Origin of the sequence: Pseudomonas sp. FYR_7 (genome assembly GCF_043106155.1) — a bacterium.
In the GTDB taxonomy this organism is placed as follows: domain Bacteria; phylum Pseudomonadota; class Gammaproteobacteria; order Pseudomonadales; family Pseudomonadaceae; genus Aquipseudomonas; species Aquipseudomonas parafulva_B.
The window spans coordinates 113,636-171,171 of the sequence record NZ_JBICMI010000078.1 but is presented as its reverse complement, the minus strand read 5'-3'; the positions used below and the strand labels follow the sequence as shown (position 1 = coordinate 171,171).

Sequence of the window (57,536 nt, the reverse complement as noted above, 5' to 3'; positions counted from 1 at the left end):
GGTTTATACACGGTCGATGGGCAACGCTACGCAAAGATGCTGATGGGCACCTTTGCTGTATCGGTCGATGCCGAAGGCGTGCGCATCATCGATGCGCAGGGCAAGCCTGGCCCATGGTTGAAGCGTGTGGGCGGGGCATGGCGTATCCACTCGGGCCAACGCTTGCGAGGCGGGATGCCCAAGAGTCGTCTTCAGCTCATACGCGAAGAGAACATGCGCCGCGAAGAGAGCATGCGTGAAGAGGTGAGCGTTTGACGCGTGCGCGCGAAGCATTGGCCGCAGCCTATGAACGACATGCTTCTAAAGTAGATAAGACCACCGAAAAACTTGAGGAACTTGAGCGAGTCGAAACGCCTGATACACAGCAACTGGAAATGATCAGTTTACTGCGCCAAGTCAGAAGGGGGGCAGCGCCAGTATGTGTGCAAAGACCTCGACGCGCTCATAAAACACGACAGCGAGCACGACGCTCTGCTCATGTCGGGCGGCTCGGTAAGACCTTCCAGTGAGCTCGTCTCGACCACGGTAACTTATCAGCGCAGTACCATCCGACGTGGCCTACTGGCGACCTGCGAGACGTATTACAACTTGCTGGCGGTCATGATCAATGAAGAGTCCATAGACGCACAGCTTGATGAAATCTTAGTCCTACCTACCACTGAGGAGGAGCAGCAACGCTACAAGCGATTGACTGCCTCGCTCGAGCGCGTGACGCAGTGGGCCAAAGATATGCTGGCCTTGGCCGCAAAACTTGATCCTCTACTTGAGAGCACCCGAGCTGACAATGACATTGTGTTCCAGGATGCTGATGGCAAGATCGAAAACGAGCATCTTGAACTGACCAGAATTATTCAACAGCGCCAATTGAACGCCGTTGATCTTGAGTTTCGACTGCTTGAAGACCTCGGCGAATTGTCAATTGATCGTCTTCGGGGTGCCTCCGAAGAGCAGATCAACGAGTACAACGAAATGCTGGTTGGAAAGGCACTCAAGAGTGCGGGCAGCGCCCACGGTGACTTGGCTGGCAGCAGCTTGTCTGTCGAGGAGCGAGTCGCTGTGCTCAATGACGTGATTGATGCGTACGAGGAGACCATTGGCAAGGCGCAAATCTAGCCAGCTCCCAGCCTGAAGCTATCCGACTCGACAAGCTCCAACAGTACCTCGACGAGCTACGCCGGTTGAAGCTGTTGGCCAGCGAGGAAATGCAGGCCAATATTCGTGAGGTCGAGCAGACCGAGGCCTTTGCACCACGCACGCCCGTCTATGCTCCACGCGGCGGTGTGCGTCGAATGGTCAGAACCAAGCAGGGACGTAACGTAGTCGGTGTCGAGACCGTCGACGACGCAGGTCTCCCTGTACTGCAGCAAGTGGACAGTCATGCGAAGGTGTTGAGAACCTTCCGCCGGCAGGATAGCCAGTGGCAAGAGGTCGAACCGCCAGGCACTGCTGAACAGCCGCCAAGCTCTGCCATCAAGGTAAGCGAGTTGCGTCGACAAGCGCAAAAGCTGATCAATAACGTTGATGCCACGGTTGCGATGGCAAGGAAATTCTTCGCCAAGAATGAGCCATTGGGATTGGCCACGATTGTCGACGAACACGTCAAAGACCTCAAAGCCAACCTGGCGTTGTTGCCTCGAACTGATGCTGAAAGTGCGTTGAGAGGGCGAATCGAGCATGCAATCACTGAGCTTGACGACCATCGTCAGAAGCTGCTCAAGACCTATTATTTGACCTGTAAAACCCCTGCCATGAACGCGCTCAAATTCCTTTACGAACTGGGTGAGATTACCGTTAGCCGAGCAGATCGCAGAGTGCCGTTGGGAACAAATGACTATTTGGATACCTACGAGATCAAACGGGTATCAGGCAGGCCTATCTGGGAGGCTCACTTTCATTATCCTGCCGTGGACACGGCAGATCAGGACTTTTCTCGTGGGCATCTGAAATTGTGGGAGCAGCGCAGGCTTGGGCATCAAGCTGTGTTGCGGGCCGCAAAGAAACAGCAAGTGCTCTCCATCTACCGTGGCCAGCTACGTAAGGGCGATGTGGAGGGCATCATTCCATTCGGGTAACGATGCTGCTGTAGCCTGTGCTCTGCTCGCTGCCAGGTGGCAGGGTCTAGACTCACCGACGTACCTGCACTGGCATGAGGGCACGTGGGCAACCTACTTCGCGGGCACCCTGCGCGATGCCCGCTCAACGGTTGCTGTAGCGGCCTTGCTTGCCATGGGCGGGCATGGCCAGGTTGCTTCGTTCGGCAATCATCTGCTGCAGGTTGATCAGCTTCACACCCTGTCGCGTGAGGTTTGGCAGCTCGCGCTCCAGCACTTCGAGGGTCTGTGGATACGGGTGGCCAATCAGCACTGCCGAGCCCTGTTTGCGCGCCAGGGCGATGCCTTGGTGCAGTTGGCGTGTAATTGCCTCAGGCGTGCGCTCGTCATCCAGAAATACATCCCTGGAGACATTCGCCGTGCCCTGTGCCTGGGCTTGTGCCGCGGCCACGGTCGCAGCGCTGGTGCGGCTGTCGACGAAGAACAGGTCGCGGCGCTGTAGCTCACCCATCAACCAGGTCATGGCGTCGCGTTGTGCCGTCATGCGGCTGCCCATGTGGTTGTTCACGCCAGCGGCATAAGGCACCTTGGCCAGGGCCGCATCAAGACGCCTGGCAAGCTCGTCTTGCGGCACGCCGGGGTGCCAGGCATAGGGCCCGGTGGCCGGGTCCATGGGCATGTGCAGGATGACGGTTTTACCCGCCTTATGCGCCTGGCGGGCGAAATCGGTGGCATGCGGGGTGTCAGGCATGATGGCCATGGTCACCGGCCCCGGCAGCGCCAGGGTTCGACTGTCGCGCTCGGGGCTTTGGCCGAGGTCATCGATGATGATGCTCATGTAGGCCTGGCTGGTGGGCGCCGCGTGCGCCACGCCCGCCATCAGCCCGATCAGCAGATACAGCAAATAACGCATGGTTGGCTCAGCTGCCTTTGGTGATGTTCAGGCCCTTGAGCAGGCTCAGGGCCTGGCTCAGCTGGAAGTCGTTGTCCTGCGGCCGCTCCTTGCGCTTGCTGCTGCCGGTGGGACGGTCGGCGCCCCCATTGCCGTTGCCCAGGTGCCCCTGCAGGTCGGCTTCCTTGAAGTTGTCGTTGTCCGCTTCGGCCGTAAGCTTGGCCTGGCGGACCTCGATGTCCGGCACGATACCCTGGGCCTGGATGGAGCGACCGTTGGGGGTGAAGTACAGGGCAGTGGTCAGCTTCAGGGCACGGTCGTTGGCCAGGGGCAGCACGGTCTGGACCGAGCCCTTGCCAAAACTGTCGGTGCCCATCAGCACGCCGCGCTTCTGGTCTTGCAAGGCGCCCGCGACGATTTCCGAGGCCGAGGCGCTGCCGCCGTTGATCAGCACCACCAGTGGCACACCTTCGCTGGCATCGGCAGGGTCAGCCGAGAAGCGCAGCTCGGAATTGGCGATCCGCCCTTTGGTGTACACGATCAGGCCCTTGGTCAAGAAGTGGTCAGCCACTTCCACCGCCGACTGCAACACGCCCCCCGGGTTGTTGCGCAGGTCCAGGATCACGCCACGCAGCTTCTTGCCGTTGTCCTTGCGCAGCTTGGCCAAGGCCTTGCCCACTTCGTCGCCGGTCTTGACCTGGAACTGGGTGATGCGGATATAGCCGTAATCGTTCTCGAGCAGTTGGCTCTTGACGCTTTTAACCTGAATGACTGCACGAGCAAGGGTCACATCGAACGGCGTACCCCCATCGCGCACCAACGTCAGGGTGATCTTGTCGCCCACTTTGCCGCGCATCTTGTCCACGGCCTCGGTCATGGTCTGGCCGCGGGTCGGTGCGCCGTTGATCTTCACGATCAAGTCGCCCGCCTGCACGCCGGCCTTGGACGCTGGGGTGTCATCAATGGGCGAGACCACCTTGATGAAACCGTCTTCCTGGCCGACTTCGATGCCCAGGCCGCCAAACTCACCGCTGGTACTTTCCTGAAGCTCTTGAAAGTCTTCAGGGCCCAGGTAGGCCGAGTGAGGATCGAGGTTGCTGAGCATGCCTTTGATGGCGTTTTCCAGCAGGGTCTTGTCATCGACAGGCTCGACGTAAGCTGCCTTGATACGGTCCATGACCTCGGCGAAGGTGCGCAGCTCTTCAAGCGGCAGCGGCGCTTTGGCAGTGACCTCGGTGACGGGCACGGCAGCCGCCTTGGCAGGCTCTGCAGCAATGGCCAGGGGTGCGCCGACCGCCAGGGCGATGGACAGGGCCAGCTGGGTAAGACGGGGCGAGTGCAGCATGTCGAACGAACTCCTGATCCTGTAGACGCTCCCTTCGGAGCATGGGCACAGCACACGCTGCGCCACATAAGTTTGACTAGCCGCGGCACCACTGGGAGGGGTCGGAAGGCCGGCCCTGCTGGCGGATGGCGAAATACAGACCGGCAGCCTCCTGGCCACCGCTATCGCCGACTGTCGAAATGGCTTCGCCCGCCTTGACGACGTCACCGGCGCTCTTGAGCAGGCTCTGGTTGTGGCCATACAGGCTCAGGTAACCATTGCCGTGGTCGAGAATGACCAGAAGACCGGCGCCACGCAACCAGTCGGCGAACACCACACGGCCTCCATGGACAGCCCGCACCTGAGTACCGGGGTTGGCACTGATCATCACCCCGTCCCACTTGGCGCGTGAATCACCGCCACGGGCATCCCCGAAGCGTGCCAGCAATCGACCATTGACGGGCCATGGAAGTTTTCCACGGGAAGCAGAAAATGCGCCGCCATAACTGGCACCGTCGCTCGAAACCATGGGCCCGAGGGTCGCACGGGCCTTGCGCGGTGGCTCGGCTGGCTCGGGCGCCTTGTCACGGGCTGCGGCGGCGAGTGCCTCTTGCTGGCGGCGTTTTTCCGCCTCCTGCTGAGCCAGCAGTGCGCGTTGGCGTGCCTGCTCGGCTTCACGCGCCTGGCGGGCCAGGGTTTCCTCGATGGTCTTGAGTACCTTGGAAAGATCGGCCTGGTCCTGCTCGCGGGCGCGCAGCTTCTGGTCGCGGTCCTTCACATCGCCGTTGAGCTTGGCCAGCACCTCGCGGCGCTTACCCCGTTCGACTTCCAATGCCTGGCGGCGGGTGTCGAGGTCGGCGCGCTGGGCCAGCAACTGCGCTTGCTGGCTGCCGATGTCACGTTCGACACCGGCCAATTGGCGCAGGGTGTCATTGAAGGCGCGCAGTTGCTCCAGGCGCGCCTTGCTGAGGTAATCGTAGTAGGTGAGCGTTCGCGCGAATTTTTCGGGGTTCTGCTGGTTGAGCAGCAGCTTGAGGTATTCCTCACGGCCGTTCTGATAGGCCGAACGGGCCTGGATGGCAATCAGCCGCTGTTGTTCAACGCGGGCGCTCTGGAGTTTTTTTTTCTCGGTATCAAGGCGCTCCAGCTCGCCCTCGGTCTTTTTTAGTTGCTGCTGCAGGGCCTCCACCTGCTTCTCCAGGTTGCCGATGTCGGTTTCGGTGGCCTTCAGGTCTTTCTGCACGCCGGCCTTTTCTTCCTGGAGCTTGCCCAAGGTTTTCTTGAGCTCGGCGATGTCCTGGCGGGTGGCGTCCAGTTGCTGCTGGGTCTGTGCGCGCTCGTCGGCGAACGCCGGGGTGAGCAGGCAAGACAAGGCGAGAAGGATCAGGGCGCGAAGCATGGGTTTGGCATACCGGGGATGGAGACTGGCCTAGTATGAATGAGCGGCAGGCTGCACGCTACACGCCACAGGAAAGGGCCGCGAACTGGCCCGTGCTTCTTGTGGCGTGTGGCATGACTGTCAGGCGTCGATCAGGATGGACGTGCCTGTCATCTCGGCAGGCTTCTCCAGCCCCAGCAGCTTGAGCATGGTCGGTGCCACGTCTGCCAGCACTCCGCCTTCGCGGACCTTGAGGTTGCGCTTGCCTACATAGATGAACGGCACCGGCTCGGTGGTGTGTGCGGTGTGCGCCTGGCCGGTGGATTCGTCTTCCATTTGCTCGACGTTGCCATGGTCAGCCGTGATCAGTGCTTCGCCACCGACCTTGTCCAGCGCCGCGACGATGCGGCCCATGCAGCCATCCAGGGCCTTGACGGCCTTGACTGCGGCATCGAACACACCGGTATGGCCAACCATGTCGCCGTTCGCGTAGTTCACCACGATCACGTCATGACGCTGCTGCTCGATGGCTTCGACGATGCGGTCGGTGACTTCGGGCGCGCTCATTTCCGGCTGCAGGTCATAAGTAGCGACCTTGGGCGATGGAATGAGGATGCGCTCTTCGCCTTCGAATGGTTCTTCGCGCCCGCCCGAGAAGAAGAAGGTGACATGTGCGTACTTTTCGGTCTCGGCGATGCGCAGCTGGGTCTTGCCATTGTTCGCCAGGTATTCGCCCAGCACGTTGTGCAGGCTGGCCGGCGCGAAGGCGGCCGGCGCCGGGATCTTGGCCGAATACTGGGTCAGGCCGATGAACGCCGCCACTTTCGGCAGACGCGCGCGCGGGAATTCGTTGAAGTCCGGCTCGACGAACACGCGCGACAGCTCGCGGGCGCGGTCGGCGCGGAAGTTCATGAAAATCACTGCATCGCCGTCTTCGACCTTGACGGGCTCGCCGATGCGCGTGGCCTTGACGAACTCATCACTCTCATCGCGGGCGTAGGCTGCTTCGAGACCGGCCAGGGCAGTGTCGGCGGTGTATTGCGCGTCACTGTCTACGATCAGGTTGTAAGCGGCGCTCACCCGGTCCCAGCGGTTGTCGCGGTCCATGGCAAAATAGCGGCCGATGAGACTGGCGATGCGGCCTTTGCCCAACCGGGCGAACGTGGCATCGAGCAGTTCGATGGAGGACTGGGCGCTGCGCGGCGGGGTGTCGCGGCCATCGAGGAAGGCGTGCAGGTAGATTTTTTCGGCCCCACGCTGCGCAGCCAGCTCAGCCATGGCAACGAGGTGGTCCTGGTGGCTGTGAACGCCACCGTCGGACAGCAGGCCGAGAATGTGCACGGCCTTGCCAGCGCCCGCCGCCGCATCGACCGCACCGGTGAGCACCGGGTTGGTGAAGAACTCGCCGTCACGGATGGCCTTGGTGACGCGGGTGAAGTCCTGGTAAACAACGCGCCCGGCGCCCAGGTTCATGTGGCCGACCTCGGAGTTGCCCATCTGGCCATCCGGCAGGCCGACATCCATGCCCGAACCGGAAATCAGGCCGTGCGGCTGGGTAGCCTGCAAGCGGTCGTACACCGGCGTGTTGGCGGCGTGGATGGCGTTGTACTCAGGGCTTTCGCTGTAACCGAAGCCGTCCAGGATGATCAGGACCAGGGGTTTGGGCGTGCTCGTCATCAATCAAACTCACGGTTGTTCAAAGATGATAAAGACACGCATTTTAGGGCAAATGCGCCGGTGTGGGCGAATAATCGTCCTCAAGCCCGACCGGCGCACCCTCACGGCATTGTGTAACGGCACTTGCTTCGCGGCCCGGTCAGGCTTTGGTGGCACCGGGCTGGTGTGTATACTGGCCGGCATTTTCAATCGCGTGGAACACCCCAGATGGTTGCTAACCTGATTCAATTCGCGACAAACCACTACCTCCTGGTGGCGATCTTCGTCGTTCTGCTGGCGGCATTGCTGGTCAACGAAATCCGCCGTGGCGGGCAAAGCCTGAGCAATGGGCAACTCACCGCCCTGGTCAACGCCGACAAAGGCCTGGTAATCGATATTCGCCCGGCCAAGGAATATGCTGCCGGTCACATCGTCGGTGCGCTCAGCATCCCCCAGGACAAGCTGGCCACCCGCATGACCGAGCTTGAAAAGCACAAGGACAAGACCCTGATCGTGGTGGACGCGATGGGTCAGCATGCCGGCACCGTGTGCCGCGACCTGCTCAAGGCTGGTTACAACGCTGCCAAGCTCAGCGGTGGCGTTTCCAGCTGGAAAGCCGACAACCTGCCTTTGGTGAAGTGATATGAAACCTGTCATCGTCTATTCCAGCGACTACTGCCCCTACTGCATGCGTGCCAAGTACCTGCTCGAAAGCAAGGGTGTGGCATTCGAGGAAATCAAGGTCGATGGCAAGCCGCAGGTTCGCGCTGAAATGACCCAGAAGGCCGGTCGCACCTCCGTGCCGCAAATCTGGATCGGCAGCACCCACGTCGGTGGCTGCGATGAACTGCATGCCCTGGAGCGCGCCGGTAAGCTCGACGCACTGCTTGCCGACTGATTTTTGCACTGCATTCCCAAACATTAGGATAAGGATCTGCCATGACTGACCAACAGACCACCGGCGCTGCTGCAGAAGACAACAGCCCTCAGTTCTCGATGCAGCGCATCTACGTGCGTGACTTGTCGTTCGAAGCCCCGAAAAGCCCGCAGATCTTCCGTCAGACCTGGGAGCCGAGCGTTGGGCTTGACCTGAACACCAAGCAAAAGGCCCTGGAAGGCGACTTCCACGAAGTGGTGCTGACCCTGTCGGTGACGGTCAAGAACGGTGACGAAGTCGCCTTCATCGCCGAAGTGCAGCAGGCGGGTATCTTCCTGATCAAGAACCTGGATGCCGAGTCGATGAGCCACACCTTGGGTGCGTTCTGCCCGAACATCCTGTTCCCGTATGCCCGCGAAACCCTGGACAGCCTGGTGACCCGTGGCTCGTTCCCGGCCCTGATGCTGTCGCCGGTCAACTTCGATGCGCTGTATGCGCAAGAAATGCAGCGCATGCAGGAAGCCGGCGAAGCACCCACCGTGCAGTGATCGCCCGCATCACGAAAAGCGCCCTTAGTGGCGCTTTTTGTTTGCCTGGTATAAAGCCTCTAGCAGGCCCCCGTGGGCTATTGCGCTGCTGCGTAGCGCTTTGTCAGCTGCCGGCAAACCCATTCTGGCGCCAGGCTTCATAGACCGTCACCGCCACTGTGTTGGACAGGTTCAGGCTCCGGCAGCCGGGGCGCATGGGCAGTCGCAGCCGTTGTTCGGCAGGCAGGCTGTCCAGCACTTCGGTCGGCAGGCCGCGGCTTTCGGGGCCGAACAGAAACGCATCGCCTGGCTGGTAGGCCACTTCATGGAAAGGGTGCGAACCTTTGGTCGTGAAGGCGAAGAGCCGTGGCTGGCCCAGGCTTTCGAGGCAGTGCGCCAGGCTCGGGTGGCGCTTGAGCGTGGCATACTCGTGGTAATCGAGGCCTGCGCGGCGCAAGCGCTTGTCGTCCAGTTCGAAGCTGATGGGTTCGATCAGGTGCAGCGCGCACCCGCTGTTGGCGCACAGGCGAATGATGTTGCCCGTATTGGGTGGAATTTCGGGTTGAAAAAGGATGACGTGAAACATGCACGGCTCCAAGCATGAAGATGGCGAGCATTCTACCCCTGAACTGGACGTGCGATCGAAAGCCTTCCCTCGGGTGATGCTTTCATTGGCGATTGTGGGTGTGATGATCGGCTTGATGATTGGCCGCCTGACCGCGCCCGTCGAGCGTGAGTTGCAGCAGGTGAGCGTGGCGCAAGACGGGTTGGTGTTGTGGTTCAACGCAGAACCCAAGCTGCATGGCGAGATTGTGGAAGGCACCGTGGCGTTGCTGTTTCAGGCCAAGGGCCGCCCTCAGCGAGGGCAGCTGACCGTGCGTGGCAAGCCGGTCAGCTGGCGAGTGCAGGACAGTCAGGAGGGCCTGCTGTTGACGGTGGTGGCTGCGCGTACGCTGCAGGGTCACTGGTCCAGTGAAGAAGTATCTGGACGCTGGCGTGTGCAGGTGGACCTGCACGAATAAAAGAGGGGATTCCCGGCCTGCCTGTACCAAGGTCCCCGAAACGTGTGCGTGAGCGAATAAAAGAGGGGTCACCTGGCCTGCCTGTACCAGGGCCCCGAAACTGGAGTTATTTGTCTTATTGCAGGTGCCGTGCCAACTTTTGAACCCTGTTAATGCGGGGTAAAAGGGGGAAAACGGCCAGTATGCGCGGCCATTTGTGCCTTCAGGCGGTGCGTGTGGCACAGCAACGGTGCACCTAACCCTCAAACTGAAAAGGGCCGCTAAGCGGCCCTTTTCTGGTGTTCTGCAGCAGTCGACGCCTAGTGGTCTTCACCCTCTTCCTCATCACCACCGGCGACGTTCATGCCCAGCTCCTTGATCTTGCGCGTCAAGGTGTTGCGACCCCATCCCAGCAACAATGCCGCATCTCGGCGCCGCCCTGCGGTGTGCTTGAGGGCCGTCTCGATCATGATGCGTTCGAAACTCGGTACGGCGCTGTCGAGCAAGCTGGTCTGCCCGCGCGCCAGTGCCTGGTCCGCCCACTGGCGCAGCGCTTGCTCCCAGTTGGTAACCGGCGTGGCATCCTGCGGCAGATTCAATAACTCAGGTGGCAAATCGCCGATCAGTACCTCACGGCTCGAAGCCATTACCGTGATCCAGCGGCAGGTGTTTTCCATCTGTCGCACGTTGCCCGGCCATGGCAGGTTGCGGATGAATTCCTCGGTCTCGGGCTTGAGTACCTTGGGTTCTACCGACAGCTCCTGGGCCGCCCTGGCCAGGAAATGGCGAGCAAGGGCGGGAATGTCTTCACGGCGATCTGCCAACCGAGGGATATGAATGCGAATGACGTTCAGGCGATGGAACAGGTCTTCGCGGAACTTGCCGGCCTGCACCAGCGCCTCCAGGTTCTGGTGGGTCGCTGCAATGATGCGCACATCGACCTTGACCGGAATGTGGCCGCCGACGCGATAGAACTCGCCGTCGGCCAGCACGCGCAGCAGGCGCGTCTGGGTATCGGCCGGCATGTCGCCGATTTCATCGAGAAACAGTGTGCCGCCGTCCGCTTGCTCGAAGCGTCCTCGACGCAGGTTGGCCGCGCCAGTGAAAGCGCCTTTTTCATGGCCAAACAGCTCCGACTCCATCAGGTCCTTGGGGATCGCCGCCATGTTCAAGGCGATGAAAGGTGCGGCTGCACGCGGGCTGTGCCGATGCAGTGCGTGGGCGACCAGCTCCTTGCCCGTACCGGACTCGCCATTGATCAGTACGGTGATGTTGGAATGGCTCAGGCGCCCGATGGCACGGAACACCTCCTGCATTGCCGGTGCTTCACCGATGATTTCAGGCGTGCGCGCCAGGTTTTGCGGCACCTCCAACCCTTGCTGCTCCTGGGCGTGCTGGTTGGCACGCTTGACCAGGGCAACCGCTTCATCCACATCGAAAGGTTTGGGCAAATACTCGAAAGCGCCGCCCTGGTATGACGCCACTGCGCTATCCAGGTCCGAGTGTGCGGTCATGATGATGACCGGCAGGCGAGGGTGTTGGTCGCGTATCTGCGCCAGAAGCTCCAGGCCACTGGAGCCAGGCATGCGGATGTCGGAAATGATCACGTCTGGCTGCTGACGGGCCAGGCGACCCATGACACCCTCGGCGCTGTCGAAGCTCTGGGTGGTCATCCCTTCCTGTTGCAGGGCTTTTTCAAGGACCCAGCGAATGGAGCGATCATCGTCGACGATCCATACGGTTTCACTTCGGCTCATGAGGCGGTGGCTCCTTGTTCCAGGGGCAGATAGATTGAGAAGGCGGTGTGGCCTGCGTGGCTTTCACACTCGATCAGCCCCTGGTGCTGGCTGATGATGTTTTGGGTAATGGCCAGGCCCAGGCCGGTACCGTCCGGGCGACCACTGACCATGGGGTAGAAGAGGGTGTCCTGCAGCTCGGCAGGGATGCCAGGGCCGTTGTCGATGATCTCGACGCGTGCCACCAGGCGATGGCGCACGTGGCCGATGGTGAACTGGCGCAGTGCCCGGCTGCGCAAGGTGATGCGGCCCAGGCGCAGCTCATTTTGCGAGCTGATGGCCTGCATGGCGTTGCGCACGATGTTGAGCACCGCCTGGATCATCTGTTCGCGGTCGATCAGCACGTCCGGAAGGCTGGGGTCATAGTCGCGCGCCAGGGTGATGCAGCCCTGGCTTTCGGCCTCCACCAAGCTGCATACCCGCTCCAGCACCTCGTGGATATTGGTCATGGCCAGCGACGGCAGCTTGTTCGAGCCCAGCATGCGATCGACCAGGTTTCGCAGGCGGTCAGCTTCCTCGATGATCACGTTGGTGTAATCGCGCAAGCTCTCTTCGGGCAACTGACGCGCCAGCAATTGTGCTGCACCGCGAATACCGCCCAGCGGGTTCTTGATCTCATGGGCCAAGCCACGCACCAGCATCTTGGTGGTCTCTTGCTTGCTCAGCTGGGCTTCTTCCTTGGTGATGCGCAGCAGGCGATCGCGCGGGTGGACCTCCAGCAAGAGCAAGGTCTGGCCCAGGTGCAGGATTGGTGTGACGGCATAGTCCACCGTGATGGTCTGCCCCGTCAGCGAGGTCAACTGGGCTTCACGCTTGGTGAAGGGGTGCGCCTGCTCCACGGCCTGACGCAGCGAACTCAACGCTTCGGTGGACTCGGTGAACAGTTCGCTGATGAACTGCCCGTGACTGCGCTGGCCACTGACGGCTAGCAGCATTTCGGCGGCCGGGTTCATGTACTCCAGCCGCAGCTCGGCATTGAGCAGCAGCGTGGCCGTGGTCAGGTTGTCCAAAAGCAGACGGTGTTGTGCATCGCTGATGGTCATGGTGCGGCGTCGACCTCTTTCGGTGCTTGCTGGCAAAGGAGGCGCGCGATGCGCGACACATCCAGTGGTGGCTGTTGGTCTGGAAATGCAAGAAACAAACCAAGGCGCCGAAAAGAGGCAGATTCGACAGAATCCTGTGAGTTTTCGCCCAGATTCGCACCAGAAGACACTGCATTAACGTTTCAGGTGCCTCATTATGGCTTGAATCGCAGTGCGGCCATGGAATTGCTGCACCATTTTGGAGCATAGGGTGTTTAAGACGGATCGCAAAGCTGGCCAGTTGCCCTGATCATGCCCTGCTTCATCAGCGGTGCACTTGGCCGGCTCGCAATAGCGGTGGCCACGCTTCGTGCGCAGGCCTGACCGTCCTGACGCCTGAATGCCGCGAGCTGTTTAAGCAACTGACCTTCTAGCCTGTCCAGCTTCGGGCGAATGACGGTCTGCAGGTCCGCCCGAAGGTTGTCCGGCGCCCGCCCTTCCAGGCGCCATTGGTGAAGCAGGGTGTACTGCACGAGCTTGTTGGCTTCTATCTGGTCGGCAAAAAAGGCTTCGGCATCGTGCGGGGCCAGGCCCAGCCCGGGCGCGGCCACCTGCACGCGCGCCAAGACTGCTTGCTCGCGGTCAGTGGCTTGCACGGGTTGCTCTTTGTCCCATTTGTGCAGGGCAACGGCCTGTGCAATGGCCAGGCGCTGCTCAATGGTATCTAGCAACGGCTCAAGAGCAGGGTGCCGCGGTGAAGCGGCGCTGCAGCCGCTCAAGCTGAACGCGGTGAGCAGGCAAAGCAGTCGATTGCGCATGGGGTGCCTCCTTAGGATGGAGGCTTGATTTTGAGAGGGAAGGGCAACGGATCGAGGTAGGCAACTTCCGAAATGCTTGAAGTCCAAAACGCAAACGGCCTCCCAAGGGAGGCCGTTTCGATCATGTCATCGGCGCCAGGCGCCGATCAGATCAGCAGCTGTAGTACAGCTCGTATTCAAGCGGGTGAACGAAGGTGCGGACCTTGATTTCTTCTTCGCTCTTGAGCTCGATGAACGCGTCGATGAAGTCGTCGGAGAAGACGCCGCCCTTGGTCAGGAACGCACGACCTTTGTCCAGCTCTTCCAGCGCTTCTTTCAAGCTGCCGCACACCTGCGGGATGTCCTTGGCTTCTTCAGGCGGCAGGTCATACAGGTTTTTGTCGGCTGCATCGCCTGGGTGGATCTTGTTCTGGATGCCGTCCAGGCCAGCCATCAGCAAGGCCGCGAAGGCCAGGTATGGGTTGGCCGATGGGTCCGGGAAGCGCGCTTCGATACGGCGGGCTTTCGGGCTGCCAACATAGGGAATACGGATCGAAGCCGAACGGTTGCGCGCCGAGTAGGCCAGCATTACCGGTGCTTCGAAACCTGGGACCAGACGCTTGTACGAGTTGGTCGACGGGTTGGTGAAGCCGTTCAGGGCCTTACCGTGCTTGATGATGCCGCCGATGAAGTACAGGGCGGTGTCAGACAGGCCGGCATAGCCTTCACCTGCGAAGGTGTTCTTGCCGTCTTTCCAGATCGACATGTGCACGTGCATGCCCGAGCCGTTGTCGCCGTACAGCGGCTTTGGCATGAAGGTCGCGGTGCGGCCGTAGGCGTCGGCAACATTGTGCACGACATACTTAAGAGCCTGGACTTCGTCGGCCTTCTTCACCAGGGTGTTGAACTTGACGCCGATTTCGTTCTGGCCGGCAGTGGCCACTTCGTGGTGGTGCACTTCGACCAGTTGGCCCATTTCTTCCAGTGCGTTGCACATGGCAGTACGGATTTCGTGGTCGTGGTCGAAGGGTGGCACGGGGAAGTAGCCACCTTTGACGCCTGGACGGTGGCCTTTGTTGCCGCCTTCGATATCGGCACCGGTCATCCACGAGCCTTGCTCGGAGAAGATCTTGAACATCGAGCCGGAGATGTCCGACTGGAACTTCACTTCGTCGAAGATGAAGAATTCAGGCTCTGGGCCGGCGAACACGGTGTCACCGATGCCAGTGCTCTTGAGGTATTCCTCTGCGCGCTTGGCGATCGCACGTGGGTCGCGGTCGTAGCCCTGCATGCTCGACGGGTCGACGATGTCACAGGTGATGATCAGCGTCGGCTCTTCGGTGAACGGATCCAAAACGGCAGTTTCGTCCACCGGCATCAGGATCATGTCGGAGGCTTCGATGCCTTTCCAGCCAGCGATGGAGGAGCCGTCGAACATCTTGCCGACTTCGAAGAAGTCTTCGTCCAACGCATCACGCGCCGGCATGGTCACGTGGTGCTGAGTACCTTTGGTGTCCGTGAAACGCAGATCAATCCACTTGACGTCATGATCTTTGATGAGCTGAACCGACTTCGACATGTTGTCCTCCGGATGGTCTAGGGCACGGTTGGCCGCCGCCCTGGAAAAAGGGTGTTGCCGGGCGCGGATAGTCGGCCAAGCTTACCTGCCTCACAAGGGAGCAAATTGCATGCCAGTGCTCGAAAATGGCGAGGTCTGGACAGAAGGAGGCGTTTACGGGCATCTGGCTTGGGCTGCAGATGAAAAAGTGCACCCTTACGATGCGATTTTTTTGAGTTTCGCACCAATAGGGTGCGTCGGGTTGGATGGCTGAGAGCTGGCCATGTTCCAGGTATGGGTTCAACCAGATGCTATGCGCCGTCTACCCCTACCATGCAGATACCTCCTCAAGCCCCAAAGCGCGGTGTCTGAAGGTGGTCTCCTGCATTTTTCTGCAAGCTTCTGCTCAAAAGTTGGTCAAATCCTGAGCAATTTCCGATATAATTCGCGCCCCTCATTTTCGGCAGGCCCTGCGCGCGCTGTAAACCAATGAAACTTATCGTCAAAGTCTTCCCAGAGATCACCATCAAGAGCCGGCCGGTGCGCAAGCGCTTCATCCGTCAGCTCGCCAAGAACATCCGCAACGTGCTCAAGGATCTGGATCCTGAGCTCGTGGTCGATGGTGTCTGGGACAACCTCGAGGTGATCACCCGCATCGAGGACGACAAGGTTCAGCGCGAGATCGTCGAGCGCCTGACCTGTACACCGGGTATCACCCACTTCCTGCAGGTCGAGGAGTACCCCCTGGGTGACTTCGACGACATCGTTGCCAAGTGCAAGCAGCACTTCGGTCACCTGCTGGCCGGCAAGCACTTTGCGGTGCGTTGCAAGCGCGGTGGGCACCATGACTTCACGTCGATGGACGTTGATCGCTACGTTGGCAGCCAGTTGCGTCAGCAGTGCGGTGCGGCCGGTATCACGTTGAAGAACCCGGATGTGCTGGTACGCATCGAAATTCGCAACCAGCGCCTGTTCGTGATCCACAACCAGCACCAGGGGATCGGCGGTTACCCGCTTGGCGCCCTGGAGCAGACCCTGGTCCTGATGTCCGGCGGCTTCGACTCTACCGTGGCCGCCTACCAGATGATGCGTCGCGGCCTGATGACGCACTTCTGCTTCTTCAACCTCGGCGGACGTGCCCACGAACTGGGCGTGATGGAAGTGGCACATTTCCTTTGGAAGAAGTACGGCAGCAGCCAGCGCGTACTGTTCATCAGCGTGCCCTTCGAGGAAGTGGTCGGCGAGATCCTCAACAAGGTCGACAACAGCTACATGGGCGTCACCCTCAAACGCATGATGCTGCGCGCCGCGACGCGCATGGCCGAGCGCCTTGAGATCGATGCGCTGGTGACCGGCGAAGCCATATCCCAGGTGTCCAGCCAGACCCTGCCGAACCTGTCGATCATCGACTCGGCCACCGACAAGCTGGTGCTGCGCCCTCTGCTGGCGACCCACAAGCAGGACATCATCGACCAGGCCAACGCCATCGGGACCGCCGATTTCGCCAAGCACATGCCTGAGTACTGCGGCGTGATTTCGGTGAACCCGACCACCCATGCCAAGCGTCACCGCATGGAGCACGAAGAAAAGCAGTTCGAGATGCAGGTGCTCGAGCGCGCCATTGAGCGCGCCAAGTTCATCTCCATCGACCATGTGATCGATGAGCTGGGCAAGGACATCGAGATCGAAGAAGTGGCCGAGGCATTGCCGGGCCAGATCGTCATCGATATCCGCCACCCCGACGCCCAGGAGGACGAGCCTCTGGCGATCGACGGTATCGAAGTCCAGGCGCTCCCGTTCTATGCCATCAACAGCAAGTTCAAGCACCTGGACCCCACGCGCCAGTACTTGCTGTATTGCGACAAAGGTGTGATGAGCCGTCTGCACGCACACCACCTGCTCAGTGAGGGACATGCCAATGTGCGTGTTTATCGTCCGGCATAAGACGCCAGGGCTGTATGGCGGCAGCATCCGCCATCGCCCTCCCGACCTACGGGCCCGCTGAGCCTCAAACGTACTTATTCGCCGCCTACACTGGCGGCAACCGAATCCTCTGATCGAGATACAGTTGTGATCGAAAATCTGCGTAACATTGCCATCATCGCCCACGTTGACCATGGTAAAACCACCCTGGTCGACAAACTCCTGCGCCAGTCGGGCACGCTCGAGCGTAACGAGCTCAACGACGAGCGCGTGATGGACTCCAACGACCAGGAAAAAGAGCGCGGCATTACCATTCTGGCGAAGAACACCGCCATCAACTGGAACGGCTACCACATCAACATCGTCGACACCCCCGGCCACGCCGACTTCGGTGGCGAGGTTGAGCGTGTGATGTCGATGGTCGACTCCGTGCTGCTGCTGGTCGATGCCCAGGACGGCCCGATGCCACAGACCCGCTTCGTGACCAAGAAGGCGTTCGAAGCTGGCCTCAAGCCAATCGTGGTCATCAACAAGGTCGACCGTCCGGGCGCGCGTCCTGACTGGGTTCTGGACCAGATCTTCGATCTGTTCGACAACCTGGGCGCCACCGATGAGCAGCTGGACTTCAAAGTCGTCTACGCCTCGGCCCTGAACGGCATCGCCGGCCTGGACCACACCGATATGGCCGAAGACATGACCCCGCTGTATCAGTCGATCATCGACAACGTACCTGCGCCTTCGGTTGACCGTGACGGCCCGTTCCAGATGCAAATCTCGGCACTGGACTACAACAGCTTCCTCGGCGTGATCGGCGTTGGCCGCATCGCCCGTGGTCGCGTCAAGCCCAACACCCCGGTTGTCGCCATCGACACCAACGGCAAGAAGCGTAACGGTCGTATCCTGAAGCTGATGGGCCACCACGGTCTGCACCGCGTCGACGTTGAAGAAGCCCAGGCTGGCGACATCGTCTGCATCAGCGGTTTCGACGAGCTGTTCATCTCCGACACCCTGTGTGACCCAACCGCGGTCGAGGCGATGAAGCCACTGACCGTTGACGAGCCAACCGTATCCATGACCTTCCAGGTCAACGATTCGCCGTTCTGCGGCAAGGAAGGCAAGTTCGTCACCAGCCGGAACATCAAGGACCGTCTGGACAAGGAACTGCTGTACAACGTGGCCCTGCGCGTTCAGGAAACCGATTCCCCTGACAAGTTCAAGGTATCGGGCCGTGGCGAGCTGCACCTGTCGGTACTGATCGAAACCATGCGTCGCGAAGGCTTCGAGATGGCTGTGGGCCGTCCGGAAGTGATCATTCGTGAAGTCGACGGCGTCAAGCAAGAGCCGTTCGAAAACGTCACCATCGACATCCCTGAAGAATCCCAGGGCAAGGTCATGGAAGAGATGGGCCTGCGTAAGGGCGACCTGACCAACATGGTTCCGGATGGCAAAGGCCGTGTGCGCCTTGAGTACAACATCCCGGCCCGTGGCCTGATCGGTTTCCGTAACCAGTTCCTGACCCTGACCAACGGTGCAGGCATCCTGACCTCGATCTTCGATCGCTACGACACCATGAAGTCGGGCCAGATGTCCGGCCGTCTGAACGGTGTCCTGGTATCGGTCGAGACCGGCAAGGCCCTGACCTACTCCCTGGAAACCCTGCAGGCGCGCGGCAAGCTGTTCGTCGAGCACGGTCAGGAAATCTACGGTGGTCAGATCATCGGCCTGAACAGCCGCGACAACGACCTAGGCGTGAATCCGACCAAAGGCAAGAAGCTCGACAACATGCGTGCTTCGGGCAAGGACGAAGTCATCGCCCTGGTTCCGCCAGTTCGCCACACGCTGGAACAGGCCCTGGAATTCATCCAGGACGACGAGCTGTGCGAAGTCACGCCTAAGTCGATCCGTCTGCGTAAGAAGATCCTGGACGAAGGCGAGCGTACCCGCGCTGCCAAGAAAGCCAAGAACTGAGTTAGCTCAGGCTCAATGAAAACGCCCCCGGTCGAAAGGCCGGGGGCGTTTTTGTTTGTCTGGCGACTCGTTGCCCTGTCGGTGGCCAGCGAGGCTCCAGCAGTCAGTAAAAATACGAAAGGTTATCGAGCCCTATTGCGACTCAGCGCCCAACCACCTTCGGCTTGTAAGCACAATACCCCGGCCGTGGTCCGACCTTCGGATGGTTGCGGCAGGTGTCGGGGCGCTTGTCATAAATGGTGCACAGCCGGCTCTTACGATCCAGATACATGCAATCGTCGTTGCTCATGCGCGTCAGGGTGAAGATGCCCGACTTCTGGTTGAAGCGCTCGATGATGCCTTCTTTCTGCAAGCGCTTGGCCACGTTTTTGGGCGGCTCGTCTTTTTCGAATTCATCCACCACGCCGATGCGGATCAGGTCCTTGATCTTGACCTCCACCGGCAAGGTGCAGCAAGTTGAGTGGCAGCCGCCGCACATGTGGCTGGCATAGCGCTGCCAAGTCTCCAGGCGGTCGACTTCGGCAGCGGCGATCAGGGTCGTTTTCATCGTTTTATGAGGTGGATCACGGTGTAGGGCGCGCGATGATACCGGAATTGTTCAATTTATGAACAATTTTATGACCGGTTGCACGCTGCCGCGCAAATACTCGAACACTGGTGATTGCGGCCGGTCGAAGCGTCTAGGCTCAACATTTGCTTTCTGCTCTTGTCCACTTGCCCCGAGGATGACGCATGTCCCAGGAACCCAAAGCGCGTGACGCTGAAGTCGCGGATTTTCGCGCCGCAGTGCTGGATAAACTTACCTATGCCGTCGGCAAGGACCCGGAGCATGCTTTCGATCATGACTGGTTCGAAGCCATCGCCCTGGCCGCGCGCGACCATATGGTCGATCACTGGATGGACCATACCCGGCAATCCTACCGACGCAGCCAGAAGCGGGTGTACTACCTCTCCTTGGAGTTCCTGATCGGTCGCCTGCTGTATGACAGCCTGAGCAACCTGGGCCTGTTGGACATCGCGCGCGAAGCGCTGGACGGCCTGGATGTGGACCTGGAGCGCATTCGCCTGCTCGAGCCCGACGCGGCGTTGGGCAACGGCGGCCTGGGCCGGCTGGCGGCATGCTTCATGGAAAGCATGTCGACGCTGGGCATTGCTGCGCATGGCTACGGCATCCGCTACGAGCACGGCCTGTTCCGGCAGGCGATGGTGGACGGCTGGCAGCAGGAACAGACGGAAAACTGGCTGGATTTCGGTAACCCATGGGAATTCGAGCGGGCCGAAGTCATCTACCCCATCAGTTTTGGTGGCAGCGTCGAAACGGTCAGCGACACGCATGGCAACCAGCGCCAGGTGTGGTCACCCAGCGAAACCGTCCGGGCGGTGGCGTATGACACGCCGGTGGTCGGCTGGCGAGGCTCCAGCGTCAATACCTTGCGCCTGTGGCGTGCACGGGCGCTGGAAGAGCTGCACCTGGAGCGCTTCAACGCAGGTGACCACCTGGGCGCCGTTGCCGAGGTAGCGCGCGCCGAAAGCATCTCCCGCGTGCTGTACCCGGCCGACAGTACCGAGGCTGGCCAAGAGCTGCGCCTGCGGCAGGAATACTTCTTCGTGTCGGCATCGCTGCAAGACCTGCTGCGCCGGCACCTGAACATGCACGACAACTTGCTCAACCTGCCCGATGCGGCGGCCATTCAGCTCAACGATACCCACCCCTCCATCGCCGTGGCCGAGCTGATGCGGTTGCTGGTCGATGAACATCAAATCCCCTGGGATACCGCCTGGGAACTGACCGTGGGCACCTTGGCCTACACCAACCACACCTTGCTGCCCGAGGCCCTGGAAACCTGGCCGGTGGCATTGATGGAACGCATGCTGCCAAGGCACATGCAGATCATCTACCTGATCAACGCCTACCACATCGACTCGTTGCGGGCCAAAGGCATGCACGACTTCGACGTGCTGCGTGCCGTGTCCTTGATCGAAGAAGACAACGGCCGGCGGGTGCGCATGGGCAACCTGGCCTTCCTGGGCTCGCACAGCGTCAATGGCGTGTCGGCCCTACACAGCCAATTGATGAAAAGCACGGTCTTTTCCGAGTTGCACAAGCTGTACCCGCAGCGAATCAACAACAAGACCAACGGCATCACCTTCCGCCGCTGGCTCTACCAGTCCAACCCCCAGCTGACCCGCATGCTGGTGGAGGCATTGGGCCCGGAACTTCTGGACGATCCTGAGCGGCTGTTGACCGGGCTGGCTCCGTTCGCCGACAAAGCCAGTTTCTGCAAGCAGTTCGCGGCGCAGCGGCTGCACAGCAAGCGTGCATTGGCGAGCATCATCCAGGACCGGGTGGGCGTTACGGTGAACCCGGAGGCGATGTTCGACGTGCAGGTCAAGCGCATCCACGAGTACAAGCGGCAATTGCTCAACCTGCTGCACACCGTCGCGTTGTACCAGGCCATTCGCCACGACCCGGGTACGCACTGGGTACCGCGGGTCAAGATCTTCGCGGGCAAAGCGGCGGCCAGCTACCATCAGGCCAAGCTCATCATCAAGCTGACCAACGACATCGCGCGCGTGGTCAACAACGATCCCACCGTGCGCGGCCTGCTCAAGGTGGTGTTCCTGCCCAATTACAACGTCAGCCTAGCCGAAAGCATTATCCCGGCCGCGGACCTTTCCGAGCAGATATCCACTGCCGGTTACGAGGCCTCGGGTACTAGCAACATGAAGTTCGGCCTCAATGGCGCCCTGACCATCGGCACCCTCGATGGCGCGAACGTGGAGATGAGTGAGCAGGTCGGCCCCGACAACATGTTCATCTTCGGGTTGACGGCGCAGCAGGTCGAGGCGCGCAAGCGCGCTGGCGATTTTGGTGCCTCTGCTGCCATCGCGGCCTCCGGGCGCTTGAACGATGTGTTGCAGGCCATCCGCAGTGGCGTGTTCTCCTCGGACGACCCTTCGCGTTACACCGGTCTGATCGATGGCCTGATTGGCTACGACCGCTTCATGGTCTGCGCCGACTTCGATGCCTATTGGGATGCTCAGCAACGGGTGGAAGACCTGTGGCACCAGCCGCAGCAGTGGTGGCGCATGGCTGTGCTGAACACGGCACGCATGGGCTGGTTCTCGTCGGACAGGACCATCCGCGAGTATGCGACCGAGATCTGGAAGGCACTGGACTGACACTGGGACGGCCAGGGGGTCACCGCTCTCTGGCTCGTCAGCGTTGCCATCTGTAGCGAGCACAGGCTGGCCGGCGCGGGGATGGGGCCGGCAGCCCGGCGCCCGACCATCGGCCTGGCGAGCGCTGAACTCCCGATCCATTGTGTCGTCTGACAGCCGTGGCGAGTCTCATCGCTCGCTAGCCCGCCGCTCTCCCTGTAAACTGCGTGGGTTTTCCATCCCCAATCCTGTTGGAGCCATACATGTCCCGCGTTACCCTTAGTCGCTATCTGATTGAGCAGACCCGCAGCAACAATACCCCTGCCGATCTGCGCTTCCTGATCGAAGTGGTGGCGCGTGCGTGCAAGGAAATCAGCCACCACGTGTCCAAGGGCGCCCTTGGCGGCGTACTGGGCAGCATGGGCACCGAAAACGTCCAGGGCGAAGTTCAGAAGAAGCTGGACGTGATCTCCAATGACATCCTGCTCGAAGCCAACGAGTGGGGCGGTCATCTGGCCGGCATGGCGTCCGAAGAAATGGACAATGCCTACCAGATTCCGGGTCGCTACCCCAAAGGTGCCTACCTGCTGGTCTTCGACCCGCTGGACGGCTCCTCCAACATTGATGTCAACGTGTCGGTCGGCACCATCTTCTCGGTACTGCGTTGCCCCAACGAGTACCTGAGCCAGAACGAAACCCTGAACGAAAATGCCTTCCTGCAGCCGGGTACCGAGCAGGTGGCGGCCGGCTATGCCATCTATGGCCCGCAAACCATGCTGATCCTGACCCTGGGCAACGGCGTCAAGGGCTTCACCCTGGATCGCGAATTGGGCAGCTTCGTGCTGACTCACGAGAACATCAGTATTCCGGAAACCACCGCCGAATTCGCCATCAACATGTCCAACCAGCGTCACTGGGAAGCCCCGGTACAGCGCTACGTGGGCGAGTTGCTGGCAGGCGAGACCGGCCCGCTGAAAAAGAACTACAACATGCGTTGGATCGCCTCGATGGTGGCCGACGTACACCGTATTCTGACCCGTGGCGGCCTGTTCATGTACCCGCGCGATGCCCGTGAGCCGAGCAAGCCGGGCAAGCTGCGCCTGATGTATGAGGCCAACCCGATGTCGTTCATCATCGAACAGGCCGGTGGCGCGTCCACCAACGGTTACGACCGCATCCTCGACATTCAGCCAGAAAGCCTGCACCAGCGCGTGTCGGTGATCCTGGGCTCGAAGGAAGAGGTCGAGCGCGTCACCGCCTACCACAAGGAGTAAGTCATGCTCGCACCTTGGCAGCCTTTGCTGGAATGGTGGTTCGGTTGGGGCACCAGTGCCCAGGCCGTGGCTGACGAGAAGAGCGCCCAATGGTTCGGCAAGCATCACGACGCCGAGGCTCAGGCGCTGTTCGGTGAGCTTGTAGAACAGGCGTTGGCTGGCGGGCTAGACGAGTGGCAGCAAAGCCCTCAGGGCTGGCTCGGGCTTCTGCTTCTGCTCGATCAGTTGCCACGCATGATCTACCGCGACACGCCGCGTGCGTTCGAAGGTGATCGGCGTGCGCAAGTGGTTGCCCTGCAAGGGTTGCAGAAGGACTGGGATTACCAGTTGCTCCCGATCCAGCGGGTATTCGTGCTGCTGGTGCTCGAACATGCCGAAGTGCTGGACTGGCAGAACATGTCCGTCGAGCGCTACCAGGTGCTGCTCGATGAGCAGCCTGAAGCCAACCGTCGGTTGTTCGAAGGTTTTCTGGATTATGCCCAGCAGCACCAGCGGGTGATCGAGCGGTTCGGCCGGTTCCCGCACCGCAACCTGGTGTTGGACAGGCCAAGTACCAGTGAAGAAATGGACTTTCTGCTCGAGCCCGGTTCCAGGTTCTGAAGCGGCGTTGTGCGTCCAATGCCTGAGGCCGCCCTTCATGGGCTAATGCGATTGACTTGAAACCGTTGGGGCCGCTGTGCGGCCCATCGCGGCCGGTCCGGCGCCCCGGCGAGGCCGCTCCTACACCAACCACGTAGCGCCTGAATTGACGGGTTCGCAGCTGGGGCCGCTTTACGGCCAGTCTGGCATACCGGTAAAGCCGGTCCCGCCACGTTCTGCGGCCTCGCCTATTCAGGCATCACGCGGTCAGTGTAGGAGCGGCCTCGCCGGGGCGCCGGACCGGCCGCGATGGGCCGCACAGCGGCCCCAGTGGTGTCCGCTATTTCAGGCCTAGCCCAAGCATATAAAACCCCATACAGAACACACCCATCCCCCGGAGGCTCATTCGAATAAGCCGTTTTCCCGATCAGCGGTAGCAGTCATGGGCAGGCCCACCAGGGAACCTGGGAGGCATTTTCCCGTCGAAGGGCACTGCAGGCCACTCGCCTGCTCCCTCGTTCAGGAGTGTCTTCATGTCGTTGCGTTCCCTCGCCCTGTTGTCGCTGTGTGTCGTGCTTGTCGCCTGCAGCAAGATCAATCAGGAAAACTATTCCAAACTCAAGGCCGGCATGAGCAAGGCCGACGTCGAGCAATTGCTCGGCACGCCGACCGAGTGCTCGGGCGCCTTGGGCATGAGCAGTTGCACGTGGGGGGACGAGCGTAGCTTCATCAGCGTGCAGTACGCGTCGAACAAAGTCTTGATGTATTCCGGGCAGGGCCTCAAATGAGGGCTGTCGCTCTGCTGTTGGGCTTGTGCCTGACCCTCTTGCTCGGCGGGTGCGCGGGGTCGATGAACGACCCGCTTGCACCGAAGACCGCGGGGCAGGTGGATCTCAAGCGTTACCAGGGCAAGTGGTACGAGCTTGCACGCTTGCCCATGCGCTATCAGGCCGGTTGCGAACAGTCCGAGGCGCATTACAACCTAAGGCCCGACGGGTCGTTCGGTCTGCTGAACCGCTGCCGCACCCGGGGTGACGAGTGGTTGCGTGCCGAGGGCCGCGCCTATATCGAGGCGCCAGGGCATACCGACAGGCTGTGGGTCGAGTTCGACAACTGGTTCACACGGCTGGTCCCGGGCGTTGCCAGGGGCGAATACTGGATCTTGTATGTGGACGAGCGATACCGCACCGCGGTCGTCGGCAGCCCGGACCGCAAGTACTTGTGGATTCTGTCACGCACGCCCAGCTTGCCGGCCTGGGAACGCGAACACTTGCTGGCCAAGGCCCGCCAGCAGGGCTACGACACCAGCCGGTTGATCTGGCGAGCTTCCGATCAGCAGATCGTCAAGATGCACTGAGGACGTTGCAGGCGTGGTGGGCTGAAAGGAACGTCAAGCCTACCGGGTTCTCCTGTACTGCCTCAGCTTGAATCGCGGTCGCCACTACGCGGCCTCGATCCCTTCATCCCAAAAGCTGCCGCAGCACCTGAGCGAATGCCACCCGGCTTTGCTCCTCTTGCAGATGATGGCCTTGGCGTACCACCCACTGTCCATTGACCATCACGTCGCGCACCTGCCGATCGCCGCCGGCAAACAGCCACCGATTGAGAATGCCGTCGCCATCGGTTGTGGCGATGTAGGGGTCCTGATCATCAAGCACCAGCCAGTCGGCGCGCTTGCCTACAGCCAGTTCGCCAATGGGCTGGCCCAGCGCCTGTGCACCCCCTGCCCACGCAGCGTCAAGCAAGGTGCGCCCGACCATGGGTTGATCGTGGCGATGCAAGCGGTTGCGCCTTTGGTCGCGCAGGCGTTGGCCGTATTCCAGCCAGCGCAGCTCTTCGACCACGCTTAGCGAGACATGGCTGTCCGAACCAATCCCCAGGCGCCCGCCCTGCGCAAGGTAATCCGCAGCCGGGAAAATGCCGTCGCCCAGGTTGGCTTCGGTCGTCAGGCACAATCCCGCCACGGCGCCGCTGCGGGCCATGGCTGTCACTTCGTCGGGCTGGGCGTGGGTGGCGTGTACCAGGCACCAGCGCTCATCCACGGCCACGTGTTCATACAGCCATTGCAAGGGCCGCAGACCGCTCCAGGCCAGGCAGTCATCGACTTCCCGTTGCTGCTCGGCAATATGAATGTGCACCGGGCATTGATCGTCACTGGCTGCCAACACCTCGGCGATTTGCCCAGGCGTCACAGCCCGCAGCGAGTGAAAGCACAAGCCCAGCCTCTGCGCCGGTTGCGCGGCCACCAGCGGCGCCAGTCGCGCCTGCAGTTGCAGGTAGTGGTCGGTGGACTGGATGAACCGGCGTTGGCCAGCGCTTGGCGTCTGGCCGCCGAAGCCTGCATGGCTATAAAGCACCGGCAGCAGGGTCAGGCCGATACCGCTCTGCGCGGCCGCTGCGCTGATCCGGCGAGACAACTCGGTCGGGTCTGCATACGCATTACCTGCCTGGTCGTGGTGCACGTAATGGAACTCCGCCACCGCGGTATAGCCCGCTTTGAGCATCTCGATGTAGAGCTGGCGGGCGATGACCTGCAACTGCTCAGCTGTGATCTGCCCGACCAGGCGGTACATGAGGTCGCGCCAGGTCCAGAAGCTGTCACTGGGGTCGCCGGCGACTTCGGCAAGCCCGGCCATGGCGCGCTGGAACGCATGGGAATGCACATTCGGCATACCGGGCAGTACGGGGCCCGCCAGATGCTCTGCGCCGTCGGCGCAAGCGTCGGCTTCAACCCGCGTCAGGTACCCGTCCACGCCGACGTCGAAGCGCACATCGCGGGCCCACCCTGAGGGCAACAAGGCACGTTGGGCAAAATAGGCGGGCATTACAGGCTCCTGTTTTTGTTAGGTTGTATATACATATACAGGCGTTTGCCTGCCGGGTAAACTCCGGCAAGCTAATGCTCATTTCTTATGCACAAGGATTCCTGGCCGTGCCGACACCTCCTGTCAACGCGCTGGTTGCCCCCATGGGCGAGGGCCCGGCGCCGCTGTACGCGCGGGTCAAACAGATGATCAAGCAGCACATTGATGACGGTAGCTGGCCGCCGCATCACCGTGTGCCATCTGAAAGCGAGCTGGTCAGCCAACTGGGCTTCAGCCGCATGACCATCAATCGTGCCCTGCGCGAGCTCACAGCCGAAGGGCTGTTGGTGCGCATGCAAGGTGTCGGCACCTTCGTAGCCGAACCCAAAGGCCGCTCTGCGCTGTTCGAAGTAAACAACATCGCCGATGAAATCGCCGCGCGTGGGCATCGGCATAGTTGTCAGGTCGTGGTGCTTGCCGAGGAAGCGGCAGGTTCCGAGCGAGCGCTGGCCTTGAACATGCGCGAAGGCCAGCGGGTATTTCATTCGCTGATCGTGCATTTCGAGAACGATACCCCGGTGCAGATCGAGGATCGCTACGTCAACGCGGCCGTGGCGCCCGAATATCTGCTGCAGGACTTCACCCGTCAAACGCCTTATGCCTATCTGTCCCAGGTAGCCCCACTGACAGAGGGTGAGCATGTGGTCGAGGCGATCCTGGCAGAGCCCGAGGAGTGCCAACTCCTGCAAATCGAACGCGGCGAGCCATGCCTGCTCATCCGCCGCCGTACCTGGTCCGGGCGCCAGCCGGTCACGGCCGCGCGGCTGATTCACCCCGGATCGCGCCACCGCCTGGAAGGACGTTTTGGCAAATGAGCCGAGTGCATGTATTGCAGGCGCGGGGCTACCCGCGCATGGCTTGGAAGAACGGCGGCGGCTTCACCGAGGAAATCGCCCGTGACCAAGGCCAGGGCCTGGACGGTTTTGGCTGGCGACTGTCGATTGCCGATATCCAGGCGTCGGGTGCTTTTTCGAGCTTCGACGGCTACCAGCGGATCATCACCGTGCTGCAGGGCGATGGCATGCATCTGTTGGTAGACGGCCAACTCAGCCGGCCGTTGCTGCCCTTCGACGGGTTTGCATTCGACGGGGCAAGCGAGGTCGATTGCCAACTGATCGGCGGGCCGATTCGTGATTTCAACCTCATCTATGCACCGCAGCGCTATCGGGCACGCTTGCAATGGCTGGAAGGTTTCAATCGTGTGCACACCTCGGCTTCGACCGTGCTGTTGTTTGCCGGCAGCCAAGCGGTAGACGTTAAGGCGGGGCAACAGGCCCTGCAATTGGAGCAGCATGACTGCCTGCAACTGGAAGGCAACGAAGCGTTGCTGGCGTTGGACGTACAGGGGCGGTGCTGCCTGATCGAACTCGATCCCCGTTGAGCTGACCCTGGGCTGGCATCGCTTGCAGCGACACGGTTTGAGAATTTCACTTGTCCATGCTTGTACATACAAGTAAAGATGTGTTTGTATTGCTCCACGACATATCTGCTGCAGCCGACCGCAAAGGACATTCCCGTGACCGACAACAACAAATACCGTGACGTTGAAATCCGTGCCCCGCGTGGCAATACGCTCACTGCCAAAAGCTGGCTGACTGAAGCGCCACTGCGCATGTTGATGAACAACCTCGACCCGCAGGTCGCCGAAAACCCCAAGGAGCTGGTGGTGTACGGTGGCATCGGCCGGGCCGCGCGCAACTGGGACTGCTACGACAAGATCGTCGAAACCCTGACCCGTCTGGAAGACGACGAAACCTTGCTGGTCCAGTCCGGCAAGCCGGTCGGCGTGTTCAAGACCCACAGCAACGCCCCACGCGTGCTGATTGCCAACTCGAACCTGGTCCCTCACTGGGCCAGCTGGGAGCACTTCAACGAACTCGACGCCAAGGGCCTGGCCATGTACGGCCAGATGACCGCGGGCAGCTGGATCTACATCGGTAGCCAGGGCATCGTGCAAGGCACTTACGAAACCTTCGTGGAGGCGGGTCGCCAGCACTATGGCGGCAGCCTGAAGGGCAAGTGGGTGCTGACCGCAGGCTTGGGCGGCATGGGTGGGGCCCAGCCATTGGCCGCGACCCTGGCCGGGGCTTGCTCGCTGAATATCGAGTGCCAGCAAAGCCGTATCGATTTCCGCCTGCAGACCCGCTATGTCGATGAGCAGGCCACGGACCTGGACGACGCCCTGGCGCGCATCGCCCGCTACACCGCCGAAGGCAAGGCCATTTCCATTGCCTTGCATGGCAACGCGGCCGAAGTGCTGCCTGAGTTGGTCAGGCGCGGGGTGCGGCCAGACATGGTCACCGACCAGACCAGCGCGCATGACCCGCTCAACGGCTACCTGCCTGCCGGCTGGACCTGGGAGCAGTACCGCGACCGCGCCCAGACCGACCCGGTAGCCGTGGTCAAGGCGGCCAAGCAATCGATGGCCGTGCATGTGCAGGCCATGCTCGATTTTCAGCAGCAGGGCGTCCCCACTTTCGACTACGGCAACAACATCCGCCAGATGGCCAAGGAAGAGGGTGTGGCCAACGCGTTCGATTTCCCAGGTTTCGTGCCGGCTTACATTCGCCCGCTGTTCTGCCGCGGTATCGGCCCCTTCCGCTGGGCAGCGTTGTCGGGCGATGCCGACGACATCTACAAGACCGATGCCAAGGTCAAGGAACTGATCCCCGATGACGCCCACCTGCACCGCTGGCTGGACATGGCCCGCGAGCGCATCAGCTTCCAGGGCTTGCCGGCCCGCATCTGCTGGGTAGGGCTGGGGCTGCGGGCCAAGCTGGGCCTGGCGTTCAACGAAATGGTGCGCAGTGGTGAGCTGTCGGCACCGATCGTGATCGGACGCGACCACCTCGATTCGGGTTCGGTAGCCAGCCCCAACCGAGAAACCGAGGCCATGCGCGATGGCTCCGACGCGGTCTCCGATTGGCCATTGCTCAATGCCCTGCTCAATACCGCCAGCGGTGCCACCTGGGTGTCGCTGCACCATGGCGGCGGTGTCGGCATGGGCTTCTCCCAGCATTCGGGGATGGTCATCGTCTGTGATGGCAGCGACGAGGCAGCGGCCCGTATTGCTCGCGTGCTGGCCAACGATCCAGGCACCGGTGTCATGCGTCACGCCGATGCCGGTTACGCTATCGCCATTGAGTGCGCGCAAGCGCAGGGGCTGGACCTGCCGATGATCACCGGCTGATCACTGTTCTCTGCAATGCCCCCCACAAGGTGATACTCAACAACAAGAAGAGGCGGGCTGGTGCTGCCTGCCATGCCTCGCGAACTGGAGTAGCAACGTGACCGAACTTACCCTCAAGCCCGGCTGCCTGACCCTGGCGCAACTGCGCACTGTGCATGCAGGCCCAGTACGGCTTCAGCTCGACGCCAGCGCCGGCCCGGCCATCGATGCCAGCGTGGCCTGCGTCGAACAGATCATCGCGCAGGACCGTACCGCCTATGGCATCAACACAGGTTTCGGGCTGCTGGCATCGACCCGCATCGCCAGCCACGACCTGGAAAACCTGCAGCGTTCGCTGGTGCTGTCCCATGCCGCCGGGATCGGCGCGCCCCTCGATGACGCTTTGGTCCGATTGATCATGGTGCTTAAGATCAACAGCCTGAGTCGCGGCTTTTCCGGTATTCGCCGCAAGGTCATCGACGTGCTGATCGCGCTGGTCAACGCAGAGGTCTATCCCCACATTCCGCTCAAAGGCTCGGTCGGCGCCTCTGGTGACCTCGCGCCACTGGCCCACATGTCCCTGGTACTGCTGGGGGAGGGCAAGGCGCGCTACAAGGGCCAGTGGCTTGCGGCTACCGAGGCCCTGGCCCTCGCCGGCCTTGAGCCGTTGACCCTGGCCGCCAAAGAGGGGCTCGCCCTGCTCAATGGCACCCAGGCCTCCACGGCCTATGCCCTGCGCGGGCTGTTCCATGGCGAGGACCTGTTCGCCGCCGCGGTCACCTGCGGCGCGCTCAGCGTGGAAGCCGCCCTTGGTTCGCGCTCGCCCTTCGATGCCCGTATCCATGAAGTGCGCGGCCAGCGCGGGCAGATCGACACCGCTGCCTGCTTCCGGGACCTGCTGGGGGACACCAGCGAGGTATCGCTCTCGCACCAGAACTGCGACAAGGTCCAGGATCCTTACTCGCTGCGCTGCCAACCACAAGTGATGGGCGCCTGCCTCACCCAACTGCGCCAGGCTGCCGAGGTGCTCGGCGTCGAGGCCAATGCTGTGTCGGACAACCCTTTGGTGTTCGCCGCCGAAGGCGACGTGGTTTCAGGGGGTAATTTCCATGCCGAGCCGGTGGCGATGGCCGCCGACAACATCGCCTTGGCCATCGCCGAGATAGGGTCGTTGAGCGAGCGCCGCATCTCGCTGATGATGGACAAGCACATGTCCCAGCTGCCGCCTTTCCTGGTGGAGAACGGTGGGGTCAACTCGGGCTTCATGATCGCCCAGGTCACCGCCGCTGCCCTGGCCAGCGAGAACAAGGCCCTGTCGCACCCCCACAGCGTCGACAGTCTGCCGACCTCCGCCAACCAGGAGGACCATGTGTCAATGGCTCCGGCTGCCGGCAAACGTCTATGGGAAATGGCCGAAAATACCCGGGGCGTGCTGGCGATCGAATGGTTGGGCGCCTGCCAGGGCCTGGATCTGCGCAAGGGGCTCAAGACCTCCGCCAAGCTTGAACAAGCACGCCAGGCGTTGCGCCGTGAAGTGCCGCACTACGACCGCGACCGGTTCTTTGCACCGGACATCGAAAAGGCCGTGCACCTGCTGGCCGAAGGCAGCCTGACCGCGCTGTTGCCAGCGGGCGTGCTCCCGAGTCTGTAATGCCCTTGGGGGCCTTTGGTGGCGGCCCCCGGATCTCACGACCACAAAAACAATTCAAGGACGTGACATGCAACCTGCACAAGGTCTAAAGCGCGGGCTGACTGCCCGCCACATTCGTTTCATGGCCCTCGGCTCGGCTATCGGTACCGGCCTGTTCTATGGCTCGGCCTCGGCCATCCAGATGGCCGGCCCGGCGGTATTGCTGGCTTACCTGATTGGCGGCGCAGCGGTATTCATGGTCATGCGGGCATTGGGCGAGATGGCCGTACACAACCCCGTAGCCGGGTCGTTCGGTCACTATGCCAGCACCTACCTGGGCCCCATGGCCGGCTTCATCCTCGGCTGGACCTACGCGTTCGAGATGGTCATCGTCGCCATTGCCGACGTGACGGCGTTCGGTATCTACATGGGCTTCTGGTTCCCGGAGGTCGCCCGCTGGACATGGGTGCTGGGCATCGTCTTGTTCATCGGCGCGCTCAACCTGTGCAACGTCAAGGTGTTCGGCGAGCTGGAATTCTGGCTGTCCTTGCTCAAGGTGGGGGCGATCGTGGCCATGATCCTGGCGGGCCTGGGCATCATGGCGTTCGGCTTCAGCCAGGTGGGCAGCGGGCAGGCCGTGGGCCTGGGCAACCTGTTCGACCATGGTGGTTTCATGCCTAACGGTGTCGCCGGGCTGATCGCCTCGTTCGCAGTGGTGATGTTCGCCTTCGGCGGCATCGAGATCATCGGGGTGACCGCAGGCGAGGCCAAGGATCCGCAACGGGTGATTCCCAAGGCGATCAACGCCGTGCCCCTGCGCATCCTGCTGTTCTATGTACTCACCCTGTTCGTGCTGATGTGTCTGTACCCCTGGCCGCAGATTGGCAGCCAGGGCAGCCCCTTCGTGCAGATCTTCAGTAACCTGGGGATCGGCTCTGCGGCTGCGGTGCTGAACGTGGTGGTGATCTCCGCGGCCGTTTCGGCCATCAACAGCGATATCTTCGGTGCGGGCCGCATGATGTATGGTCTGGCCCAGCAGGGGCATGCCCCCAAGGGTTTTAGCCGGCTGTCCAGGCATGGCGTGCCGTGGATGACGGTACTGGTCATGGGGGCAGCGCTGCTGGTTGGCGTACTGCTCAATTACCTGATCCCCGAAAACGTGTTTCTGCTGATCGCCTCGATCGCCACCTTCGCCACCGTCTGGGTCTGGCTGATGATCCTCATCACTCAAGTGGCGATGCGGCGCAGCATGAGCCGCGAGCAGATGGCCGAGCTCAAGTTTCCGGTACCGTTCTGGCCCTGGGGGCCGGCGTTGGCCATTGCCTTCATGGTCTTTGTCTTCGGTGTGCTTGGCTATTTCCCCGACACCCAGGCGGCGTTGCTGGTCGGCATGGTCTGGCTGGTCTTTCTGGTGGCGTCCTACCTGCTGTGGTGCAAGCCGCGGACAGGACAGGGCGCGCCAGTGGCCGAAGCCGCCGAGCTGCATCGCTAGCAAAGGAGAACCTGCATGAAAACCCTCTGGCAGCACTGCCATGTGGCAACCATGGCCGAAGGCCGTTATTCGATCATCGAAGACGCCGCCATCGTGACCGGTGGTGGGCGGATCTTGTGGATCGGCCCACGTGCCGACTGGGCAGTCGAAGGCACCGAGCAGACGGTGGACCTGGGTGGCGCCTGGGTAACCCCCGGGCTGATCGATTGCCACACGCACGCGGTATTCGGCGGCAACCGCAGCGGCGAGTTCGAGCAGCGGCTGCAAGGTGTGAGCTATGCCGAGATCGCCGCGCAGGGCGGGGGTATTGCCAGTACCGTGATGGCCACCCGCGCCGCCAGTGAAGACATGCTGTTCGCCAGCGCCCAGCAGCGCGTCCAGGCGTTGATGCGCGATGGCGTGACCACCCTGGAGATCAAGTCCGGTTACGGCCTGGACCTGGCCAACGAGCGCAAGATGCTGCGTGTAGCCCGACGTCTGGGTGACGAGCTGGGTATCACGGTTCGGGCCACGTGTCTGGCAGCCCACGCCTTACCGCCGGAATACGCCGAACGCAGCGACGACTACATTGCCCACATCTGCAATGACATGCTCCCGGCATTGGCAGCAGAAGGGCTGGTGGATGCGGTGGATGCCTTCTGCGAACACCTGGCCTTCTCACCCGCACAGGTTGAACGCTTGTTCATCAAGGCGCAGCAGTTGGGTTTGCCGGTCAAGCTGCACGCCGAACAATTGTCCTCCTTGCACGGCTCCAGCCTGGCTGCCCGCTATCAGGCACTGTCGGCCGATCACCTGGAATTCATGACAGAAGAAGATGCCATGGCCATGGCAGCGGCTGGCACCGTGGCCGTCTTGTTGCCCGGCGCGTTCTACTTTCTGCGCGAAACCCAGCTTCCGCCAATGGACGCCCTGCGCCGGCACGGCGTGAAAGTCGCCCTGGCCAGCGACCTGAACCCGGGCACTTCGCCGGGCCTGTCGCTGCGGCTAATGCTGAACATGGGCTGCACCCTGATGCGCATGACGCCTGAAGAAGCCCTTGCCGGTGTCACCACCCATGCGGCGCACGCGCTGGGCATGGGAAGCAGCCATGGCACCCTTGAAACGGGCAAGGCCGCGGACTTCGTTGCCTGGCAAATAGAACGCCCTGCCGACCTGGCCTATTGGCTTGGCGGCGACCTGCCTAAGCGCGTGGTGCGCGGCGGCCATGAACGTGATATCTGAGCGAGGCGAGATGGACAAGGTACTGAGCTTTCACCAGGGTCAATTGCCGCTGTTGATCAGCATTCCCCATGCGGGCCTGAAGCTGACCCCGGCAGTGGCCGATGGCTTGGTCGACCAGGCGCGCAGCCTGCCCGATACGGACTGGCATATTCCCCGTCTGTACGATTTCGCCCAGGCGCTGGGCGCCAGCGTACTGACGGCCGAGTATTCGCGTTTCGTCATCGACCTCAACCGCCCGGAGGACGATAAGCCGCTGTATGCAGGGGCCACCACCGGGCTCTATCCGGACACCCTCTTTGAGGGTGAACCTTTGTTCAAGGAGGGGCTGGCGCCAAGCCCGGCAGAGCGCAAGCACTCCCTTGAGCACATCTGGCACCCTTATCACAGGGCAATCAGGCATGAGCTGACACGCTTGCGTGAGACGTTTGGCTATGCCTTACTCTGGGACGCCCACTCCATCCGCTCGCACATTCCTCGGCTGTTCGACGGCAAGCTGCCGGACTTCAACCTCGGGACCTTCAACGATGCGAGTTGCGACCCGAGCCTGGCCCAGCGGCTGACGCATGTCTGCCAACAGGCACAAGGTTACGATCATGTGCTCAATGGGCGCTTCAAGGGCGGGCACATCACCCGTCACTACGGCGACCCAGCCGCTCACGTTCACGCCGTCCAACTGGAGCTTACGCAAAGCACCTACATGCAAGAGCGTGAACCTTTTACCTACCGTGAAGACTTGGCACGCCCAACCCAGGCGGTGCTCAAGCAGCTGCTGGAGGCGCTGCTGGCATGGGGCCAGGCGCATTATCGCAACTGAAGCCAGTCGGCCAGGCAGCGCGCGGTGTGCGCGCCGCCTGGTCAATGGTCAGCCTTTGGCGACTTCCTTGAGCGTGAGCTCGCGCAGCAGTGCCTGCTCCTCGAGCTCCCGGTCCACTTGCAAGCCTTGTTGCAAGACCACCTCTTCCTGCAGCGGATGGCTGGTATTGGCCAGTTCCATTACCCGCTGGCGGTACCGGTTCTCAATTTCCTCGAACCGCTCGGCGTATTCACCGCGAAGGCGCTGGGTCCAGTCCTGGTTGGACAGCAGGTAATCGATGAAGGCTTCGCTGTGTTCGCGCTTGCGCACGTGTTCGAGAACGCTCGAAAGCTCATCGGCTGCCAGGTTGGCAGCACTTCGGAAACGCATACGGTCAGCGATGGGCAGCTCGAGTTCCTTGGCCAGCTCGCGGCGGTAGGCCAGGCGCACCGAAACCAGATCCCCCGGTATCGCGCGGTGCTGGGCAAGGCGTTCGAGTTCCTCTACCCGGAACAGCTGCAGCAGCCTTTGACGCATCTGCTGCAGGCTATCCCCCGCATCAATCACGACACGTTGATGCATCAGGTACAACTCGATGTTGTTGAACGCCTGAAGCGCACCGTCATGGCAAGTTTGTGCGCCACTCTCGTCAGGCAGCGCCTCTACAGCGATGCTTTCCAGCAATGGCCGCTCGGCCGGGTTGCTCGCCGCCGCGACCAGCATCAGTCGCACCCGTTCGCAGAAGCTGCCCCGGGTGGCAGGCTCCACATAAGGGGCCGCGTTTTGCAAACGGCCTGCCAGGCGCAGCAAGTCGCTGCCTGCAAGCGCCTCCCAGCATGCCTGCAAAGATTCATTTTGCAGTGCATTTCCCAGCATCCACGACTCCATCCGGGGGGTATCGTCACTGGCCACCGGGAAATGCGGGTGGTCCAGGGAGCCATCACTGGAACCGTCGGTGAGCAGTAGATCGTTGGGAATGTCCAGGGCGAAGGAGAAGCTGTGGTGGCTGTCCGAAAACGTACGGACCCGCTGGATGGTGGCAGCTGGCAGCGGGTTGTCGAGCAAGGACACGGAAGAAATCGGAATGGCGTTATCCAGATTCGACAGGATATGGTCTGGCAGTTCGGTGATGTTGTTCGAGCTGAGGTCCAGCAATTCGAGCGGCAGCAATTGATCGCACCAGCTTGGCCAGCCCTGCAGGTCCATGTTGCTCAGCACCAGGGACTGCAGATTCGCCGCGAGGTGAGCAGGGACGTGGTTGATGGCGCCCACCCGGTTGCCCGACAGGTCCAGTGAGGTGAGGTGGGGCAGGCGACCAAAGATCTCGAACATGGGTTGGTCGATTTCCAGGTTCATGTTGCGCAGTTCCAGGTACTCCAGCGCTGGCAAGCGCAGCAAGGCGGTAGGCAGTGTCGATTGCGGCGCTTGATGACCGTCTATGGTCAAGCGCGTGATACCTGGAAAGCGACTGAGCAACTCATCGAGCTGCGCAGTCGTGCCCCGCAGGCGAGTCAAGGCCAGGGCGCGAACACGCTCGCCAAAGAATGGCGGCAGGCGCCTGGGGAAGTGCTCAATCGACACGTCTTCCAGTTGCAGCCTGAGGTATCGATGGCCCTGTTCCTGATGCGTCCAGAAATCGTTGATCGCCGTTTCAATGCGCTGACGCTCGGCCAGGGCGGTTTGTGTCAAAGGGTTGCTGGAACTCGATGCCTGCGCCCAGCCTTCGAGCGCTTCTCGTACCTGCGAGCGCTCGTTGCGCAGGCGCGTGATTCCCTCGATAAGCGACGGCGGTTGGTCCACGCGAATGCCGGAAGTGTCCAGTTGCTCGTTCATAAGCAAACGCTGCACGTGAATTTCGTTTATAGGGTTGCCTTCAAGATTGATGACCGGCGGCAGGCGAAGTGATTCGGCTTCGTGCAGCAGGAACGTTGGCAGCGTGAGCAGGTTATTGTCGCGCAGCGACAGCTCACCGATGCGGCTCAAGGCGTCGCTGCCGATGCCCATTGGCCATTGCGACAGCTGCATGCGGTCGAGCCCGAGGTAATTGAGTGTGAGCGCGTGGAAGCTCGGACGGTTATTCTGCGCCAGGCGGTTCCCGGAGAGGTCTAGATGACGCAGCTGGCGGGCGCCGGCCAGCATATCTAGGTCGCTGGAGGACAAGGCAATGTTCTGGTTGGTCAGTACCAGGCGCTGCAACTGTGGCAGGTTCTCCAGAATGATAGATATGCTGAACATGAATGCCGAGGGTGTTGCCCGGGGTGTGTAGGGACGGTCGATTTCCAATGCCTCGAGTTGCGGCATCTGACGGAGCAGGCGTTGCAGCAAACGCTCGTTCTGCGCCCAACTGGCCATCGCGCCTGAGGGCAGGTCATACAAGATCAGGCTGCTCACTCGCTGGTAGAAGAACTCGGGTAAGTTCAGCGGAATATCAGCCAGAGAGATATGCGCCAGGCGTAACACGGCCGAGCTCCGGTCGCCTTCGTCCAACGCCGTGTCATACCAGAACTGCACGATCGCCTCGCGCAATGCGTCGTAGTTGCGTGCTGCCTCGTCGGTCGGCGGCGAGATGGCCTCGCTCCAGTCATCGAGCCTGCTTTGCAGTTCGGTGCGCTGTTCGGCCAAGCGTTGCAGGTGCTCGAAAATCTGCAGGTGGGTGCGGCCGCCACTGGCCAGCGTATTGATCACTTGATCGGCAGAGCGGCCGGTACGCTGCGCCAACTCCAGTGCCTCGACCGCTGCAATGAGTTGTGAGTGAGAGACCGCATGGGCTTGCGGGCCACCGCCGCTCAGCGGATACCCCAGGCGACCATCGGCAAGGCGCATGGGTGAGCGATAGCCGGGGCGCACCGGCCGCATGCCCAGAACCTTGCGCAAGGCTGGGCGAGGCAGCAGCGGGCTTTCCTGCATCAGGTGCTGCAGGGCCGGCGCGTCAGCCGCGCCGAGTTTTGCCATGACCTCTGGCAGCGCCGCGTGCAGCGCGGTAAAGAGGTCCGGATGTGCCGTTATCAGCCGAGATGGATCGTCTTGATCCTGGACGATGTACCCCGCATGGGCATGGATGATGGTTACGCGGGGGCTGCCTTGCTCGGGGCCGACTGCCTCGGCTTGAGTGGGCCAGGACCCACCCCTTACGATTTGTAGTCTGGTTTCGGCAGGCCATTTGCTGAGTGTGGGCAGGGTGTGCAGCACCAGTCGATCGCTGTCCCAGCCTTGAGCCCCTACCAGGAACAACCCCTCGTAAGCCCGCGCCAGACGGACCTGTTGCAGATAAACACGAATTTCCTCACTCAGCCGCAGCGGCACCCTACCGCTTGCCAGCACGCCTCGTTCGTTGGCATTGGCGCTGCTTACCAGCTCGTCGGCAATGGCGGCTGGAAGACCGGGGTATGCACGCATGATCGGTTCGGCATCGGGCAGTTGGGCCGATGTCATGCGGCTGTAGGCTCTGGAAAATTCGGTTGATCGGTCTGCCGTGGTGGGCAGCTGGCTTATCGACTGGTCAAGCTTGAATCGCTGCAGCGTGTCTTGTAGCAACGCAGGCAACCGCTCGTTCTCCACCAGCGCCCTGCGCACGGCATCTTCGTCCGTGTCACTGATCTTTAGCATTCGTCGCAGCGTCGGCTCATCGAAGTCGGCACTCAGGTGCCCCATTCTTTGCAACAGTGTCGAACCTGTCCAGGTAGCTGGGCGGTCTGTGACCTGAACCCACGCGCCAGCGCCATTATGGCGCAGCGGTGGCTGATAGCGATGCTCGCCGCGTGGGTGTTGCAGCCGGTATTGGCCGGTGCCAGCGTCTGACACGACCCGATACTGGCGGCCCTGCAGTATCAGCCGTTGTTGACCCTCATGCACCAACAGGCCCTGCTCATTGGGCACCCCTGCCTGCGGCAGTGGGTCCTGGATTTGATAGGGCGTGAGATCAGGTTTCCACAGACTTACCTGCCCATCAGGCATGCCCACGTCTTCCAGCTCCTCGATGAATGACGGGGTTTCTACGGGAGTGCGCGCGTCACCGGGTTCGTCGTCGGGTTCCTCGACGATGGGTTCGTCGCCCTCGGAGGCTTCCGATGTTCCCTTGAGCGCATGGCCAGCAGCTGCCAGCGCAGCCATGACCGCTACGTTCTCGACGACATCGACCAGATAGTCGTAAGCCGTGTCGCGCTCGTCTGCTTCCCAGGCTTCGATGCCCTCATACACTTCATGGGCTAGCTGGACGATACCCACCAGTAGCATGGCCTCACCGAGGCCAGGCACGAAGAAGCCGGCGATGTTCAGTGCCAGTAATGCGCGCTCGGCAATGAGTTCGCGGTGAGCCTGGGCCGCACGCCGGTCGACGATCTCGGTTGGAACGGCGTGAAAGAGAATGTCCTGTTCATGACGTTCCACCTTGCGAAAAGCCATGAGCCCCTCAAACGCGTGACTGAAAGGCGTTTGAACGGGATAGAGCCTGGCATTGGGATCGAGTACGGGCTCGTACACGCCGCGAGTACTCCAGCCCAGCGGCATCAGACGCGCTTGCAGGCGCTGTCGAACCATCGCCTTGTCGCGCTCGGGCACATGCTTGTCCAGGTAGCTCATGTCGGCCTGAAGCCGATCCCGCAGCGCGTCATGCATGGCCTGCGTATCAGCGAACTCCTTGAGAGGAGTATGCTCGTCGGCGGGAATGTACAGCGCAACGCGGCTATCGGTAGTCGATTGCGTGTCGATGGCCACTACCCCCGTCAGTACGCAACCCCAGAGTTGCAGCTCGCTGAACCTGATCCCTGAGGCGTAAGGGTCCAGCTTTTGATCAAGCGGCACTGCCAGCGCGGCGGTGTAGAACGTCTCGCTGATATCGCCCTTCAAGCGAGCGTAATGCAGGGACTGCCGCCAGGCCGACCCCTCTGTTCGTCCCAGTGTTTGATACACCTCCAAGGCCACCTCGTCGGCACTGCGGTCGGCCGTTGCGGCCGGGTAATAGATCGCGTGGATCAGGTCGTGATATTTCCTACCAATGTCCAGCGTTCGACACAGGTCGGCGAAGGCCTCTGCCGGTATATCCAGCGCATTGGTGATGGGCACGGTGCCCATGAAGCGTCGGTGGTCGAGAATCACCGATTTTTTCAAGAGCGCGTCGGGTGCATCCATGCCCCCCTCAACGGCGGCCGATGCCTCGAAATTATGCAGGGCTGCCTGAAGCAGTGAGCGGGTCGCCCGTTCCACGGCCTGCCGCCCGTCCAGGGCGTTGTGCTCCTTGATCAGGCGCGCGTCCACCAGGTAGCTCCGGTCGACATCGACCTGCAGACCAAAGCGTTCAGCGATGGCTTCGGTCAACGCCTTTCTAGCATAGCTCTTCAGGTCTGCAACCTGCTCGAACAGCGCCGCGACCTGCGCTTGGTGTTGACGATGCTGAGCATGTTCCATGCTCCAGGCACGCGCGATGGCCGGTTGCTCTGTAATCGCTGACGCCAGCCAGGCAGGTGCCTGCCGCCAGTTGCGCAAGGCTTGATGCGTCTGGGCCGGGCTCTTTTTCAGCCACTGGGGGATGCGCTTGGCGATGGTGGAGTAATGGACACCTTGTAAGGGTAGGGTATCGCTGGTTGGGGTGGGCATTTCGTAGTCCTCAGCACGATGGGGTGAAGGACTCTGTAGGGCCGGGGACGGAGAAAGGAGGTAGATATGTCTGCCTGGCAACTGTATCGGGCCAGGCATGGAGTTGATGTACAAGCATGCTCTGCGCTCAATTCAGGTTTATGATGGCTCACGGCCGAACAACCTTCACACGGAGTGCGCAATGCAGACCCTCTACCCGCAGATCAAACCCTACGCCCGGCACGATCTGGCCGTGGAAGCGCCACACGTGCTGTACGTCGATGAAAGCGGCTCACCCGAAGGTTTGCCGGTGCTCTTCATTCATGGCGGCCCGGGTGCAGGCTGCGATGCCCAGAGCCGGTGCTATTTCGATCCCACCCTGTACCGCATCATCACCTTCGACCAGCGCGGCTGCGGCCGCTCCACTCCCCATGCCAGCCTGGAAAACAACACCACCTGGCACCTGGTGGAGGACATGGAGCGCATCCGTGAACACCTGGGCATCGACAAGTGGGTACTGTTCGGCGGCTCATGGGGCTCCACGCTCGCCCTGGCCTACGCCCAGACCCACCCTGAACGCGTGCATGGCCTGATCCTGCGCGGGATCTTCCTGTGCAGGCCTCAGGAGATACAGTGGTTCTACCAGGAAGGTGCCAGCCGCCTGTTCCCGGACTACTGGCAGGACTACATTGCGCCCATTCCACCGGAGGAGCGCGGCGATTTGGTCAGCGCGTTCCACAAGCGCCTGACCGGTTCTGACCAGATTGCCCAGATGCACGCGGCCAAGGCATGGTCCACCTGGGAGGGCCGTACGGCCACGCTGCGGCCCAACCCCCTGGTGGTGGATCGCTTCTCCGAGCCGCAACGGGCCTTGTCCATCGCCCGCATCGAATGCCACTACTTCATGAACAACGCCTTTCTCGAGCCGAACCAGCTGGTGCGCGATCTGCCCAGGATCGCCCACCTGCCAGCGGTGATCGTGCACGGGCGCTACGATGTGATCTGCCCACTGGACAACGCTTGGGAGCTGCACCAGGCGTGGCCGAACAGCGAATTGAAGGTGATTCGTGATGCCGGGCATGCCGCCTCCGAACCGGGCATTACCGATGCCCTGGTGCGCGCAGCCGACCAGATGGCCAGGCGCCTGCTCGACTTGCCCCTGGAAGAAGCATGAAGGGCCTGTTGCAACGGGTGCGCAACGCGCGGGTGGAAGTGCAGGGCCAGGTCATTGGCGCTGTTGAGCAAGGCCTGCTGGTACTGGTGGCCGTGGAGCCGGACGACACCCGCGAGCATGCCGACAAGCTGCTGCACAAGTTGTTGAACTACCGCGTGTTCAGCGATGAGCAGGGCAAGATGAACCTGTCGTTGAAAGAGGTGGGTGGCGGTCTGCTGCTGGTCTCGCAATTCACACTGGCGGCCGACACCCGCAACGGCATGCGACCCAGCTTTTCCACGGCGGCACCCCCGGCCCTGGGGGCCGAGCTGTTCGACTACCTGGTGACGCAAGCCAGAGGCCGCCATGCCGACGTTGCTACCGGTCAATTCGGTGCCGATATGCAGGTGCACCTCGTCAATGATGGCCCTGTAACACTACTGTTACAAATTTAAGGTTAAAAAAGCCGCTTTCCTGAATGAATAAGCGGTTCTATACCATAAATAGTTGTTGCAGCCTGATGCGTTGTCACGCGACCTGCTGGATAATCGCGCGCTGCATGAGGCCTGCGTTCGCAGGCCCGTTTCACTCTGACTCGAGCATTGTCCGTAGCCGTTTGGGGAATCATTACGCCCTTACGGGGTCCGAACAGTGCTCGCCAACCCGGCATTTGTCGCTGGCCGTTGGTTTCATGATCTGTTTTCGGCGAGGGTTGCTCGTGATTGTTAGTCCCCAAAAAGCATCAAGAATCCCCGGCGTCAGGCTACGCAAGGCGCTGATGGCCAGCATGGCAATCGTTGGCCTGATGAGCGCGGGCCAGCTGTGGGCATTCAATCTTGACGATGTTGCCGCCAAGGCAAAGGATCTGGCCGGCCAGAAGTACGAAGCGCCCAAAAGCAACCTGCCGGCCGTTTTCCGCGACATGAAGTTCGCGGACTACCAGAAGATCCATTTCCTGCAGGAAAAGGCCGAGTGGGCCAACGACAAGACGCCGTTCAAGCTGTCGTTCTACCACCAGGGCATGCATTTCGATACGCCGGTGAAAATCAACGAAGTCACCGCCACCAAGGTCCAGGAAATCAAGTACGACCCGAGCCGCTTCGAGTTCGGCGACGTGCCGCATGATGCCAATGCCACCAAGAACCTGGGCTATGCGGGCTTCCGCGTGCTGTACCCGATCAACAAGGCCGACAAGCAGGACGAAATCATGACCCTGCTTGGCGCCAGCTATTTCCGCGTCGTTGGCAAGGGCCATGTCTATGGCCTGTCGGCCCGTGGCTTGGCCATCGACACGGCGCTGCCCTCGGGCGAAGAATTCCCACGGTTCACCGAGTTCTGGGTCGAGAAGCCGCAGCCGGCCGACAAGCATTTAGTGATCTACGCGCTGCTGGACTCGCCGCGCTCAACCGGTGCCTACAAGCTCACCCTGCGTCCTGGCAACGACACGGTCGTTGACGTGCAGTCGCGCGTGTACCTGCGCGATCACGTCAGCCGCCTTGGCGTAGCGCCGTTGACCAGCATGTACCTGTTCGGCCCGAACCAGCCGTCCAAGGTCCTCAACTACCGCCCAGCGCTGCACGATTCCGAAGGCTTGTCCATCCATACCGGCAACGGCGAGTGGCTGTGGCGCCCGCTGAACAACCCCAAGCATCTGTCGGTCAGCAACTTCAGCGTCGAGAACCCGCGCGGGTTTGGTCTGATGCAGCGCCAGCGCGCCTTCAGCGACTATGAAGACCTGGACGATAACTACCAGAAGCGCCCAAGTGCCTGGATCGAACCCAAAGGCGACTGGGGCAAGGGGACCGTCGACCTGGTGGAAATCCCGACGGCCGACGAAACCAACGACAACATCGTTGCCTTCTGGAGCCCGGAAAAGCTGCCCGAGCCTGGCGAAGCGGCCGAGTTCGCCTACCGCCTGCACTGGACCATCGACGAGCCCAAGTTCCAGGCGCCTGAGTTGGGCTGGGTCAAGCAGACCCTGCGCTCCACCGGTGACGTCAAGCAGTCCAACCTGATCCGCCAGCCTGATGGCAGCGTGGCGTTCCTGGTCGACTTCGCAGGCCCGGCCCTGGCCGCCTTGCCTGAAGACACCCCGGTGCGCAGCCAGATCAGCGTGGGCGACAACGGTGAGGTGGTCGAGAATAACCTGCGCTACAACCCTGAAACCAAGGGCTGGCGCCTGACCCTGCGCCTGAAGGTCAAGGAGGCCAACAAGTCGACTGAAATGCGTGCAGCGCTGGTACGTGATGTGCCGGTAGAGGCGCCAGCGCCTGACAAGGACGCCAAGCAGGAAAAGGCGTCTGCCAAGCATGCCAAGGCCGAGAAGACCGTCAAGGCCGAACAACCTGCCGCCGACGCGGCGCCCGCTGCCGGGGCTGCGGCCACCACCGAAAAGGTGCTGACCGAAACCTGGACCTATCAGTTGCCTGCCGATGAGTAATCCGAGCCCAAGGCCGGTATCGCTTGGCGAATACCTGGCCCACCTTCCACTGAGCGATGAGCAGCGCGCGGAACTTGCCACGTGCACATCGTTCAGCGAACTGCACCAGCGCCTGGCGGCCACCTCGCCCGCCAGCCCAGCCGAGGCCGTGCAGGCCTCGGTGGGCTCGCGCCTGACGGTCGGCACTGCGGGCGAACTGGAAGAGGCCGAAATGCTCGGTGTGGACGGTAACGGGCGCCTGTGCCTGAAGATCGCGCCGCCCATCACGCGTACCAAGGTCGTGCCCGAACCATGGCGTACCAACCTGCTGGTGCGAGCATGGCGGCGCCTGACCGGGCGTAACAACGTACCGCAGCCACCCAAGCGTGAGTTGCCGGCGGCCCGCTGGCGTACTGTCGGTTCGATCCGCCGATACATCCTGTTGGCACTGATGATCGGGCAGACCTTGGTCGCTGGCTGGTACATGAAGAGCATCCTGCCCTACCAGGGCTGGTCGTTTGTCGATCTGGACGAAATCTTCGCCCAGCCGATCTGGGATACGGTGGTGCAGGTATGGCCGTACGCCTTGCAGACGTCCATCCTGATTCTCTTCGGGATTCTGTTCTGCTGGGTGTCGGCCGGCTTCTGGACAGCCCTGATGGGCTTCCTCGAGCTGCTGACCGGGCGCGACAAGTACAAGATTTCCGGCAGCAGTGCCGGCAACGAACCCATCGCGCCAGACGCACGGACCGCGCTGGTCATGCCGATCTGCAACGAAGACGTGCCGCGGGTGTTCGCAGGCCTGCGTGCAACGTTCGAGTCGGTGGCAGCCAGCGGTAACCTGGACCGCTTCGACTTCTTTGTGCTCAGCGACACCAACGACACCGACATTGCCGTTGCCGAGCAACAGGCATGGCTGGACGTGTGCCGTGAAACCAAGGGGTTCGGCCGTATCTTCTACCGCCGTCGCCGGCGTCGGGTGAAGCGCAAAAGCGGTAACCTCGACGACTTCTGCCGCCGCTGGGGCAGCGAGTACAAGTACATGGTGGTGCTGGACGCCGACAGCGTCATGAGCGGCGAATGCCTGAGCAGCCTGGTGCGCCTGATGGAGGCCAACCCTGATGCCGGCATCATCCAGACCGGGCCCAAGGCGTCGGGTATGGACACCCTGTATGCACGCATGCAGCAGTTCGCCACGCGCGTATACGGCCCATTGTTCACGGCCGGCCTGCATTTCTGGCAGCTGGGCGAGTCGCACTACTGGGGGCACAATGCGATCATCCGCATGAAGCCGTTCATCGAACACTGCGCATTGGCGCCATTGCCAGGCAAGGGTGCGTTCGCTGGGGCCATTCTCTCCCACGATTTCGTCGAAGCCGCGCTCATGCGCCGTGCCGGTTGGGGGGTATGGATCGCCTATGACTTGCCGGGCAGCTATGAAGAACTGCCGCCCAACCTGCTCGACGAACTCAAGCGCGACCGTCGCTGGTGCCATGGCAACCTGATGAACTTCCGGCTGTTCCTGGTCAAGGGCATGCACCCGGTGCACCGTGCCGTGTTCCTGACGGGTGTCATGTCCTACCTGTCTGCGCCGTTGTGGTTCCTGTTCCTGGTGCTGTCGACCGCGTTGCTGGCGACCAACACCTTGATGGAGCCCCAGTACTTCATCGAGCCGTACCAGCTGTACCCGCTGTGGCCTCAATGGCACCCGGAAAAAGCCGTGGCGTTGTTCTCCACCACCATCGTGCTGCTGTTCCTGCCCAAACTGCTCAGCGTCATCCTGATCTGGGCCAAGGGCGCGGTGGAGTACGGTGGGCGGATCAAGGTCACCTTGTCGATGCTCATGGAAATGCTGTTCTCCATGTTGCTGGCTCCGGTGCGCATGATCTTCCACACCCGCTTCGTGCTCGCCGCATTCCTGGGCTGGGCCGCCACCTGGAACTCTCCCCAGCGCGACGATGACTCCACGCCCTGGAGCGAGGCGGTCAAGCGCCATGGTCCGCAAACCTTGCTGGGCGTGGCATGGGCAGGCCTGGTAGCCTGGCTGAACCCCAGCTTCCTGTGGTGGCTGACGCCGATCGTGGGCTCGTTGATGCTGTCCATCCCGGTCTCGGTCATTTCCAGCCGTACCCGCCTGGGTCTGGCCGCCAAGGACGAGAAGCTGTTCCTGATTCCTGAGGAGTACGCCACGCCGCAGGAGCTGCTGGCCACGGACCAGTACACCCACGAGAACCGCTGGCACGCCCTGCGCGACGGTTTTGTGCGCGCTGTGGTGGACCCGCGGCAGAACGCCCTGGCGTGCGCCATGGCCACTGCCCGGCACGGTCAGGCAGCACCCATCGAGGCCATGCGGGCCGAACGCATCGCCAAAGCCCTGGAAGTCGGCCCCCATGGGCTCGACCTGGGCACGCGCCTGGCATTGCTGAGCGATCCCGTTGCGCTGACCCGCCTGCACGACCAGGTATGGTCGCAGCAGCACGCGGCATGGATCGAGGCCTGGCGCGCTTCGATCAAGAGCGACCCGCATTCGCCGTTGTTGCCGCTGCATCCTGAACAGGAAGGCCAACCGGCGCTCGCAGGCTCTTGACCTGCGCCATACGCGGGCCAGCCCGTTCTGACCTGCCCTGCAGCCGAGGCTTGCAGGTCAGACCGGAGCGGGTTGGCCCGCGACGCTTTCGCCCTTCTGGCCGATTTAGGCCAACAAAGTCCCCCCCGATGCTATATCGCCAGCGCGCCATGCGTTAGCATCCCTCTCCGATAGCTCACGGCGGCCCGCAAGGCCGTACCAATAAGAAAACGCGCTACTTCTACTTTCAGGGGACTTGGTGATGTTCAAGAAATACCTTTCGCGGCTGCTGGTGGGCATGACCGCTCTGGTAGCGGTGTCCGCTGCCCAGGCCGGGGCCATTGACGAGGCCGTCAAGCGTGGCACGCTGCGTGTGGGCATGGACCCGACCTACATGCCGTTCCAGATGACCAACAAGCGTGGCGAGATCATCGGCTTCGAGGTCGACATCCTCAAGGCCATGGCCAAGTCAATGGGCGTCAAGTTCGAAGCGGTATCCACCGCTTATGACGGCATCATTCCCGCCCTGCTGACCGACAAGTTCGACATGATCGGCAGCGGCATGACCCTGACCCAGGAGCGCAACCTGCGCCTGAACTTCAGCGAACCCTTCATCGTCGTGGGCCAGACCCTGCTGATCCGCAAGGACCTGGCCGGCGAGATCAAGTCGTACAAGGACCTGAACAACGAGAAGTATCGCCTGACCTCCAAGCTGGGGACCACCGGCGAGATGGTGTCCAAGAAGCTGATCGGCAAAGCCAAGTACCACGGCTATGACAATGAGCAGGAAGCGGTCATGGATGTGGTCAACGGCAAGGCGGATGCCTTTGTCTATGACGCTCCTTATAACGTAGTGGCCGTCGAGAAGGCCGGTGCGGGCAAGCTGCTGTTCCTCGAAGAACCCTTCACCTACGAGCCGCTGGCCTTCGGCCTGAAGAAAGGCGACTACGATAGCATCAACTTCATCAACAACTTCCTGCACCAGATCAAGCATGACGGGACCTACGATCGTATTCACGACAAGTGGTTCAAGAACAAGGACTGGCTCAAGGACATGGAATAAAAGGCACCTTCAGGCCGCAAGCTGCAGGCCGCAGCCAGTGACCGACCTTACGGGATCGGCCATAGGCTGCGGCTTGTGGCTTGCGGCCTGCCGTTTTCCGGAGTATCCAACGTGATCAAACACAAGAAGGCCCAGTGGCCCTGGCATGGGCTGACTGCACTGGTCCTGGTAGGCCTGGCCGTCAGCCTGTACATGGCCACCTCGATGATTTCCTACGAGTGGCGCTGGAACCGCGTCCCTCAGTATTTCGCCTATCAGGCCGAGGACGTACAGCGCGCGAGCGACTACGGCACCGTGCAGGAAGTCGTCATCACCGGGGATGAAGCCCGCGTCACCTTGAAGGATGAAAGCGGGGCGCTTCAGGTCCTGGACGTGGCCAAGGACAGCCTGCAACTGAGCCGCGGCGACGATGTGGCCGAAGGGGACCAGATAGGGGTGACCCGGCACTGGGCCGCAGGGCCACTGGCTTGGGGGTTGTGGACCACACTGTGGATTTCGGTGGTTTCCGGTGCGCTGGGGCTGCTGATCGGGCTGTTTGCCGGCCTGTGCCGGTTGTCGACCAACCCCACGCTGCATGACCTGTCGACCGTCTATGTCGAGCTGGTGCGCGGCACGCCGCTGCTGGTTCAGATCTTCATCTTCTACTTCTTCATCGGCACGGTCCTGAACCTGTCGCGGGAGTTTGCCGGTGTAGCCGCCCTGGCGCTGTTCACAGGTGCCTATGTGGCGGAAATCGTGCGTGCCGGCGTGCAGTCCATCGCTAAGGGGCAGAACGAAGCTGCGCGCTCGCTGGGCCTCAATGCCGGGCAGTCGATGCGTCATGTGATACTGCCCCAGGCGTTCAAGCGTGTACTGCCGCCGTTGGCTGGTCAGTTCATCAGCCTGGTCAAGGACACCTCGCTGGTGTCGGTGATCGCCATTACCGAACTGACGAAAAGCGGACGGGAAGCCATCACCACGTCGTTCTCGACCTTCGAGATCTGGTTCTGCGTGGCAGGCTTGTACCTGCTGATCAACCTGCCGCTGTCGCACATTGCCAGCCGGCTCGAGCGGAGGCTTGCGCAAAGTGATTGAAGTCCGTGACCTACTCAAGGTATTCGACACCCGTGGCCATGTGGTGCGGGCGGTCGACAACGTCACCACGCACGTGGCAAAAGGCGAAGTAGTCGTGGTCCTCGGCCCTTCGGGCTCGGGCAAGTCGACCTTCTTGCGTTGCCTCAACGGCCTGGAGCACTTCGACGAGGGCCATGTGGCCATCGCCGGCCTGGATCTGGCGCACCCCAAGACCGACATCAACGCCTACCGCCGCGAAGTCGGGATGGTGTTCCAGCATTTCAACCTGTTTCCGCACATGACCGTGCTGGAAAACCTGTGTCTGGCACAGAAGGTGGTGCGCAAGCGCAACAAGGCCGACCGCGAAGCCAAGGCCCGGGCCTTGTTGCAAAAGGTGGGGATCGCGGAGAAAGCCAACGAGTATCCGTCGCGGTTGTCGGGCGGTCAGCAGCAACGGGTCGCGATTGCCCGCGCGTTGGCCATGGACCCGAAAGTGATGCTGTTCGACGAGCCCACCTCGGCGCTGGACCCGGAAATGGTAGGGGAGGTGCTGGATGTGATGAAGACTCTGGCCCTGGAGGGCATGACCATGGTCTGTGTCACCCACGAAATGGGCTTTGCCCGTGAAGTGGCCGATCGCGTGCTGTTCTTCGACCATGGCAAGCTGCTGGAAGATGCCTCGCCAAACACGTTCTTCAATGCACCAAAGGATCCGCGCGCGCAGGCGTTCCTGCGTCAGGTGCTGTAACCGCTGAGGGGGGCTCTGCACCCCATTTGCGGAACAAGGTCGCTCCTACGACGGACCTGTATCCCTGAACGACCTTGTGCCGCAACGCGGCTCAACAATTCCGTCACCTGAACCGTCCCGCCAGCTCTGCAAACGGATCCCCAGCCGTGTGAATGCCACACTTGAACTGGCTGGGCCTTCACGGGTAACCGGAAGATCAGATCAGATATTGGTAAGACGGTCTTACTTTAAATGTAAAATTCTCACTCCGTGATATGGGGGGTCTCTGACGTCGGAGCGGGATTTCTTGGCGTATATTCATGGGGTTGATGGGCTCGAGTTGATCTAGGCCCGTATTGTTAGCAGGCAAGCCTAATAAGTCCATTTGCCTTACAAATTCAGAATGTAATGTAGTTGCTCTTTCCTTCAAGGCAAGGATCTGAGCGGATGAGTTCGCTCTGAGGTACTTTAATTCGCGCTTCTGCTTCTTTAATATCTTCAGATAACGGGTATGTTCGGCCCAGGCATCATAGTTTTCAGCCAGCTCTAAGCTGGTATATGTACTGTTGATGTCGGCTATAAGCTTGTCAATGCGTAATTGATGGTTAGAGATTTGCTTTCGGGTGTGCTGCATTTGATTGTAGGTATCCAGAGCAGCGGCCTTCTGGGTATCATATGCATTTAAATGCTTAGCGTTCCTAGTTTTATTAAAGATGTTAATAAGGGATTGTGGAGGTATCGGATAATGCCCTGACGGGTCTTTGTAGTTTGTCGGGTCCCCGCCGCAATACGAATAACTACTAATCACGGTGAAAGGTGAGATATTGTCTGGTGAGGCGAACCGCATAATTGATGGCAGGTAAAGCCTGTAGCCATTGCCTAGTAAATATCCTCTTGAGCTGACGTCGTAAGGTTCTCCGGCGAAAGCGATAGGGACTGACGCACTTGCAGGAGAGAAACCATAGGGCGTATAAGCAGGGGTGAACAGCGTGTTGTGAGAGTTTGCGGTATACATATGCAACCTGCTCTGAGTTGATGTTGATAACCTATCGTGAAATTTAAAGGGGGGGCAACTGGCATTTTTGCCAGTTGCCAGCGCCAGTGTATTTACAAGCTGAAACGCCTGACCATCCCCCTCAGTTGCTGCCCAAGCTGATCCAAATCTCCACTTGAAGCCGCCGTCTGCTCACTGGCTGCACTGGTCTGATCGGACGCATCACGCACATTCAACACGCTGCGATTGATCTGTTCGGCCACCACGCTCTGCTGTTCGCTGGCCGTGGCGATCTGCTGGTTCATACCCTGGATGCTCGAGACCGTCCCGGTGATCTGGCTCAGCGCATCGCCTGCCTTGCGGCTCAATTCCACGCTTTGCTCGGTAAGGTTCTTGCTGCTGTCCAGCAAGCGCGTAACTTCGTCGGTGCCGTTGTGCAGGCTGTCGATCAGTTGACCGATTTCTTCCGTGGCGGTGGAGGTGCGTTGGGCCAGGCCGCGCACTTCGTCGGCTACCACCGCGAAGCCCCGCCCGGCTTCACCCGCCCGTGCCGCCTCGATCGCGGCGTTGAGCGCCAGCAGGTTGGTCTGTTCGGAGACAGACTTGATCACGTCCAGAATACTGCCGATGCGCTGACTCTCGCCGGCCAGGTGCTGCATGGCTGCCAGGCAATGGTCCATCTGCCCGGACAACTGTTCGATACGCCCAATGGCTTCGGTCACCACCTGATCGCCCACCTGCGCCTGCTGGTCGGCATTGGTGGCGGCCATCGATGCCTGCTCTGCATTTTGCGCCACCTCCTGGACCGTGGCGCTCATCTGGTTCATGGCAGTGGCAACCTGGTCGGTCTCCTCTCGCTGCTGGTTGATGCGCACCTTGGTGTCTTCGCTGCTGGAGGCCAATTGCGACGCGGCTTGCGAGAGTTGCCCGACACCGTGGTCGATGCCGCCGATCAGTTCGCGCAAGCTTATTGTCATTTCACGCATGCTGGCCTGCAGCTTGCCCATCTCGTCGCGGCGCTGCACCGGCTCGACCTGGCTCAGGTCCCCTTTGGCGATACGTGCGGCCACCTCCAGGGTCTGGCGCAGCGGTTGGGTGATCTGCAATGTGATCAGCCACCCGGCGACCACGCCGACCAACAGCGCCAGCAGTGCCACGGTGGTCAACAGCGAGCGGGCGGCCAGTGCTTCCCTGTCGCGCTGTTCGACCTTGCGCTTGCCAAGTTCCAGGCTCACCGAGCGTAACTCGTCGCCGCGGCGCTCCATGGTGTTCTGCAGCTGCTCGGCCTTGACGGCGACTTGGCGGTACTGATCCAAGGTGGCACGGTATCGGGCCAATTCGGTGCCTGGTTGCTCGATCACGGCGCGCGGCAGCCCGAGAGGCGCCAGGCCCTTGACCAGTTGAGCCAGGCTAGTGCCTGCGGCCTCCAAGGCGCTTTCACCGACCTTGGCGAAGTCTTCGACAGGGGCGAAGGTGTAGGCCGGTACCAGGCTCTGCTGGTTGGCGCTCTCCACATGCCGACTCAGGGTATCCATCATGCCCAGCACATTGGTCTGCTGCCCATCGGCAGGCATCTTCAACAGGGCCTGGGTTTCAAGTTCATCGATGGCCGTGCTGAGTTTCTGTTCCTGAACGAGCAGAGCCTGGCGCAAGGTGGCGCGGCTGGTGGCAGTGCGCTGCAGCTCAGTGAAGTCATCGCGCAATTGCTGCAGCAAACCCAGCTTTTCGGTGAGCATCTGCCGTGATTCTTCGACGTTGCTGCGCTGCTGAAGGGTAGTGAGCCTATCGCTCAGCTGTTCGAGTATGCGGCCGATCCGCGTCTTGCTCTGCTCATCGTCGAGCACACGGTACGTGATGCGCTCGGCGCGCAGATCCTTAGTCAGGTCATTGATTTGGCCAATTTCGCTCAATTGCTGCGAACGAACGATGGCGCCGTCCAAAGCGCGCCAGCCACTGATCGTAGTGACCAGCGTGAGCAGCAGGACCACGGCGAAACCGAGGGCCAACTTGGCGGCGACGCTGATGTTGCCGAGCTTGCGGTTGAGGTAACCGAGCATGGGGATTCTCCGTGCAAGTGGAAGGAATGAAGAGCACGCGCAATACGTGCAAGCCATCCCTGCCCATCGGCGGAGGACGTGTAGGACTTGACCTGAAATCCATGTAGGAAAATTCGGAGCGGTCAGTCAGATCTTTTTCGGTTACGCAGCTATAACGGCAATGCCCGGTACGCGCCTATTCAAGCCACCTGCGTGCGCATAAAGAGGCTGCGTGCGAGCCTCATTCTGAATGCGCCTATTGACCGGCATGGTCATTGACCGCGCCGAAAGAGCTGCCCGTCAAAGCTTGAAACGCCCCACCAACCCCTGCAAGTGAGTGCCCAGGCGGGCCAGCTCGACACTGGAGCTGGCAGTCTGCTCGCTGGCCGCCGAGGTCTGGTCTGAAATATCCCGTACGTTGATCACGCTGCGGTTGATCTCTTCGGCCACCGCCGTTTGCTCCTCGGCTGCCGTGGCGATCTGCTGGTTCATCGCCTGGATGGACGAGACCGTACGGGTGATGTTTTCCAGCGAGCTGCCTGCACGGCGGGTCAGTTCGACGGTGCTGTCGGTGAGTTGCCGGCTGCTGTCCATCACGCTCGCTGCGCGCTGGGTGCCGCTTTGCAGGCCGGCGATCAGTTCCTCGATCTCTTCGGTGGATTGCTGCGTGCGTTGCGCCAGGCTGCGCACCTCGTCAGCCACCACTGCAAACCCGCGTCCGGCCTCGCCTGCACGGGCCGCTTCGATCGCCGCGTTGAGCGCCAGCAGGTTGGTCTGCTGGGCCACCGACTTGATCACATCCAGCACGCTACCGATCTTGTCGCTTTCACCCTTGAGCTGGCTCATGGCTTCGCTGGAGTTGGCCACCTCGCTGGCCAGCCGCTCGATCTGCGCCACCGCTTCGCTGACCACACGATCGCCCTCACGGGCCTGCTGGTCGGCCATGACGGCTGCCTCCGAGGCCTGCTCGGCGTTACGTGCCACGTCGTGAACGGTCGCCGTCATCTGGTTCATCGCCGTGGCAACCTGGTCAGTCTCCACCTTCTGGTTGGTAACCCCTGCGCTGGTCTGCTCGGTCACTGCCGAGAGCTCTTCGGCAGCACTGGCAATCTGGGTTACGCCATCGCCTATGCCACCAATCAGGTCGCGCAGGCCTTGGGTCATGCGCTGCATGCTGGCCTGCAACTGGCCAAGCTCGTCTCGACGCCTCGAAGGCTCATGCAGGGTGAGATCGCCGCTGGCCACCCGTTCAGCCCCGCGCAGCGCCTCGCGCAGCGGCAGGATGATCTGGCGGGTAATCACCCAGGCTGCCAGCAGGCCCAGCAAGACGGCCAGGCCCGTGGCCAACCCCAGCAACGCCTTTGCCTGAGCGGCCGCCGTGTCACGTACCTGGGTCTGCGAGCTGGTCATGGCCTGGCTGGTCTGCATCAAGGTCACGCCTTGGTCGGCCATCTGCTGCAACGCCTGGGCGCTGGCGCTCTGCGCTTCGCCGAACTGCATCACGGCGTCGCGGTAGCCGCCCATGGCGGTACTGGCGTCGGTCAGGCCGGCGGCGAATTCAGCAGGCAGCTTGGCGGGCAGCCCTCGCAACTCGTCCAGCGCCTGGTCGATGGCCTTGAGTGCCGTTTGCTGATAGTCGGCGTTGCCGCTATAGGTGTAACCACGCACCTGGAAGCGCGCTTGCTGGAGCAGGCTGTTGACGGTGACGGCATATTGGTACTGGGTGATATCGCCCGCTTGAAGCAGGCGCTGCTGGACCCGGCCCACCAGTTCGACGGCCTTGTCCGCGCTGTCCCCCAACACGCCACGGCTGGCCTCGCGCCGCAAGTTCGACTGTTTGAGCTGCGCGAAGGCTTGCTGGTAGGCCGCTACCGCATCGCGCTGCTGTTCGAGGCGCTGATGATCGGCGGGTTCGTCGATCTGGCCAAGCATCAGCTGAACCTGACGGTCCAGGGTGCCAAGCGCCTTCTCCATCTCGCCGATCGAGGCTTCGTCGCGCTGGCGTTCATAATGCTGACGGGCAATGCGCAGCTCCTGGGCGTACTGCTGGATGACCGAGATGTTGCCCAGCTTGTCACCCCTGGCCGTGATGCTGTTCATGCCGTGCCACCCGGTCAGGGTGATGATCAGTGTCAGCAGCAACACCAGGCCGAAGCCCAGCGCCAGTTTGCGGGTCACACTCACGTTGCCCAAAAGCTGGGTTAACCATCGATTCATAGAAACTCCCTGGCGGCTTGGCAGCACGATTTAGTTGTTGTTGCCAATGCCATCGGCCAGGGAAACGGAAACTTGATGGGTAAAAGCTGACCGGTTCGTCAGAATATACGTGAGAGCAAGGCCGTGACGGCCGTTTCCACCCGAAGGATGCGTGCACCGAGCTGCACCGGGGCCAAACCCGCTTTGCCCAGCAGATCCACCTCGTAGGGGATCCACCCGCCTTCCGGGCCAATGGCCAGGGTGACTGCCTGTTCTACCGCGCGAGGGCAGTCGGGATAGTCGCCTGGGTGACCGACCAGCCCAAGGGTGCCTTCGGCGATGGCAGGCAGACGGTCCTCGACGAAGGGTTTGAAGCGTTTTTCGATGATGACTTCTGGCAGCACGGTGTCACGTGCCTGTTCCAGACCCAGGATCAGGTTTTCACGGATGACGTCGGGCTGAAGGAAGGGGGTTTGCCAGAAGCTCTTTTCCACCTTGTAGCTGTTGAGCAGGATCAGGCGCGGCACCCCAAGGGTGGCGACGGTCTGGAACAGCCTGCGCAGCATCTTGGGCCGTGGCACCGCCAGCACCAGGGTCAACGGCAGCTTGGCCGGTGGCGCCTGATCGAAGCTGACGTGAAGCTCGGCTTCATGGCGCTCCAGGCGCTGCACCATCGCCAGGCCCATCAGGCCGTTGATGCGGCCAACGCGCAACGTGTCACCGACGGCGACCCCGTGCACATCCTGCATATGGACGAAACGCCGATCAGCCAATACAACCCGGTCAGCCGCGATGAAATCGGCCTCCTCCAGCAGAAGCAGGTTCACGGCTGCGTCGCGGGTGGTTGGTCTTGATGATCATCGGCAGGCTGTTCGTCGCTGCCACGCTTGCGAATCAGGCTGCCGCACAGCACGCCGACCTCGAACAGTAGCCACATGGGGACGGCCAACAGGGTCTGGGAGAAGATGTCCGGGGGCGTCAGCACCATGCCGACAACGAAGCAGCCAATGATCACGTAGGGGCGGATCTTCTTCAGGTACTTCACATCGACCACGCCGATCCAGACCAGCAGCACCACGGCCACCGGAATCTCGAAGGCTACGCCGAAGGCGAAGAACAACGTCATCACGAAGTCCAGGTAGCTGGCGATGTCGGTCATCATCGATACGCCTTCAGGCGTTGCGCTGGCGAAGAAGCCAAAGATCAACGGGAAGACCAGAAAATAGGCAAAGGCCATGCCGGCATAGAACAGCACGATGCTCGACATCAGCAGGGGTATGGCGATGCGCTTTTCATGACGGTACAGGCCTGGTGCGATGAAGCCCCAGATCTGCTGCAGGATGAAGGGGATCGCCAGGAACAGCGAAACAATCATGGTCAGCTTGAACGGCGTCAGGAAGGGCGAGGCCACGTCAGTGGCGATCATGGTCGCATTGGCGGGCAGATGATCACGCAGCGGCGCCGAGACCAGGGTGTAGATCTGCTGGGCGAAGGAAAACAACCCGGCAAAGATCAGGAAGATGACGGCAACGCAACGCAGCAGGCGGGTGCGCAGTTCGGTCAGGTGCGAAACCAGCGGCATGGGCTGGTCGTGTTCCGGGTTCTCGCTCATGGGGCTCGCGGCGGCTCGGGCGCTACAGGGGTAGGGTGCGCAGTGGCTGGGGCGGTTACATCGGTTTCAGCTGGCGTGGTTGGCAGGCCAGTGGGGGGCTGTACGGTGGCCGTGGTCACCGGAGGCTGGGCAGGCGGCGCATTGGGGTTGAGGATGCGCTTGGCCTGCTCTTCCATGTGCATGATGTGCTCGTTGTGCAGCTGGCGGCGGATGTCATCGGCGCCGATTTCGCGTTCGACTTCCATCTTGATGCTGTTGAAGCTGCGTTTGAGCCGGCCGATCCACAAGCCCGCCGTGCGGGCGGCGCCCGGCAAGCGCTCGGGGCCGAGCACCAGCAGGGCGACGAGGCCGACGAGCAGCAGCTCGCTGAAACTGATGCCGAACATAAGTCAGTCTTTCCGCTGCGGCTCTTGGACCGGTTGGGCCTGGCCTTCGATGGTATGGCCCTGGCTGGCCTGGGCAGTGGTCTGCACCGGTTGCACAGGGGGTACGGGCTGGGCCGGAGGAGGGGTAGGTTCAGCCGGCTTGGTTTCTTCTTCGTTCATGGCCTTGCGAAAGCCCTTGATCGATTCGCCCAGGTCGCTGCCGAGGTTCTTCAGCTTCTTGGTGCCGAACACCAGCACCACCACGACCAGCAGGACGATCCAGTGTTTCCAGTCAAAGATACCCATTTCGTACTCCCGAAAATTGTGTGAAGGTCACCGGGCGTCAGCCCTGAACATACATCAGGCCGAAGGCTGGCGGGCGGCTTTTTCGTCATGGCCCGACAACCCGAAGCGCCGGTCGAGCTCGTCGAGCACGGCTTGCGGGTGCTGACCCAGGGCGCTGAGCATCACCAGGCTGTGAAACCACAGGTCGGCCGTTTCATAGATGACGTCGCTGCAGTCCTTGCTGAGCGCAGCATCCTTGGCGGCAATGATGGTTTCAACCGACTCTTCGCCGAGCTTTTCCAGAATCTTGTTGAGGCCCTTGTGGTACAGGCTGGCCACATAGGAGCTGTCCGGCGCCGCCTGTTTGCGTTCTTCGAGCACGGCGGCCAGCCGGTTGAGGGTGTCGCTCATGTCAGTGTCCTGCGTCGTAGATGGCGTGCGGGTCTTTCAGGACCGGGTCGACGGTGGCCCACTGGCCGTCTGCGTAGATGCGGTAGAAGCAGCTTTCCCGGCCGGTATGGCAAGCGATGTGGCCCACCTGC

49 protein-coding genes and 2 pseudogenes (2 of these 51 running past the window's edge) are annotated in these 57,536 nt (G+C 61.4%); 28 read left to right on the top strand and 23 right to left on the bottom strand.

Translation table 11 applies throughout. The features are described from left to right. From ACF8R3_RS20445 to ACF8R3_RS20435, 3 genes are all read left to right on the top strand, one after another. Window positions 1–255: the 3' portion of a dermonecrotic toxin domain-containing protein gene (locus ACF8R3_RS20445; protein WP_392516066.1), read on the top strand. The gene continues 1,245 nt to the left of window position 1, outside the view; only the last 255 of its 1,500 coding nucleotides appear in the window; its start codon lies off the left edge, out of view; the stop codon is at window positions 253–255. Between the two features lie 165 nt (window positions 256–420). Further along, a complete protein-coding gene (locus ACF8R3_RS20440; protein ID WP_392475156.1) occupies window positions 421–1,113 on the top strand; it encodes a hypothetical protein in 693 nt (230 codons plus the stop codon). Window positions 1,114–1,178: 65 nt separating this feature from the next. After that, complete coding sequence (locus tag ACF8R3_RS20435) at window positions 1,179–2,072, top strand: hypothetical protein (protein WP_392475155.1); 894 nt, start codon at window positions 1,179–1,181, stop codon at window positions 2,070–2,072. Between the two features lie 124 nt (window positions 2,073–2,196). On the opposite strand, the gene ACF8R3_RS20430 is transcribed toward ACF8R3_RS20435, so the two are convergent. The 4 genes from ACF8R3_RS20430 to gpmI all read right to left on the bottom strand — a co-directional run bounded on the left by ACF8R3_RS20430 (window position 2,197) and on the right by gpmI (window position 7,322). Continuing rightward, a complete protein-coding gene (locus tag ACF8R3_RS20430) occupies window positions 2,197–2,964 on the bottom strand; it encodes a divergent polysaccharide deacetylase family protein (RefSeq protein WP_100850627.1) in 768 nt (255 codons plus the stop codon). Window positions 2,965–2,971: 7 nt separating this feature from the next. Then, window positions 2,972–4,288: a S41 family peptidase gene (locus tag ACF8R3_RS20425; RefSeq protein WP_058604251.1), complete on the bottom strand. Its 1,317-nt coding sequence runs from the start codon at window positions 4,286–4,288 to the stop codon at window positions 2,972–2,974. A 76-nt stretch (window positions 4,289–4,364) separates the two neighbouring features. Further along, on the bottom strand, window positions 4,365–5,666 hold the full coding sequence (locus tag ACF8R3_RS20420) for a murein hydrolase activator EnvC (protein ID WP_196186515.1): 1,302 nt from the start codon (window positions 5,664–5,666) through the stop codon (window positions 4,365–4,367). 120 nt (window positions 5,667–5,786) lie between these two features. Further along, window positions 5,787–7,322, bottom strand: a complete 1,536-nt coding sequence (gene gpmI, locus ACF8R3_RS20415; RefSeq protein WP_392516065.1) for a 2,3-bisphosphoglycerate-independent phosphoglycerate mutase — start codon at window positions 7,320–7,322, stop codon at window positions 5,787–5,789. A 207-nt stretch (window positions 7,323–7,529) separates the two neighbouring features. On the opposite strand from gpmI, the gene ACF8R3_RS20410 reads away from it, so the two are divergent. From ACF8R3_RS20410 to secB, 3 genes are read left to right on the top strand one after another with little or no spacing between them, the layout of a single operon-like run. Continuing rightward, a complete protein-coding gene (locus ACF8R3_RS20410; RefSeq protein ID WP_023532978.1) occupies window positions 7,530–7,943 on the top strand; it encodes a rhodanese-like domain-containing protein in 414 nt (137 codons plus the stop codon). Window position 7,944: 1 nt separating this feature from the next. Continuing rightward, window positions 7,945–8,199: a glutaredoxin 3 gene (gene grxC / locus ACF8R3_RS20405; protein WP_023532936.1), complete on the top strand. Its 255-nt coding sequence runs from the start codon at window positions 7,945–7,947 to the stop codon at window positions 8,197–8,199. 41 nt (window positions 8,200–8,240) lie between these two features. Beyond that, window positions 8,241–8,726 (top strand): protein-export chaperone SecB, encoded by a 486-nt coding sequence (gene secB / locus ACF8R3_RS20400; RefSeq protein WP_023532907.1) that lies wholly within the window; start codon window positions 8,241–8,243, stop codon window positions 8,724–8,726. Window positions 8,727–8,829: 103 nt separating this feature from the next. Here the strand turns inward: secB and trmL are convergent, their stop codons facing one another. After that, complete coding sequence (gene trmL, locus ACF8R3_RS20395) at window positions 8,830–9,291, bottom strand: tRNA (uridine(34)/cytosine(34)/5-carboxymethylaminomethyluridine(34)-2'-O)-methyltransferase TrmL (RefSeq protein ID WP_058604254.1); 462 nt, start codon at window positions 9,289–9,291, stop codon at window positions 8,830–8,832. Here trmL and ACF8R3_RS20390 point away from each other — a divergent pair. Continuing rightward, window positions 9,290–9,727, top strand: coding sequence for a hypothetical protein (locus ACF8R3_RS20390; RefSeq protein ID WP_058639157.1), 438 nt, complete (start codon window positions 9,290–9,292; stop codon window positions 9,725–9,727). The two genes, trmL and ACF8R3_RS20390, sit on opposite strands and share 2 nt — an antisense overlap. Window positions 9,728–10,026: 299 nt before the next feature. Here ACF8R3_RS20390 and ntrC read toward each other — a convergent pair whose 3' ends face one another. From ntrC to glnA, 4 genes are all read right to left on the bottom strand, one after another. Continuing rightward, a complete protein-coding gene (gene ntrC, locus ACF8R3_RS20385) occupies window positions 10,027–11,463 on the bottom strand; it encodes a nitrogen regulation protein NR(I) (RefSeq protein ID WP_058639156.1) in 1,437 nt (478 codons plus the stop codon). Then, window positions 11,460–12,545 (bottom strand): nitrogen regulation protein NR(II), encoded by a 1,086-nt coding sequence (gene glnL / locus ACF8R3_RS20380; protein WP_058639155.1) that lies wholly within the window; start codon window positions 12,543–12,545, stop codon window positions 11,460–11,462. Before glnL ends, ntrC begins: the two co-directional genes overlap by 4 nt. A 254-nt stretch (window positions 12,546–12,799) precedes the next feature. Further along, window positions 12,800–13,342: a chorismate mutase gene (locus ACF8R3_RS20375; RefSeq protein ID WP_078477852.1), complete on the bottom strand. Its 543-nt coding sequence runs from the start codon at window positions 13,340–13,342 to the stop codon at window positions 12,800–12,802. 151 nt (window positions 13,343–13,493) lie between these two features. Beyond that, a complete protein-coding gene (gene glnA, locus ACF8R3_RS20370) occupies window positions 13,494–14,900 on the bottom strand; it encodes a type I glutamate--ammonia ligase (RefSeq protein ID WP_023532915.1) in 1,407 nt (468 codons plus the stop codon). 468 nt (window positions 14,901–15,368) lie between these two features. On the opposite strand from glnA, the gene thiI reads away from it, so the two are divergent. Next, a complete protein-coding gene (gene thiI, locus ACF8R3_RS20365) occupies window positions 15,369–16,823 on the top strand; it encodes a tRNA uracil 4-sulfurtransferase ThiI (protein WP_197844369.1) in 1,455 nt (484 codons plus the stop codon). A gap of 126 nt (window positions 16,824–16,949) precedes the next feature. Beyond that, the gene (gene typA / locus ACF8R3_RS20360) at window positions 16,950–18,770 is read left to right on the top strand and encodes a translational GTPase TypA (RefSeq protein WP_023532979.1); all 1,821 of its coding nucleotides are present in this window, start codon (window positions 16,950–16,952) and stop codon (window positions 18,768–18,770) included. Window positions 18,771–18,912: 142 nt separating this feature from the next. Here the strand turns inward: typA and ACF8R3_RS20355 are convergent, their stop codons facing one another. Beyond that, a complete protein-coding gene (locus tag ACF8R3_RS20355; protein ID WP_016712459.1) occupies window positions 18,913–19,317 on the bottom strand; it encodes a YkgJ family cysteine cluster protein in 405 nt (134 codons plus the stop codon). Between the two features lie 185 nt (window positions 19,318–19,502). Here ACF8R3_RS20355 and ACF8R3_RS20350 point away from each other — a divergent pair, with 185 nt between their 5' ends. The 5 genes from ACF8R3_RS20350 to ACF8R3_RS20330 all read left to right on the top strand — a co-directional run bounded on the left by ACF8R3_RS20350 (window position 19,503) and on the right by ACF8R3_RS20330 (window position 25,142). Then, a complete protein-coding gene (locus ACF8R3_RS20350; RefSeq protein WP_058639622.1) occupies window positions 19,503–21,953 on the top strand; it encodes a glycogen/starch/alpha-glucan phosphorylase in 2,451 nt (816 codons plus the stop codon). Window positions 21,954–22,195: 242 nt separating this feature from the next. Beyond that, window positions 22,196–23,206: a class 1 fructose-bisphosphatase gene (locus ACF8R3_RS20345; protein WP_023532920.1), complete on the top strand. Its 1,011-nt coding sequence runs from the start codon at window positions 22,196–22,198 to the stop codon at window positions 23,204–23,206. A 3-nt stretch (window positions 23,207–23,209) separates the two neighbouring features. Continuing rightward, a complete protein-coding gene (locus ACF8R3_RS20340) occupies window positions 23,210–23,806 on the top strand; it encodes a DUF924 family protein (protein WP_023533038.1) in 597 nt (198 codons plus the stop codon). A gap of 512 nt (window positions 23,807–24,318) precedes the next feature. Next, window positions 24,319–24,573: an outer membrane protein assembly factor BamE gene (gene bamE / locus ACF8R3_RS20335; RefSeq protein WP_058604263.1), complete on the top strand. Its 255-nt coding sequence runs from the start codon at window positions 24,319–24,321 to the stop codon at window positions 24,571–24,573. After that, window positions 24,570–25,142, top strand: coding sequence for a lipocalin family protein (locus tag ACF8R3_RS20330; protein WP_392516064.1), 573 nt, complete (start codon window positions 24,570–24,572; stop codon window positions 25,140–25,142). The genes bamE and ACF8R3_RS20330 overlap by 4 nt, the downstream gene beginning before the upstream one ends. Before the next feature lie 103 nt (window positions 25,143–25,245). Here the strand turns inward: ACF8R3_RS20330 and ACF8R3_RS20325 are convergent, their stop codons facing one another. Further along, on the bottom strand, window positions 25,246–26,610 hold the full coding sequence (locus ACF8R3_RS20325; RefSeq protein ID WP_392516063.1) for a formimidoylglutamate deiminase: 1,365 nt from the start codon (window positions 26,608–26,610) through the stop codon (window positions 25,246–25,248). 143 nt (window positions 26,611–26,753) lie between these two features. Between ACF8R3_RS20325 and hutC the strand changes: the two genes are divergently transcribed. The 7 genes from hutC to hutG all read left to right on the top strand — a co-directional run bounded on the left by hutC (window position 26,754) and on the right by hutG (window position 34,975). Beyond that, window positions 26,754–27,464, top strand: coding sequence for a histidine utilization repressor (gene hutC / locus ACF8R3_RS20320; RefSeq protein WP_173645899.1), 711 nt, complete (start codon window positions 26,754–26,756; stop codon window positions 27,462–27,464). Beyond that, complete coding sequence (locus tag ACF8R3_RS20315) at window positions 27,461–28,030, top strand: HutD family protein (protein ID WP_392516062.1); 570 nt, start codon at window positions 27,461–27,463, stop codon at window positions 28,028–28,030. Before hutC ends, ACF8R3_RS20315 begins: the two co-directional genes overlap by 4 nt. A gap of 135 nt (window positions 28,031–28,165) precedes the next feature. Then, on the top strand, window positions 28,166–29,839 hold the full coding sequence (gene hutU, locus ACF8R3_RS20310) for a urocanate hydratase (RefSeq protein ID WP_058639861.1): 1,674 nt from the start codon (window positions 28,166–28,168) through the stop codon (window positions 29,837–29,839). Between the two features lie 97 nt (window positions 29,840–29,936). Continuing rightward, a complete protein-coding gene (hutH, locus tag ACF8R3_RS20305; RefSeq protein WP_392516061.1) occupies window positions 29,937–31,469 on the top strand; it encodes a histidine ammonia-lyase in 1,533 nt (510 codons plus the stop codon). Window positions 31,470–31,536: 67 nt separating this feature from the next. Then, a complete protein-coding gene (locus tag ACF8R3_RS20300) occupies window positions 31,537–32,940 on the top strand; it encodes an amino acid permease (protein WP_058639863.1) in 1,404 nt (467 codons plus the stop codon). A gap of 15 nt (window positions 32,941–32,955) precedes the next feature. Continuing rightward, the gene (hutI, locus tag ACF8R3_RS20295; protein WP_392516060.1) at window positions 32,956–34,161 is read left to right on the top strand and encodes an imidazolonepropionase; all 1,206 of its coding nucleotides are present in this window, start codon (window positions 32,956–32,958) and stop codon (window positions 34,159–34,161) included. A 10-nt stretch (window positions 34,162–34,171) separates the two neighbouring features. Beyond that, on the top strand, window positions 34,172–34,975 hold the full coding sequence (gene hutG, locus ACF8R3_RS20290) for an N-formylglutamate deformylase (RefSeq protein ID WP_392516070.1): 804 nt from the start codon (window positions 34,172–34,174) through the stop codon (window positions 34,973–34,975). Window positions 34,976–35,023: 48 nt separating this feature from the next. On the opposite strand, the gene ACF8R3_RS20285 is transcribed toward hutG, so the two are convergent. Next, window positions 35,024–40,546, bottom strand: coding sequence for a dermonecrotic toxin domain-containing protein (locus ACF8R3_RS20285; protein ID WP_392516059.1), 5,523 nt, complete (start codon window positions 40,544–40,546; stop codon window positions 35,024–35,026). A gap of 181 nt (window positions 40,547–40,727) precedes the next feature. On the opposite strand from ACF8R3_RS20285, the gene pip reads away from it, so the two are divergent. The 7 genes from pip to ACF8R3_RS20250 all read left to right on the top strand — a co-directional run bounded on the left by pip (window position 40,728) and on the right by ACF8R3_RS20250 (window position 49,527). Next, the gene (pip, locus tag ACF8R3_RS20280; protein ID WP_058604272.1) at window positions 40,728–41,699 is read left to right on the top strand and encodes a prolyl aminopeptidase; all 972 of its coding nucleotides are present in this window, start codon (window positions 40,728–40,730) and stop codon (window positions 41,697–41,699) included. Further along, window positions 41,696–42,133, top strand: a complete 438-nt coding sequence (dtd, locus tag ACF8R3_RS20275; protein ID WP_058604273.1) for a D-aminoacyl-tRNA deacylase — start codon at window positions 41,696–41,698, stop codon at window positions 42,131–42,133. The genes pip and dtd overlap by 4 nt, the downstream gene beginning before the upstream one ends. Before the next feature lie 263 nt (window positions 42,134–42,396). After that, entirely contained in the window at window positions 42,397–44,118 is a 1,722-nt protein-coding gene (locus ACF8R3_RS20270) for a glucan biosynthesis protein G (RefSeq protein WP_392516058.1), read from the top strand. After that, on the top strand, window positions 44,111–46,684 hold the full coding sequence (gene mdoH / locus ACF8R3_RS20265) for a glucans biosynthesis glucosyltransferase MdoH (RefSeq protein WP_392516057.1): 2,574 nt from the start codon (window positions 44,111–44,113) through the stop codon (window positions 46,682–46,684). The genes ACF8R3_RS20270 and mdoH overlap by 8 nt, the downstream gene beginning before the upstream one ends. 241 nt (window positions 46,685–46,925) lie before the next feature. Further along, window positions 46,926–47,726, top strand: a complete 801-nt coding sequence (locus ACF8R3_RS20260) for a transporter substrate-binding domain-containing protein (RefSeq protein WP_023533017.1) — start codon at window positions 46,926–46,928, stop codon at window positions 47,724–47,726. Window positions 47,727–47,837: 111 nt separating this feature from the next. Continuing rightward, entirely contained in the window at window positions 47,838–48,800 is a 963-nt protein-coding gene (locus ACF8R3_RS20255; RefSeq protein ID WP_058639867.1) for an amino acid ABC transporter permease, read from the top strand. Further along, window positions 48,793–49,527: an amino acid ABC transporter ATP-binding protein gene (locus ACF8R3_RS20250; protein ID WP_058639881.1), complete on the top strand. Its 735-nt coding sequence runs from the start codon at window positions 48,793–48,795 to the stop codon at window positions 49,525–49,527. The genes ACF8R3_RS20255 and ACF8R3_RS20250 overlap by 8 nt, the downstream gene beginning before the upstream one ends. Window positions 49,528–49,723: 196 nt before the next feature. Here the strand turns inward: ACF8R3_RS20250 and ACF8R3_RS20245 are convergent, their stop codons facing one another. From ACF8R3_RS20245 to hisI, 11 genes and pseudogenes are all read right to left on the bottom strand, one after another. After that, window positions 49,724–50,521: an RHS repeat-associated core domain-containing protein gene (locus ACF8R3_RS20245; RefSeq protein ID WP_392516056.1), complete on the bottom strand. Its 798-nt coding sequence runs from the start codon at window positions 50,519–50,521 to the stop codon at window positions 49,724–49,726. Between the two features lie 92 nt (window positions 50,522–50,613). Then, a complete protein-coding gene (locus tag ACF8R3_RS20240; RefSeq protein ID WP_372239205.1) occupies window positions 50,614–51,318 on the bottom strand; it encodes a methyl-accepting chemotaxis protein in 705 nt (234 codons plus the stop codon). 198 nt (window positions 51,319–51,516) lie between these two features. After that, a pseudogene (locus ACF8R3_RS20235) lies at window positions 51,517–52,557 on the bottom strand (methyl-accepting chemotaxis protein); the annotation flags it as partial. A gap of 279 nt (window positions 52,558–52,836) precedes the next feature. Next, window positions 52,837–53,700, bottom strand: a complete 864-nt coding sequence (locus tag ACF8R3_RS20230; protein ID WP_392475194.1) for a methyl-accepting chemotaxis protein — start codon at window positions 53,698–53,700, stop codon at window positions 52,837–52,839. After that, a pseudogene (locus ACF8R3_RS20225) lies at window positions 53,692–54,636 on the bottom strand (methyl-accepting chemotaxis protein); the annotation flags it as partial. The gene ACF8R3_RS20230 and the pseudogene ACF8R3_RS20225, both read right to left, overlap by 9 nt. A gap of 215 nt (window positions 54,637–54,851) precedes the next feature. Further along, window positions 54,852–55,559 carry a 16S rRNA (uracil(1498)-N(3))-methyltransferase gene (locus tag ACF8R3_RS20220; protein WP_392475151.1) on the bottom strand — a complete coding sequence of 236 codons (708 nt, stop codon included), beginning with the start codon at window positions 55,557–55,559 and terminating at the stop codon, window positions 54,852–54,854. Continuing rightward, a complete protein-coding gene (tatC, locus tag ACF8R3_RS20215; RefSeq protein WP_058604281.1) occupies window positions 55,556–56,344 on the bottom strand; it encodes a twin-arginine translocase subunit TatC in 789 nt (262 codons plus the stop codon). The genes ACF8R3_RS20220 and tatC overlap by 4 nt, the downstream gene beginning before the upstream one ends. Further along, window positions 56,341–56,730 carry a Sec-independent protein translocase protein TatB gene (gene tatB / locus ACF8R3_RS20210; protein WP_058639872.1) on the bottom strand — a complete coding sequence of 130 codons (390 nt, stop codon included), beginning with the start codon at window positions 56,728–56,730 and terminating at the stop codon, window positions 56,341–56,343. Before tatB ends, tatC begins: the two co-directional genes overlap by 4 nt. A gap of 3 nt (window positions 56,731–56,733) precedes the next feature. Next, entirely contained in the window at window positions 56,734–57,015 is a 282-nt protein-coding gene (locus ACF8R3_RS20205; RefSeq protein WP_023533071.1) for a twin-arginine translocase TatA/TatE family subunit, read from the bottom strand. Between the two features lie 54 nt (window positions 57,016–57,069). Continuing rightward, window positions 57,070–57,405 (bottom strand): phosphoribosyl-ATP diphosphatase, encoded by a 336-nt coding sequence (locus tag ACF8R3_RS20200; protein ID WP_023532983.1) that lies wholly within the window; start codon window positions 57,403–57,405, stop codon window positions 57,070–57,072. A 1-nt stretch (window position 57,406) separates the two neighbouring features. After that, window positions 57,407–57,536: the final stretch of a phosphoribosyl-AMP cyclohydrolase gene (gene hisI / locus ACF8R3_RS20195; protein ID WP_182139345.1), read on the bottom strand. 263 nt of this gene lie beyond the right edge of the window; only the last 130 of its 393 coding nucleotides appear in the window; its start codon lies off the right edge, out of view; it ends in the stop codon at window positions 57,407–57,409.

What these genes read in the sequence shown, in the direction of transcription:
- pip (WP_058604272.1), top strand. Translation starts at nt 40,728, where the DNA reads ATGCAGACCCTCTACCCGCAGATCAAACCCTACGCCCGGCACGATCTG.
- ACF8R3_RS20245 (WP_392516056.1), bottom strand. Translation starts at nt 50,521, where the DNA reads ATGTATACCGCAAACTCTCACAACACGCTGTTCACCCCTGCTTATACG.
- ACF8R3_RS20315 (WP_392516062.1), top strand. Translation starts at nt 27,461, where the DNA reads ATGAGCCGAGTGCATGTATTGCAGGCGCGGGGCTACCCGCGCATGGCT.
- ACF8R3_RS20345 (WP_023532920.1), top strand. Translation starts at nt 22,196, where the DNA reads ATGTCCCGCGTTACCCTTAGTCGCTATCTGATTGAGCAGACCCGCAGC.
- ntrC (WP_058639156.1), bottom strand. Translation starts at nt 11,463, where the DNA reads ATGAGCCGAAGTGAAACCGTATGGATCGTCGACGATGATCGCTCCATT.
- ACF8R3_RS20200 (WP_023532983.1), bottom strand. Translation starts at nt 57,405, where the DNA reads ATGAGCGACACCCTCAACCGGCTGGCCGCCGTGCTCGAAGAACGCAAA.
- ACF8R3_RS20205 (WP_023533071.1), bottom strand. Translation starts at nt 57,015, where the DNA reads ATGGGTATCTTTGACTGGAAACACTGGATCGTCCTGCTGGTCGTGGTG.
- ACF8R3_RS20300 (WP_058639863.1), top strand. Translation starts at nt 31,537, where the DNA reads ATGCAACCTGCACAAGGTCTAAAGCGCGGGCTGACTGCCCGCCACATT.
- ACF8R3_RS20260 (WP_023533017.1), top strand. Translation starts at nt 46,926, where the DNA reads ATGTTCAAGAAATACCTTTCGCGGCTGCTGGTGGGCATGACCGCTCTG.
- ACF8R3_RS20340 (WP_023533038.1), top strand. Translation starts at nt 23,210, where the DNA reads ATGCTCGCACCTTGGCAGCCTTTGCTGGAATGGTGGTTCGGTTGGGGC.
- ACF8R3_RS20430 (WP_100850627.1), bottom strand. Translation starts at nt 2,964, where the DNA reads ATGCGTTATTTGCTGTATCTGCTGATCGGGCTGATGGCGGGCGTGGCG.
- ACF8R3_RS20425 (WP_058604251.1), bottom strand. Translation starts at nt 4,288, where the DNA reads ATGCTGCACTCGCCCCGTCTTACCCAGCTGGCCCTGTCCATCGCCCTG.
- bamE (WP_058604263.1), top strand. Translation starts at nt 24,319, where the DNA reads ATGTCGTTGCGTTCCCTCGCCCTGTTGTCGCTGTGTGTCGTGCTTGTC.
- ACF8R3_RS20375 (WP_078477852.1), bottom strand. Translation starts at nt 13,342, where the DNA reads ATGCGCAATCGACTGCTTTGCCTGCTCACCGCGTTCAGCTTGAGCGGC.
- mdoH (WP_392516057.1), top strand. Translation starts at nt 44,111, where the DNA reads ATGAGTAATCCGAGCCCAAGGCCGGTATCGCTTGGCGAATACCTGGCC.
- tatB (WP_058639872.1), bottom strand. Translation starts at nt 56,730, where the DNA reads ATGTTCGGCATCAGTTTCAGCGAGCTGCTGCTCGTCGGCCTCGTCGCC.
- hutG (WP_392516070.1), top strand. Translation starts at nt 34,172, where the DNA reads ATGGACAAGGTACTGAGCTTTCACCAGGGTCAATTGCCGCTGTTGATC.
- grxC (WP_023532936.1), top strand. Translation starts at nt 7,945, where the DNA reads ATGAAACCTGTCATCGTCTATTCCAGCGACTACTGCCCCTACTGCATG.
- secB (WP_023532907.1), top strand. Translation starts at nt 8,241, where the DNA reads ATGACTGACCAACAGACCACCGGCGCTGCTGCAGAAGACAACAGCCCT.
- ACF8R3_RS20410 (WP_023532978.1), top strand. Translation starts at nt 7,530, where the DNA reads ATGGTTGCTAACCTGATTCAATTCGCGACAAACCACTACCTCCTGGTG.
- ACF8R3_RS20325 (WP_392516063.1), bottom strand. Translation starts at nt 26,610, where the DNA reads ATGCCCGCCTATTTTGCCCAACGTGCCTTGTTGCCCTCAGGGTGGGCC.
- ACF8R3_RS20350 (WP_058639622.1), top strand. Translation starts at nt 19,503, where the DNA reads ATGTCCCAGGAACCCAAAGCGCGTGACGCTGAAGTCGCGGATTTTCGC.
- glnL (WP_058639155.1), bottom strand. Translation starts at nt 12,545, where the DNA reads ATGACCATCAGCGATGCACAACACCGTCTGCTTTTGGACAACCTGACC.
- ACF8R3_RS20355 (WP_016712459.1), bottom strand. Translation starts at nt 19,317, where the DNA reads ATGAAAACGACCCTGATCGCCGCTGCCGAAGTCGACCGCCTGGAGACT.
- dtd (WP_058604273.1), top strand. Translation starts at nt 41,696, where the DNA reads ATGAAGGGCCTGTTGCAACGGGTGCGCAACGCGCGGGTGGAAGTGCAG.
- hutC (WP_173645899.1), top strand. Translation starts at nt 26,754, where the DNA reads ATGGGCGAGGGCCCGGCGCCGCTGTACGCGCGGGTCAAACAGATGATC.
- trmL (WP_058604254.1), bottom strand. Translation starts at nt 9,291, where the DNA reads ATGTTTCACGTCATCCTTTTTCAACCCGAAATTCCACCCAATACGGGC.
- ACF8R3_RS20420 (WP_196186515.1), bottom strand. Translation starts at nt 5,666, where the DNA reads ATGCTTCGCGCCCTGATCCTTCTCGCCTTGTCTTGCCTGCTCACCCCG.
- ACF8R3_RS20390 (WP_058639157.1), top strand. Translation starts at nt 9,290, where the DNA reads ATGCACGGCTCCAAGCATGAAGATGGCGAGCATTCTACCCCTGAACTG.
- ACF8R3_RS20330 (WP_392516064.1), top strand. Translation starts at nt 24,570, where the DNA reads ATGAGGGCTGTCGCTCTGCTGTTGGGCTTGTGCCTGACCCTCTTGCTC.
- tatC (WP_058604281.1), bottom strand. Translation starts at nt 56,344, where the DNA reads ATGAGCGAGAACCCGGAACACGACCAGCCCATGCCGCTGGTTTCGCAC.
- ACF8R3_RS20285 (WP_392516059.1), bottom strand. Translation starts at nt 40,546, where the DNA reads ATGCCCACCCCAACCAGCGATACCCTACCCTTACAAGGTGTCCATTAC.
- ACF8R3_RS20240 (WP_372239205.1), bottom strand. Translation starts at nt 51,318, where the DNA reads ATGAGCGCCACGGTCCAGGAGGTGGCGCAAAATGCAGAGCAGGCATCG.
- ACF8R3_RS20230 (WP_392475194.1), bottom strand. Translation starts at nt 53,700, where the DNA reads ATGACCCAAGGCCTGCGCGACCTGATTGGTGGCATAGGCGATGGCGTA.
- hutI (WP_392516060.1), top strand. Translation starts at nt 32,956, where the DNA reads ATGAAAACCCTCTGGCAGCACTGCCATGTGGCAACCATGGCCGAAGGC.
- gpmI (WP_392516065.1), bottom strand. Translation starts at nt 7,322, where the DNA reads ATGACGAGCACGCCCAAACCCCTGGTCCTGATCATCCTGGACGGCTTC.
- thiI (WP_197844369.1), top strand. Translation starts at nt 15,369, where the DNA reads ATGAAACTTATCGTCAAAGTCTTCCCAGAGATCACCATCAAGAGCCGG.
- glnA (WP_023532915.1), bottom strand. Translation starts at nt 14,900, where the DNA reads ATGTCGAAGTCGGTTCAGCTCATCAAAGATCATGACGTCAAGTGGATT.